Genomic DNA, 51,519 nt, shown 5'->3' on the forward strand with positions numbered 1-51,519 from the left:
CGCGTACCTTATCGACGATTAAGGTTAATATTCTGGCGCGATTCTCTACGCTGCCGCCAAATTCATCGGTACGCTTATTAAACAGCGGTGATAAAAACTGACTAATTAAATAAGAGTGGCCGGCGTGAATTTCCACACAGTCGAAACCAGCGCGGCGAACGCGCTCCGCAGCATCACCAAACTTATCGACGGCATGATATATCTCGTCGTGCGTCATCGGACGGGGAATATTACCGTTCTTTTTGGACGGCGTGCTGGAAGAGGAAAGCGGCATTTCGCCGTTCAGGCGATATGCATAGGCCGATGCGCCAGCGTGGTTTAATTGAATACCGACGCAGGCGCCGTGTTTATGTAAGGTTTCGGTTAATTTGAACAGGCGCGGAATATACTGATCGTTATCGATACGCAGCTGGGTTGTGCCATTAGAAGCGAATGGAAAATCGATACAAATATTCTCGATAGTGATGAGGCCTGTGCCGCCCCGCGCGCGTAGCTCATAGTAGTCAATCTGTTCCTGAGTGACTTCACCGTTCAGGCTCGCCAGGTTGGTCCCCATTGGCGGCATAATGATGCGGTTTTTTATTGTCATCCCGTTAATGGTCAACGGGGAAAAAAGATGGGGGTAGTGGCTCATATGCTCTCTCCACTGGATGCCTGATGGCCGCTATTGGGCGATCCTGGCCGGTCCAAAGTTAATATTTCTCTGTGGGGAAAGATAACGAGGCGTCCAATAGAAAAATAATGCTTTTTTTTGCGTGGAGCTATAGGGGGACTCTATGGGATTAACATTCAATTCACATATTCATGTTTTTATCTTAAATATTTCAATCGAATTTTTACTTGTACTTGTGGAATGACACAAAAAAAATAGGTGAATGATTGAATAGATGCCCAATTGATAATGATTTATTTTTTTATCGGCAAATTTTTCTATCTATCAAATCAGTCTGGATATTATATATGTGCGCTAGATCTCATTTTCATCGGCAGAAAAAAGCCCGGATGTTCGTCCGGGCTGAGATAGCAATGGCGGTTCGCCTTAATTCATAAAAGCCGGCAGTTTTTTCTCATAGGCCGAGATGGCCTCTTCGTGCTGCAGGGTCAGACCGATGCTGTCCAGGCCGTTAAGCATGCAGTGGCGGCGGAAAGCGTCAATTTTAAAGCTCCAGGATTTATCGCCAGCTTTCACGACCTCGGCTTGCAGATCGACTTCAAACTTAATGCCGGGCTGAGACTGGACCAGCTTAAAGAGCTCATCAACCTGTTCTTCGCTCAGCGTGACCGGCAGCAGCTGATTGTTAAAGCTGTTGCCATAGAAGATATCGGCGAAGCTGGGCGCGATGACGACTTTAAAACCGTAATCGGTCAGCGCCCACGGCGCATGCTCGCGGGAGGAGCCGCAGCCGAAGTTTTCTCGCGCCAGCAGGATAGAGGCGCCTTTATACTCCGGAAAGTTCAGCACGAATTCCGGGTTAGGCTGTTCGCCTTTATCGTCCAGGAAGCGCCAGTCGTTAAACAGATGGGCGCCAAAACCGGTACGCGTGACTTTCTGCAGAAACTGTTTTGGAATGATTGCATCAGTATCGACGTTCGCGGCATCCAGCGGAACCACCAGGCCGGTATGTTTGATAAATTTCTCTGCCATGAGGGTTTCCTTATTTCAAGCTACGGATATCGGCGAAATGACCGGTAACGGCCGCCGCGGCTGCCATGGCCGGGCTAACCAGATGGGTGCGCCCGCCGCGGCCCTGACGGCCTTCAAAGTTACGGTTGCTGGTGGAAGCGCAGCGCTCGCCCGGATTCAGGCGGTCGTTGTTCATCGCCAGGCACATAGAGCAGCCGGGTAAACGCCACTCAAAACCGGCTTCAATAAAGATTTTATCCAGACCTTCCGCTTCGGCCTGCGCTTTCACCGGGCCGGAACCAGGAACGACCAGCGCCTGAACGCCCGGCGCCACTTTACGGCCTTTAGCGATCTCGGCGGCCGCGCGTAAGTCTTCGATGCGCGAGTTGGTGCAGGAACCGATAAAGACTTTATCAATCGCTACTTCGGTTAACGGTACGCCAGATTTCAGCCCCATATAGGCCAGCGCTTTTTCCGCGCTTGCGCGCTCTACCGGGTCGTTGAACGATGCCGGATCCGGGATGATGTCGGTGACGGATATCACTTGCCCTGGGTTGGTGCCCCAGGTGACCTGCGGAGCAATATCTTCCGCCTGCAGCGTGACAACGCTGTCAAACGTCGCGCCATCATCGGTAGTCAGGGTCTTCCACCAGGCGACGGCTTCGTCAAAATCCTGGCCCTTCGGCGCGTGCAGACGGCCTTTCACGTAATCGAAGGTGGTTTGGTCTGGCGCCACCAGGCCCGCTTTCGCGCCCATTTCGATTGCCATATTGCACAGAGTCATACGGCCTTCCATGCTTAAATCACGGATGGCTTCGCCGCAAAATTCGACAACATGACCGGTGCCGCCGGCGCTGCCGGTTTTACCGATAATCGCCAGAACGATATCTTTGGCGGTGATGCCCGGGGCTGCTTTACCCTTGACCTCAATCTTCATGGTTTTGGCGCGGCCCTGCTTCAGCGTCTGCGTTGCCAGAACGTGCTCGACTTCGGAGGTGCCGATACCGAATGCCAGCGCGCCGAATGCGCCATGGGTTGCCGTATGGGAGTCGCCGCAGACGATGGTCATGCCCGGCAGGGTCACACCCTGTTCCGGCCCCATCACGTGCACGATGCCCTGGTAAGGGTGATTCAGGTCATACAGTTCAACGCCGAACTCTTTGCAGTTTTTAATCAACTCCTGCATCTGGATACGCGCCATTTCGCCGGAGGCATTAATGTCTTTAGTTTGCGTCGATACGTTGTGATCCATCGTGGCGAAGGTTTTACCCGGCTGGCGTACCGGACGTTTATGGGCGCGCAGGCCGTCAAACGCCTGCGGCGAGGTCACCTCGTGAACCAGATGACGGTCAATGTACAGCAGCGGGGTTTCGTTTTGCGCTTCATAAACGACGTGAGCATCAAACAATTTTTCGTATAACGTCTTCGCCATGATTACACCCCTTCAGCGACATAGCGGGCAATGATATCGCCCATTTCATCGGTACTGACCGCCGCCGCACCGCGCGCTAAATCGCCGGTACGTACGCCTTCTTCTAATGCGCGGTTGATCGCGTTCTCAATCGCAGTGGCCGCGTTGTCGGCATCCAGGCTGTAGCGCAGCAGCAGCGCCAGCGAGAGGATCTGCGCGATAGGGTTAGCGATGTTTTTGCCGGCGATATCCGGCGCGGAGCCACCTGCTGGTTCATATAAACCAAAGCCTTGCTCGTTGAGGCTGGCTGACGGCAGCATGCCCATCGAACCGGTAATCATGGCGCATTCGTCAGAAAGGATGTCGCCGAAAAGGTTGGAACACAGCAGAACGTCGAACTGAGACGGATCTTTAATCAGCTGCATGGTGGCGTTGTCGATGTACATATGCGACAGCTCAACGTCAGGATACTGCTTACTGATTTCACTAACGATTTCACGCCATAAAATAGAGGACTGCAGGACGTTAGCCTTATCAATAGAAGTCACTTTGTGACGACGTTTACGGGCGGATTCGAAGGCAATGTGCGCGATACGCTCAATCTCGAAGCGGTGGTATACCTCGGTATCAAATGCTTTTTCATGCTGACCGCTACCTTCGCGACCCTTCGGCTGGCCAAAGTAAATGCCGCCGGTCAGTTCACGCACGCATAAAATGTCGAAGCCGTTGGCGGCGATATCGGCGCGCAGCGGGCAAAACTCTTCCAGCCCCTGATACAGCTTAGCCGGACGCAGGTTGCTGAATAATTTAAAGTGTTTCCGCAGGGGCAGCAGCGCACCGCGCTCCGGCTGCTCAGCGGGCGGCAGATGCTCCCATTTCGGTCCGCCAACGGAGCCGAACAGAATTGCGTCAGCCTGCTCGCAGCCTTCAACGGTAGACTGAGGCAGCGGAGTGCCCTGACGATCGATGGCGATACCGCCAACGTCATGCTGGCTGGTGGTAATGCGCATATCAAAACGGTTGCGAACGGCTTCCAGTACTTTCATTGCCTGGTTCATGACTTCCGGGCCAATACCATCACCTGGTAAAACAGCAATATGGTAATTCTTCGACATTACACGGTTTCCTTATTGTTCTCTTTATTCTGAGCTTTGCGTTGCAATTCTTTTTCGACTTCAGCGGCGCGCCAGATATTGTTCAGGACGTGAACCATCGCTTTCGCGGAGGATTCCACGATGTCCGTCGCCAGGCCAACGCCGTGGAAGCGGCGGCCGTTGTAGTTTGCCACGATGTCCACCTGGCCCAGCGCATCCTTGCCCTGACCCTTGGCGTTCAGGTCATATTTGACCAGCTCAACCTCATAGCCGGTGATGCGGTTAATCGCCTGGTAGATGGCGTCAACCGGCCCGTTGCCGTTGGCGGCCTCAGCTTTGGTTTCTTCGCCGCAGACCAGCTTCACGGAGGCGGTTGCGATGTCGCTGGAACCGGACTGCACGCTGAAGTAATCCAGACGGAAATGCTCCGGTTCTTCCTGCTGTTTGTTAATAAAGGCTAACGCTTCCAGGTCATAGTCAAATACCTGGCCCTTTTTATCCGCCAGCTTCAGGAACGCTTCATACAGGTGATCCATGTTGTAGTCGCTGTCCTTATAGCCCATCTCTTCCATACGGTGTTTCACCGCCGCGCGGCCGGAGCGGGAAGTCAGGTTCAGCTGTACCTGGTTCAGACCGATAGATTCTGGCGTCATGATTTCGTAGTTTTCGCGATTCTTCAGCACGCCATCCTGGTGAATACCGGAAGAGTGGGCGAAGGCACCGGTACCGACGATCGCTTTGTTGGCAGGAATCGGCATATTACAGATCTGGCTGACGGTCTGGCTGGTACGCCAGATTTCCTGGTGATTAATGCGGGTGTGCACATTCATAATGTCTTTGCGCACTTTAATCGCCATAATCACTTCTTCCAGCGAGCAGTTACCCGCGCGCTCGCCGATGCCGTTCATTGCGCCTTCAACCTGGCGAGCGCCGGCATGGACTGCGGCGAGGGCGTTACCCACCGCGATACCCAAATCGTCATGGGTATGGACGGAGATAATGGCTTTATCGATATTGGGAACGTGTTCGTACAGGCCGGTTATGATATTGGCGAATTCGAACGGCATGGTGTAGCCGACGGTATCAGGGATATTGATGGTCGTTGCGCCGGCATTTATCGCGGCTTCGACGACGCGGGCCAGATCGGCAATCGGCGTACGGCCAGCATCTTCACAGGAAAACTCAACGTCGTCAGTGTAGTTGCGGGCGCGCTTAACCATATAGATGGCGCGTTCAATCACTTCATCCAGATTACTGCGCAGCTTGGTCGCGATGTGCATCGGTGAGGTGGCGATAAAGGTATGAATACGGAAGGCTTCCGCGACCTTCAGCGATTCCGCCGCAACGTCGATATCTTTCTCAACGCAGCGGGCCAGCGCACAAACGCGGCTGTTTTTGATGGTGCGTGCGATGGTTTGCACGGATTCAAAATCGCCCGGGGATGAAACCGGAAAACCGACTTCCATCACGTCAACGCCCATCCGCTCCAGGGCCATAGCAATCTGCAGTTTCTCTTTCACACTCAGGCTGGCTTGTAACGCTTGTTCACCGTCGCGTAAGGTTGTATCGAAAATAATGACTTGCTGGCTCATGGTTTAGATCCTTGGTCTGTGTCCTGGCGCCTTGCTAGCGAGCATAAAAAAACCCGCGCATTGGCGCGGGTTTTATAGTCTTGCTGGAAGATGACTTAACGATGAACGTCGCCCAACAGCCTACCGCGCAAAATGGATGCGTTTAGTAGTAGTAGGCTGAGAAAGCGAATGCTGCGAATCATTGCGTCATGCTCCAGATGAAATCGTTATGCTTTTAGAGTTACTGGATATGGGTTTTGATGTCAACCCCCGGGCGTAGAAAACGTCTTTTTACCTAACAGGCGCATTAGCTAATTGTGCTGACGATCGCGCTTTTTGGCCGATGATCCTTTTTTGGACATCACTTCATGTTGAGTTATTTTCACCATTTGATAATTTTTATTTTCAATTGAATCTTCATGGATATCGCTGTCGCGCAGGATGATATCCTGATGAAAATTATAAACTTATTTGTTTTGTGAATGTGTTTGTGAATATGATGGTTCATTATCAATGATAATAAAATGTGAAGTTTAAGGATGGCTTAAGCTGATATTTTAATAATGCTTAAGTTAAAGTTAACCACTGCTGTTATTGTTTATTTTTGATATTTATGGGTACACTTGATTTTATCAAGTAAACAATATGGTTTAAGTGGTCGCGGGTACTTTCAAATGCAGACTTTTCGTCGCCACTCATAACCTTGATATATTCCTAAAATTCATCTTTGCCCTTTTGTAAATGTCATATGCATGATAAATGATATTCTGAGAATTAATTACTGCACTTTGGCAAAGGGAATTTAGCGTGACAGTGGAGTTAAATATGTTAAATGAAGGTACTGAATATAAGTCGACCTCTGAGGTAGAAAACACAAAACCCCAGCTGCGGATGGTCGACCTCAATCTGTTAACCGTATTTGATGCGGTAATGCAGGAGCAAAATATCACCCGTGCGGCGCACTCTCTGGGAATGTCCCAGCCGGCGGTCAGCAATGCGGTCTCGCGCCTGAAAGTGATGTTTAATGATGAGCTGTTTGTTCGTTATGGGCGCGGCATCCAGCCTACGGCGCGGGCTTTCCAGCTATTTGGTTCCGTACGGCAGGCTCTGCAGCTGGTGCAAAACGAATTACCGGGCTCGGGCTTTGAGCCGCTCAGCAGCGAACGGGTCTTTAATTTATGCGTGTGCAGCCCGCTGGATAACGCTTTAACTTCGGTTATTTTCAACAAAGTTGGCGAGATTGCGCCCAACATTCATTTGGTCTTTAAATCGGCATTGAATCAAAACACGGAACATCAATTACGCTATCAGGAAATTGAATTCGTTATTGGTTATGAAGAGTTTCGTCGTCCTGAGTTTGCCTGCGTACCTTTATTTAAAGATGAAATGGTACTGGTGGCAAGTCGCAAGCATCCGCGTATTTCCGGGCCGCTGATGGAAAATGATATTTATCAGGAGGAGCACGCCGTTGTCGCTCTTGATCGTTACGCATCATTTAGTCAGCCATGGTATGACACTGCGGATAAACAGTCTCGTATTGCCTATCAAGGCAACGCAATGGTTAGCGTATTAAACGTTGTTTCCCAAACCAATATGGTCGCTATCGCGCCGCGCTGGCTGGCCAGCGAGTTCGCCGATAAGCTGGATTTGCAAATATTACCTCTACCGTTGAAGGTCAATAGCCGTACCTGCTATCTCTCCTGGCATGAAGCGGCAGGCCGCGATAAAGGCCATCAGTGGATGGAAGAATTGCTGGTGAGTATCTGCCAGCGCTAAACTGTCGCAATACAAACGGGGGCTTCGGCTCCTGCTTTGTGTGACAAAAATCACTAAATGCAGAATTTTATTCTGTTTGCATTGTTCGGTAACCAACGCGGTCAGATAAAAAATGGATGATTTGCTGCTGTTGGTTATTTTCCCCGAGCATTGACTATCATATTTTCTTATCGCCGAAGTTTTTCACCGTGTTTTACCTGCGAATCTTTCTTTTATTCTTTTAATGCCGGTCAAGCGCCGACGCTCGCCAATTGCCTGCCCGTAAGCGAGCAGTTATGGTAACGGCATGCAGTCTATTCATCTCAATGCGAAGCTATTGCGCTTCGTCTTGTGCGAGCGCGCGGAAATCGGATTCCGCTGTCGTTAAAAACAATAAGCCGGGAGGCAAACCATGGAGATGTTGTCAGGAGCCGAAATGGTCGTCCAGTCGCTGGTCGATCAGGGCGTCAAGCAGGTGTTCGGTTATCCCGGGGGCGCGGTCCTCGATATCTATGATGCGTTACACACCCTTGGCGGAATCGATCACGTTCTGGTCCGTCATGAGCAAGCGGCCGTTCATATGGCGGATGGTCTTGCTCGCGCAACGGGCGAAGTCGGAGTGGTACTGGTGACCTCGGGCCCGGGGGCGACCAACGCCATCACCGGCATTGCGACGGCTTATATGGATTCCATCCCGCTGGTGATTCTTTCCGGCCAGGTCGCGACCTCCTTAATTGGTTACGATGCTTTCCAGGAGTGCGACATGGTTGGCATCTCCCGACCGGTGGTAAAGCACAGCTTTCTGGTTAAGCAAACCGAAGATATTCCCGGCGTACTGAAAAAAGCGTTTTGGCTGGCCGCCAGCGGGCGCCCTGGTCCGGTCGTCGTGGATTTACCGAAAGATATTCTCAACCCGGCTAAAAAACTGCCCTACAGCTGGCCGGATACGGTTAGCATGCGTTCTTATAATCCGACGACGTCCGGTCATAAAGGGCAGATTAAGCGAGCGCTGCAGACGCTGATAGCGGCAAAAAAACCGGTCGTTTATGTAGGGGGCGGGGCGATCAATGCGCAATGTGAACCGCAGCTATACGCGCTGGTTGAGAAACTGAAGTTACCGGTAGCTTCATCTCTGATGGGGCTGGGCGCTTTCCCTGCGTCGCACCAGCAGGCATTAGGGATGCTGGGCATGCATGGGACCTATGAAGCCAATATGACCATGCACAATTCCGACGTGATTTTCGCCGTTGGCGTGCGCTTTGACGATCGTACGACGAATAACCTGGCCCGCTACTGTCCGAACGCTACGGTGCTGCATATTGATATCGATCCGACTTCGATATCCAAAACCGTTCCTGCCGACGTGCCTATTGTGGGTGACGCTCGCCTGGTGCTGGAACAGATGCTGGAGCTGCTCGAACACGAGGAGACACAGCAGCCACTCGATGAAATTCGCGACTGGTGGCAGCAAATTGAACAGTGGCGCGCGCGTCACTGCCTGCAATACGACACGCAAAGCGGCAAGATTAAACCGCAGGCGGTTATTGAAACGATCTGGCGGCTGACTAACGGCGATGCGTACGTAACGTCCGACGTCGGTCAGCATCAGATGTTCGCCGCTCTCTATTATCCTTTCGATAAACCGCGGCGCTGGATCAACTCGGGTGGTCTGGGAACCATGGGGTTCGGCCTTCCTGCTGCGCTTGGCGTGAAGATGGCGCTGCCGGAAGAGACGGTCATTTGCGTCACCGGCGATGGCAGTATCCAGATGAATATCCAGGAGCTCTCCACCGCGCTGCAGTACGAGCTGCCGGTGCTGGTGCTGAACCTGAATAACCGCTACCTCGGGATGGTGAAGCAGTGGCAGGATATGCTCTATTCGGGCCGCCATTCGCAATCCTATATGGAGTCACTGCCTGATTTTGCCCGCGTAGCGGAAGCCTATGGCCATGTGGGCATTCGTATTAGCGACCCGCAGGAACTGGAAGCGAAACTCGCTGAGGCGCTGGCGCAGGTGCGTAACAATCGACTGGTTTTTGTCGATGTGACGGTTGATGGCAGTGAGCATGTATACCCTATGCAGATCCGCGGCGGCGGTATGGACGAGATGTGGCTGAGCAAAACGGAGAGGACCTGATTATGCGCCGGATATTATCAGTATTACTGGAGAACGAATCGGGTGCTTTATCCCGCGTGATCGGCCTCTTTTCCCAGCGTGGTTATAATATTGAAAGTCTGACGGTAGCGCCGACGGACGATCCGACGCTATCCCGCATGACGATTCAAACCGTTGGTGATGAGAAAGCCATTGAGCAGATCGAAAAGCAGCTGCATAAGCTGGTCGACGTTCTGCGCGTTAACGAGCTTGGGCAAGGCGCGCACGTAGAGCGTGAAATTATGCTGGTGAAAGTGCAGGCGAGCGGCTATGGACGCGATGAGGTGAAACGCAATACGGAAATCTTCCGCGGGCAAATTATCGATGTCACGCCGTCTATCTATACTGTTCAACTGGCGGGAACCAGCGACAAGCTGGATGCGTTTTTGGCTTCTCTGCGCGACGTGGCGCGAATTGTTGAAGTCGCCCGCTCGGGCGTGGTTGGTTTATCTCGCGGTGACAAAATCATGCGTTGAGCCCTGAAACTGACGTAAAAATAGCCCGACACAGCGTGCCGGGCTATTTTTTTGCGAATTCGGTGGGAACTGTGGACTAAAGCGGTTGCTGCGCTTACTTTTCTGCGCTTAGATGTTATAAAAACGAGCTCGTACCTGAAGAATGGTTATGTTCTGTACTTATTACCCAAGGGGCAATTGTGAAACTGGATGAAATCGCCCGGCTGGCCGGCGTCTCGCGAACGACCGCTAGCTATGTGATTAATGGTAAAGCGAAGCAGTATCGCGTTAGCGATAAAACTGTTGAGAAGGTGATGGCGGTCGTTCGTGAGCACAACTATCACCCCAACGCGGTTGCTGCAGGCTTGCGTGCAGGACGTACGCGTTCTATCGGTTTGGTTATCCCGGACCTGGAAAACACCAGCTATACGCGCATCGCTAATTACCTGGAGCGTCAGGCGCGCCAGCGCGGCTATCAGCTATTGATCGCTTGCTCCGAGGATCAGCCGGATAACGAAATGCGCTGTATTGAGCATCTGCTGCAGCGACAGGTCGACGCGATTATCGTTTCCACCTCATTACCGCCTGAACATCCGTTCTATCAGCGCTGGGCTAACGATCCTTTCCCGATTGTCGCCCTCGACCGCGCTCTCGATCGAGAACACTTCACCAGCGTAGTTGGCGCCGATCAGGATGATGCCGAAATGCTTGGTGCGGAGCTGCGTAAGTTTCCCGCTGAAACGGTGCTGTATCTCGGCGCTTTGCCGGAGCTTTCCGTGAGCTTCCTGCGCGAGCAGGGATTCCGTACGGCGTGGAAGGACGATCCCCGAGAGGTACATTTCCTCTATGCAAATAGCTATGAGCGAGAAGCCGCGGCCCAGCTTTTCGAAAAGTGGCTGGAAACTCATCCGATGCCTCAGGCGCTGTTTACAACTTCATTTCCGTTACTGCAGGGGGTGATGGACGTCACGCTGCGCCGGGAAGGGAAGCTGCCTTCTGAACTGGCCATTGCCACTTTTGGCGATAACGAGCTGCTGGATTTCCTCCAGTGCCCCGTTTTGGCCGTGGCTCAGCGCCACCGCGATGTCGCGGAACGCGTGCTGGAGATCGTGCTCGCCAGCCTTGATGAACCGCGGAAGCCCAAACCGGGTTTAAGCCGCATACGGCGCAACCTTTATCGTCGCGGCAGCCTGAACCGTCGCTGAGCACAATACCAGGATTATTCGTAGAAAATTCGCCAGACGGAGACGCGTCTGGCGATAATCTGGATAAATGACGTAAAAATTGCAGGGTTAAGGATCTTTCAGACAAATCCTTAATCTTCCTGACATCTCTTTTAATTCTATTCTTAGCGCCATTTATTTAGCGGTTTAATTAACCGATAAAAGGATTAGCGTATTTATTTGTATTATTTTGTTACATTCGGCGGATGAGTTGCTGAATTAACACTCATTTCCTCACGCTTATGCTCGCCAAAAGCGCTGTACCCCGCAGTAAGAGAGCCTCCCCAATGAAAACTGGTGCTGTTAACGGTCATCAGAATGGCCTAAAATGCCGCTCGCGTCGCAAACTGACACTTTATATTTTCCCTCAGAAGATATTTTGCTGCTTTTAACTGTTACAAGTTTGTTGGTTGTTTTCTTACCGATATTCATAACGTTAATTTGCCTCGTTTGTTGGTTGATTTTTCCTCAGGGCGAATATCGGCTGTAAATAATGGGTTTTTGAGCTCTGTTGGCATTCGTGCTGGCTTGACAAGCTTTTCCTCCGCTCCGTAAACTCCTTCTTGTGGGAATTTGTGGGGTAAAGTGGCGAAAAGGGGTGAGGCTGGCATGTTCCGTGGGGCAACGTTAGTCAATCTCGACAGTAAAGGCCGTTTGGCCGTGCCGACGCGCTACCGCGACGGGCTGATCGAGGACGCTTCCGGTCAATTGGTGTGCACCATTGACATCCATCACCCATGCCTGCTGCTTTACCCTTTGCCTGAGTGGGAAATCATCGAGCAAAAATTATCGCGTTTATCGAGCATGAACCCCACCGAGCGGCGCGTACAGCGTTTGCTTTTGGGACATGCCAGCGAATGTCAGATGGATAGCGCCGGGAGGCTATTAATAGCCCCGGTGCTGCGGCAACATGCCGGGCTGACAAAAGAAGTGATGCTGGTCGGGCAGTTCAATAAGTTTGAGCTGTGGGATGAAACGACCTGGTATCAACGGGTCAAGGAAGATATCGACGCTGAGCAGTCCGCTTCCGGGGAACTGTCGGAGCGCCTGCAGGATTTGTCTTTGTAAAATGATGGAAAATTATAAACACACTACGGTACTTCTGGATGAAGCCGTTAACGGCCTGAATATTCGTCCTGACGGTATCTACATTGATGGTACCTTCGGCCGCGGCGGTCACTCGCGTCTGATCCTCTCCCAACTGGGAGCGGAGGGACGCCTGCTGGCGATAGATCGTGACCCACAGGCTATCGCCGTCGCGAAAACTATCGATGATCCCCGCTTTTCCATCGTTCATGGTCCATTTTCTCAGCTGGCCGACTATGTAGGCGAGCGTAACCTGACCGGCAAGATCGACGGTATTTTGCTCGATCTTGGCGTCTCCTCGCCGCAGCTGGATGACGCTGAACGCGGCTTTTCTTTTATGCGTGATGGCCCGCTGGATATGCGTATGGATCCGACGCGCGGCCAATCTGCCGCTGAATGGCTACAAACCGCCGACGAAGCCGATATCGCCTGGGTCATCAAAACTTTTGGTGAAGAGCGTTTTGGTAAACGTATTGCCCGCGCCATCGTCGAACGTAACCGCATCGAACCGATGACGCGCACCAAAGAGCTGGCGGAGGTCGTTGCGGCGGCAACGCCGGTGAAAGACAAATTCAAACATCCCGCGACCCGTACCTTCCAGGCGGTGCGCATTTGGGTAAACAGTGAACTGGAGGAGATAGAGCAGGCGCTAAAAAGCTCGCTCAGCGTGCTTGCCCCGGGCGGGCGGCTCTCAATTATTAGTTTCCACTCGCTGGAAGACCGTATTGTGAAGCGTTTTATGCGCGAGCAAAGCCGCGGTCCGCAGGTTCCGGCTGGGTTACCGATGACCGAAGAGCAGCTTAAAAAACTGGGCGGCCGTGAGCTAAGAGCATTAGGCAAGTTGATGCCGGGTGAAAAAGAGGTAGCTGAAAATCCTCGTGCCCGTAGTTCAGTTCTGCGTATTGCAGAGAGGACGAACGCATGATCGGCAGAGTGACAGAAGCCCTAAGCAAGGTTAAAGGGTCGATAGGAAGCAACGAGCGCCATGCTTTGCCTGGCGTGATCGGAGACGACCTTCTGCGGTTCGGGAAGCTGCCACTCTGCCTGTTCATTTGCATCATTATTACGGCGATTACGGTGGTGACAACGGCGCACCATACTCGCCTCTTAACGGCGCAGCGCGAACAACTGGTTCTGGAACGCGACGCGCTGGATATTGAATGGCGCAACCTGATCCTCGAAGAAAATGCTCTCGGCGATCACAGTCGGGTTGAGCGGATCGCGACCGAGAAGCTGCAGATGCAGCATGTCGATCCATCACAAGAAAATATCGTTGTACAGAAATAAGGATTATTGCGACGCATGAAAGCAGCGCCGAAAACGCCAAAAGCAAAACGTCAGGAAGAACAGGCCAACTTTATCAGTTGGCGTTTTGCGTTGCTGTGCGGCTGTATTCTGCTGGCGCTGGGCTTCCTGCTGGGCCGCGTGGCCTGGCTACAGGTGATTAGCCCGGACATGCTGGTACGCCAGGGCGATATGCGTTCTCTGCGCGTGCAGGAAGTTTCTACCGCGCGCGGAATGATAACCGATCGTTCCGGCCGTCCGCTGGCGGTGAGCGTACCGGTAAAAGCGATCTGGGCTGACCCGAAAGAGCTGCATGAAGCGGGCGGCGTCACCCTGGACAACCGCTGGAAGGCGCTGGCCGATGCGCTGAATATGCCGCTGGATCAGCTGGCATCGCGCATCAATACCAACCCACGGATGCGTTTCATCTACCTGGCGCGTCAGGTGAACCCTGATATGGCCGACTACATCCGTAAATTGAAGCTGCCGGGGATTCACCTGCGGGAAGAGTCCCGCCGCTACTATCCGTCGGGCGAAGTAACCGCTCACCTCATTGGCTTCACTAACGTTGATAGCCAAGGGATTGAGGGCGTTGAGAAGAGCTTCGATAAGTGGCTCACCGGCCAGCCCGGCGAGCGTATCGTACGTAAAGACCGCTATGGCCGGGTAATAGAAGATATTTCGTCCACCGATAGCCAGGCCGCGCATAACCTGGCGCTGAGCATCGATGAACGCCTCCAGGCGCTGGTTTATCGCGAACTGAACAATGCAGTGGCATTCAACAAGGCGGAGTCAGGCACAGCGGTTCTGGTCGACGTCAACACCGGCGAAGTGCTGGCAATGGCTAACAGTCCTTCGTACAACCCGAATAATTTCGCCGGCACGTCTAAAGATACCATGCGTAACCGCGCCATTACCGACGTGTTTGAGCCGGGTTCAACGGTGAAGCCGATGGTGGTGATGACGGCCCTTCAGCGCGGCATTGTTAACGAAAATACCGTGCTGAATACCATTCCTTACCGAATTAACGGCCACGAAATCAAAGACGTGGCGCGCTACAGCGAATTGACCCTGACCGGGGTGCTACAGAAGTCGAGTAACGTCGGTGTTTCTAAGCTGGCGTTAGCGATGCCGTCCTCAGCGTTAGTAGATACTTACTCACGTTTTGGGCTTGGAAAAGCGACCAATTTGGGGTTGGTCGGAGAACGCAGTGGCTTATACCCTCAAAAACAACGGTGGTCTGACATAGAGAGGGCCACCTTTTCTTTCGGCTATGGGCTAATGGTAACGCCGTTACAGTTAGCGCGAGTCTACGCAACGATCGGCAGCTACGGCATCTATCGCCCGCTGTCGATTACCAAAGTTGATCCACCGGTTCCGGGCGAGCGCGTCTTCCCGGAATCACTCGTTCGTACCGTTGTTCACATGATGGAAAGCGTGGCGTTGCCCGGCGGCGGCGGCGTGAAGGCGGCGATCAAAGGCTATCGCATCGCCATTAAAACCGGTACGGCGAAAAAAGTAGGGCCGGATGGCCGCTACATCAACAAATATATTGCTTACACCGCAGGCGTTGCGCCCGCCAGCCATCCGCGCTTTGCGCTGGTGGTGGTGATCAACGATCCGCAGGCGGGCAAATACTACGGCGGCGCCGTTTCCGCGCCGGTCTTCGGTGCCATCATGGGCGGCGTGCTGCGTACCATGAACATTGAACCGGATGCGCTGGCAACGGCTGAAAAAAGTGAATTAGTGATTAATCAAGGCGAGGGAACAGGTGGCAGATCGTAATTTGCGCGACCTTCTCGCTCCGTGGGTGCCAAATGCGCCGGAGCGAATTCTGCGAGAAATGACGCTGGACAGCCGGGTGGCTGCTTCTGGCGATCTTTTTGTCGCGGTTTTAGGTCATCAGGCGGACGGGCGTCGTTATATCCCGCAGGCGATAGCGCAAGGTGTTGCTGCCATTATTGCTGAGGCCAAAGATGAGGCCCATGACGGCGAGATCCGTGAAATGCACGGGGTGCCGGTTATCTATCTCAGCCAACTCAACGAGCGCTTATCCGCGCTGGCCGGGCGTTTTTACCATCAGCCTTCAGAACAACTGCGCCTGGTGGGCGTCACCGGAACTAACGGTAAGACCACCACGACGCAACTGCTGGCGCAATGGGCGCAGCTGCTTGGCGAAACCAGTGCGGTAATGGGAACCGTAGGCAATGGCCTGCTGGGGAAAGTTATCCCAACGGAAAACACCACCGGTTCGGCTGTTGACGTTCAGCACGTCCTTTCTGGCCTGGCAGGGCAGGGGGCGACGTTCGCCGCGATGGAAGTTTCCTCTCACGGCCTGGTGCAGCACCGGGTCGCCGCGCTGCAGTTTGCCGCGTCGGTCTTCACCAACCTGAGCCGCGATCACCTTGATTACCACGGTGATATGGAGCATTACGAAGCGGCAAAATGGCTGCTCTACTCAACTCACCATTGCGGTCAGGCGATTGTTAATGCGGACGATGAAGTCGGTCGCCGCTGGCTGGCGAAACTGCCGGATGCGGTTGCCGTATCGATGGAAGATCACATTAACCCGAACTGCCGTGGCCGCTGGCTCAAAGCCACTGCGGTGAACTATCACGACAGCGGTGCAACCGTTCAGTTTGCTTCCAGCTGGGGTAACGGCGAGATAGAAAGCCGCTTGATGGGCGCCTTTAATGTCAGCAATCTGTTGCTGGCGTTAGCCACCCTGCTGGCGCTGGGTTATCCGCTTGCCGATCTGCTGAAAACCGCCGCGCGCCTGCAGCCGGTATGCGGGCGTATGGAAGTGTTCGCCGCGCCGGGTAAACCGACCGTGGTCGTTGATTATGCCCACACGCCCGATGCGCTGGAAAAGGCGCTGCAGGCAGCGCGTTTGCACTGCAGCGGTAAGCTGTGGTGCGTATTCGGCTGCGGCGGGGATCGCGACAAAGGCAAGCGTCCGCTAATGGGCGCTATCGCCGAAGAGTTTGCCGATATTGTGGTTGTCACCGACGACAACCCGCGAACTGAAGAGCCGCGGGCGATTATTAACGATATTCTGGCCGGCATGCTGGACGCGGGCCATGCCAGAGCGGTGGAGGGGCGTGCGGAAGCGGTGACGAATGCAGTGATGCAGGCGAAAGAAAACGACGTCGTTCTGGTGGCGGGCAAAGGCCACGAGGACTATCAAATCGTCGGCAATCGCCGGCTCGATTATTCTGACCGCGTCACCGTGGCGCGTTTGCTGGGGACGGTAGCATGATTCGCTTGACTCTCAGCCAGCTCGCCGACATCACGCGCGGTGAGCTGCACGGCCGCGATGTGGCGATTGATGACGTCACTTCCGATACCCGTAAAGTCACGGCGGGCTGCCTGTTCGTGGCGCTAAAAGGCGAGCGTTTTGATGCTCACGATTTTGCCGAACAGGCGAAAGCTGCCGGCGCGGGCGCGCTGCTGGTCAGTCGTCAGCTGACCTGCGATTTACCGCAGGTGGTGGTGAAGGATACGCGCCTCGCGTTCGGCGAACTGGCCGCATGGGTGCGTCAGCAGGTTCCGGCGCGCGTAGTCGCGCTGACCGGATCTTCCGGAAAAACCTCGGTCAAAGAGATGACCGCGGCGATTCTGAGCCAGTGCGGGAATACGCTCTATACCGCAGGTAACCTGAACAATGATATCGGCGTGCCGATGACGCTGCTGCGCCTCACCCAGGAACATGACTACGCGGTCATCGAGTTAGGCGCTAATCATCAGGGCGAAATTGCCTGGACCGTTAGCCTGACCCGCCCCGAAGCCGCGTTAGTGAATAACCTGGCCGCTGCCCACCTGGAAGGTTTTGGCTCTCTGGAAGGCGTGGCGAAAGCTAAAGGCGAAATTTACACCGGCCTGCCGCTCAACGGCATCGCGATTATGAACGCCGACAATAATGACTGGCTGAACTGGCAAAGCGTAATTGGCGAGCGTAAAACCTGGCGTTTTTCGCCGAATGCCGCCAACAGCGATTTCACGGCAACCAACGTTCACGTGACGTCGCATGGGACTGAATTTACCCTGCAAACCCCATCGGGCAGCGTTGATGTCCTGCTACCGCTCCCGGGGCGCCATAACATCGCTAATGCGCTGGCCGCAGCGGCGCTGTCAATGGCGGTTGGTGCGACGCATGAGGCGATCAAAGCGGGTCTGAAAGATCTGCAAGCAGTACCAGGGCGTTTATTCCCGATCCAACTGACCGACAGCCAGCTCCTGCTGGATGATTCCTATAACGCCAACGTTGGCTCGCTAACCGCCGCGGTACAGGTGCTGTCTGAGATGCCGGGCTATCGGGTACTGGTCGTCGGCGATATGGCTGAACTCGGCGCGGAAAGCCAGGCGTGCCATCGTCAGGTGGGCGAAGCGGCAAAAGCGGCCGGGCTCGATCGCGTACTGAGCGTCGGTACGCTGAGCGCAGAAATCAGCGGCGCCAGCGGAGTTGGCGAACATTTTAGCGAGAAGGCCGCGCTGGTGACTCGCCTGCGCGAGCTTACCGCAGAACATAAAATTATGACCATTTTAGTGAAAGGTTCACGTAGTGCCGCCATGGAAGTGGTAGTACGCGCATTACAGGAGAACGGAACATGTTAGTATGGCTGGCCGAACATTTGGTCAAATATTATTCAGGCTTTAACGTCTTTTCCTACCTGACGTTTCGCGCCATTGTCAGCCTGCTGACCGCGCTGTTCATCTCGCTGTGGATGGGCCCGCGCATGATCGCCCGTCTGCAAAAACTCTCCTTTGGCCAGGTTGTACGTAACGATGGCCCGGAATCTCACTTTAGTAAGCGCGGTACGCCAACCATGGGCGGGATCATGATCCTGACCGCCATTGTTGTCTCCGTTCTGCTGTGGGCTTACCCATCCAACCCCTACGTCTGGTGCGTACTGACGGTTCTCGTCGGCTACGGCATCATCGGCTTTGTCGATGACTATCGCAAAGTGGTGCGTAAAGATACCAAAGGTCTGATTGCTCGCTGGAAGTACTTCTGGATGTCGGTGATTGCGCTGGGCGTTGCCTTTGCGCTGTATATGGCGGGTAAAGATACGCCGGCGACTCAGCTGGTAGTGCCGTTCTTTAAAGACGTGATGCCGCAGCTGGGCCTGTTCTACGTCCTGCTGGCCTATTTTGTTATCGTTGGGACCGGTAATGCGGTCAACCTGACCGACGGCCTCGATGGGCTGGCGATTATGCCAACCGTATTCGTTGCCGCCGGCTTCGCGCTGGTGGCCTGGGCGACCGGTAACATGAACTTCGCCAACTACCTGCATATCCCTTATTTGCGTCACGCCGGTGAACTGGTGATCGTCTGTACGGCGATTGTTGGCGCGGGTCTGGGCTTCCTGTGGTTTAACACCTATCCGGCACAGGTCTTTATGGGCGATGTGGGTTCGCTGGCACTCGGCGGCGCGCTGGGTATTATCGCCGTGCTGCTGCGCCAGGAATTCCTGCTGGTGATTATGGGTGGCGTATTTGTGGTGGAAACGCTCTCGGTGATTCTGCAGGTCGGTTCCTTCAAGCTGCGCGGTCAGCGCATTTTCCGCATGGCGCCGATTCACCATCACTATGAACTGAAAGGCTGGCCGGAACCGCGCGTTATCGTGCGTTTCTGGATTATTTCGCTGATGCTGGTGCTGATTGGCCTGGCGACGCTGAAGGTACGTTAATCATGGCAGATTATCAGGGTAAAAAAGTCGTCATTATTGGGCTGGGTATGACCGGCCTGTCATGCGTGGACTTTTTCATGGCTCGCGGCGTGACGCCGCGGGTGATGGATACCCGCGTTGCGCCGGCGGGGCTGGATAAACTGCCGGAAGCTGTTGAGCGCTATGTTGGCGGTCTTAATGAAGACTGGCTGTTGACGGCAGACCTGATTGTCGCCAGTCCGGGTATCGCTCTGGCGCATCCTTCCCTGAGCGCCGCGGCGGATGCTGGGGTGGAAATTGTCGGCGATATCGAACTGTTTTGCCGCGAGGCGCAGGCGCCTGTCGTTGCGATCACCGGCTCTAACGGTAAAAGCACCGTGACTTCCCTCGTGGGAGAAATGGCGAAAGCAGCGGGTATGAACGTTGGCGTTGGGGGCAATATTGGCCTGCCGGCGCTGATGCTGCTGGATCCTGAACGCGAACTCTATGTTCTGGAGCTTTCAAGCTTCCAGCTGGAAACTACCTCCAGCCTGCGGGCGGTAGCGGCGACGATCCTGAACGTCACCGAAGATCATATGGACCGCTATCCGCTGGGGCTTCAGCAGTACCGCGCCGCCAAACTGCGAATTTACGAGAATGCGCGGGCCTGTATCGTCAATGCCGACGATGCGTTAACTATGCCGGTACGCGGCGCGGACGAGCGCTGCATCAGCTTCGGCGTTGACGTTGGCGACTATCACCTGAACCGCCAGCAGGGCGAAACCTGGCTGCGCGTCAAAGGCGAAAAAGTGCTTAACGTCAAAGAGATGAAGATTAGCGGCCAGCACAACTACAGTAACGCTCTTGCGGCCCTGGCCCTGGCTGACGCCGCGGGTTTGCCGCGCGCCAGCAGCCTGAAAGCGCTAACCACATTCACCGGGCTGGCGCATCGTTTCCAACTGGTGCTGGAGCACAACGGCGTGCGCTGGATCAACGATTCTAAAGCCACCAACGTCGGCAGTACCGAAGCGGCGCTCAATGGGCTGCATCTTGATGGAACGCTCTATCTGCTGCTGGGCGGAGACGGGAAATCCGCTGATTTCACGCCGTTAAGCCGTTACCTGACCGGCGACAACATTCGCCTGTACTGCTTCGGACGCGACGGCGCGCAGCTGGCGGCGCTGCGCCCGGATGTCGCTGTGCAAACGGAAACGATGGAGCAGGCGATGCGCCAGATTGCGCCGCAGGTTGTCCCGGGCGATATGGTGCTGCTGTCTCCCGCGTGCGCCAGCCTCGATCAGTTTAAAAACTTTGAACAACGCGGCGACATCTTTGCTCGCCTCGCGAAGGAGTTAGGTTGATGCGTTTATCACTCCCGCGCCTGAAAATGCCACGGCTAAGACTGCCGCGTCTGCCGGGAATGTTTATTTTCGCATGGCTGTTCGCCGCGCTGAAAGGCTGGGTGATGGGCTCGCGGCAAAAAGATACCGATAGCCTGGTGATGTATGACCGGATGCTGCTGTGGCTGACTTTTGGCCTGGCCGCAATCGGCTTCATCATGGTGACCTCGGCGTCGATGCCGGTAGGCCAGCGTCTGGCGAACGATCCGTTTCTGTTTGCCAAGCGCGATGGCTTATACATTCTGCTGGCGCTAGGGCTGGCGATGGTGACGCTGCGCCTGCCAATGGAGTTCTGGCAGCGCCACAGTACCGCAATGCTGATTGCTTCTATCGTCATGCTGCTGATTGTTCTGGTGGTCGGCAGCTCGGTTAACGGGGCCTCGCGCTGGATTGCGCTGGGGCCGCTGCGTATCCAGCCTGCGGAGTTCACCAAGCTGTCGCTGTTCTGCTATATCGCCAACTACCTTGTGCGTAAAGGCGACGAAGTGCGTAACAACCTGCGCGGCTTCTTAAAGCCGATGGGCGTGATTTTCGTGCTGGCGATTTTACTGCTGGCGCAGCCTGACCTCGGTACCGTCGTGGTGCTGTTTGTCACGACTCTGGCCATGCTGTTCCTTGCGGGGGCCAAGCTGTGGCAGTTTATCGCGATTATCGGGATGGGGCTTTCGGCAGTCGTACTGCTGATTCTGGCTGAACCGTACCGTATTCGCCGCGTGACCTCTTTCTGGAACCCGTGGGAAGATCCATTCGGCAGCGGCTACCAGCTCACCCAGTCGCTGATGGCCTTTGGCCGCGGCGAAATGTGGGGGCAGGGCCTGGGTAACTCGGTCCAGAAGCTCGAATATTTGCCCGAGGCGCACACCGATTTCATCTTCGCCATTATCGGTGAAGAACTCGGTTATATCGGTGTGGTACTCGCACTTTTAATGGTATTCTTCGTCGCTTTTCGCGCCATGTCCATTGGCCGCAAAGCGCTGGAGATTGACCACCGTTTCTCCGGTTTTTTGGCCTGCGCCATTGGGATCTGGTTCAGCTTTCAGGCGCTGGTTAACGTCGGTGCGGCAGCGGGAATGCTGCCAACTAAAGGCCTGACGCTGCCGCTGATCAGCTACGGTGGCTCGAGCCTGCTGATTATGTCGACGGCCATCATGTTGCTGTTACGAATTGATTATGAAACGCGTCTGGAAAAAGCCCAGGCGTTTACACGGGGTGTTCGATGAGCGGTCAGGAAAAGCGGTTAATGGTGATGGCGGGCGGTACCGGAGGACACGTGTTCCCGGGGCTGGCGGTTGCGCACCATTTAATGGACCAGGGCTGGCAGGTTCGCTGGCTGGGTACCGCGGATCGTATGGAAGCGGATTTAGTGCCGAAGAACGGCATTGAAATTGACTTCATTCAGATTTCCGGCCTGCGCGGCAAAGGCCTGAAGGCGCAGCTGCTGGCACCGGTTCGGATATTCAACGCCTGGCGCCAGGCGCGGGCGATTATGCAGCGTTTTCAACCGGACGTGGTGCTGGGAATGGGCGGCTATGTGTCCGGCCCCGGCGGACTGGCGGCATGGTCGCTGGGGATCCCGGTGGTCCTGCATGAACAGAACGGAATTGCCGGTCTGACGAATAAGTGGCTGGCGAAAATTGCCAAAAAAGTGATGCAGGCATTCCCCGGCGCTTTCCCGCATGCCGATGTCGTGGGCAACCCGGTTCGCACCGATGTGCTGGCGCTCCCGCTGCCGGAACAGCGCTTAGTCGGGCGTCAGGGGCCAATTCGCGTATTGGTCGTCGGCGGTTCGCAGGGCGCTCGCGTGCTCAATCAGACGATGCCGCAGGTGGCGGCGAAGCTGGGCTCTACTGTCACCATCTGGCACCAGAGCGGTAAAGGTGGGCAGGGAACCGTACAGCGGGCCTATTCCGATGCCGGGCAGCCGCAGCACAAAGTGACCGAATTTATTGACGACATGGCGGCGGCTTACGCCTGGGCCGATGTTGTCGTGTGTCGTTCCGGGGCGCTGACGGTGAGCGAAATTGCCGCCGCTGGTTTACCGGCGCTGTTTGTGCCTTTCCAGCACAAAGATCGTCAGCAGTACTGGAATGCCCTGCCGTTAGAGAAGGCAGGAGCAGCGAAGATCCTCGAGCAGCCGCAGTTTACCGTGGATGCCGTTGCGCAAACCCTGGCGGGCTGGGATCGCGAAACGCTGCTAGATATGGCGGAGCGAGCGCGTAGAGCCTCGATTCCGGATGCTACCGAACGGGTAGCAGAAGAAGTGAGCGCCGCAGCACTGGCGCGCTAATCGCGGTGATGATCACCGTCCGAATAAAGAAGTTGATGGCGTAAAGAATGAATACACAAGATCTGGCAAAACTGCGTTCCATAGTGCCCGAGATGCGTCGCGTCCGGCACATTCACTTTGTTGGCATTGGCGGTGCCGGCATGGGCGGTATTGCCGAAGTTCTGGCCAATGAAGGTTATCAGATTAGCGGCTCCGACCTGGCGCCGAATCCGGTGACCCAACAGTTGACTCAGCTTGGCGCCACGATTTATTTCAATCATCGCCCTGAAAACGTGCGCGATGCGAGCGTTGTCGTGGTTTCCAGCGCGATTTCTGCGGATAACCCGGAAATCGTCGCCGCTCACGAAGCGCGTATTCCAGTTATTCGTCGCGCTGAAATGCTGGCGGAACTGATGCGTTTTCGCCACGGCATTGCCATTGCTGGCACGCACGGCAAAACCACAACTACGGCGATGGTCTCAAGTATTTATGCAGAGGCTGGACTTGATCCGACCTTCGTGAACGGTGGTCTGGTGAAAGCCGCTGGCGTGCATGCGCGCCTTGGACACAGCCGTTACCTGATTGCCGAAGCGGATGAAAGCGACGCCTCGTTCCTGCATTTACAGCCGATGGTCGCTATCGTGACCAATATCGAAGCCGATCATATGGATACCTACCACGGCGACTTCGAAAACCTGAAGCAGACGTTTATCAACTTCCTGCATAACCTGCCGTTCTATGGACGCGCGGTGATGTGCGTGGACGATCCGGTGATTCGCGAGCTGCTGCCGCGCGTTGGTCGCCAGCTCACCACCTACGGTTTTAGCGATGATGCTGACGTTCGCGTGGAAGAGTATCGTCAGGTCGGCGCTCAGGGGCATTTCCGCCTGGTCCGTCAGGATAAAGACGTCATTCAGGTGACGCTGAACGCACCGGGTCGCCACAACGCGCTTAACGCAGCGGCAGCGGTGGCCGTTGCGACGGAAGAGGGCATTGATGATGAAGCGATCCTGCGCGCGCTGGAAAGCTTCCAGGGTACCGGGCGTCGTTTTGATTTCCTCGGCGAATATCCGTTAGCTGAGGTTAACGGTAAAACGGGAACCGCGATGCTGATCGATGATTATGGCCACCATCCTACGGAAGTGGATGCCACTATCAAAGCGGCGCGAGCGGGCTGGCCGGATAAAAATCTGGTGATGTTGTTTCAGCCGCACCGTTTTACCCGTACGCGCGACCTGTACGACGATTTTGCCAACGTACTGACCCAGGTTGATGCTCTGCTGATGCTGGACGTTTATTCTGCTGGCGAAGCCGCCATTCCTGGCGCTGATAGCCGCTCGCTGTGCCGTACGATTCGCGGCCGCGGAAAAGTCGACCCGATTCTGGTTTCCGATCCGGCGCAAGCGGCAGAGATGCTGGCATCAGTATTGACCGGCAACGATCTGGTGCTGGTGCAGGGGGCGGGAAATATCGGTAAAATCGCCCGTCACCTGGCGGAAATCAAATTGCAACCGCAAAAAACGCAGGAGGAGCGCCATGGCTGATAAAATCGCGGTCCTCTTTGGCGGAACCTCCGCTGAACGTGAAGTCTCTCTCAATTCAGGTTCTGCGGTGCTCGCCGGCCTTCGTGAAGCCGGCGTTGATGCGCACCCGGTCGACCCGCGCGACGTTGATATTACCCAATTGAAAAACATGGGCTTTAAGAAAGCGTTTATTGCCTTGCATGGTCGCGGCGGTGAAGATGGTACGTTGCAGGGGCTGCTGGAGCTGATTCAACTTCCCTACACCGGTAGCGGGGTGATGGCTTCAGCGATCTCAATGGATAAGCTGCGCAGCAAATTACTGTGGCAGGGCGCCGGACTGCCGGTTGCGCCGTGGGTTGCGCTAACCCGTAAACAGTTCGAGGCAGGGCTTTCTGCTGACGTTGAACAGCAACTCCTGGCCCTCGGACTGCCGCTGATTGTTAAGCCGAGCCGGGAAGGCTCCAGCGTCGGTATGTCAAAAGTCAGCGAAAGTTGCGCATTACAAAATGCATTGGCGCTGGCTTTTCAGCATGATGATGAAGTTCTGATTGAAAAATGGCTCAGTGGCCCGGAATTTACCGTCGCTATGGTCGGAGAAGAAATTTTGCCGTCAATACGTATCCAGGCGGCTGGAACCTTCTATGATTATGAAGCAAAGTATCTCTCTGATGAGACGCAATATTTCTGCCCAGGCTTTGAAGATCCCGCGCGTGAGTCAGAAATCCAGGCTCTGGTGCAAAAAGCCTGGGATAGCCTTGGCTGCAAGGGATGGGGAAGAATTGACGTGATGCTGGACAGCGATGGCCAGTTTTATCTGCTGGAAGCTAACACCTCTCCTGGCATGACCAGCCATAGCCTGGTGCCGATGGCGGCGCGTCAGGCAGGGATGAGCTTCTCGCAGCTTGTTGTACGAATTCTGGACCTGGCGGGGTGATATGTCGCAGGCTGCGCTGAATACGCGGAACCACGAAGAGGAAGAAGAATCTTCTTCGCGTCGAAGTAATGGCTCTCGTCTGGCAGGTATTTTCTTCCTGCTGGCGGTGCTCTGTACCGTGCTGGTCAGCGGCTGGATGGTTCTGGGCTGGATGGAAGATGCACAGCGATTACCGCTGTCGAAGATGGTCGTCACCGGAGAGCGTCACTACACGCGCAACGATGATATCCGTCAGGCGATACTGGCATTGGGGTCGCCGGGCACCTTTATGACTCAGGACGTCAATATTATTCAAAGCCAGATTGAACGCCTGCCGTGGATTAAGCAGGCGAGCGTCAGAAAGCAATGGCCGGACGAATTGAAGATTCATCTGGTTGAATATGTGCCGATTGCGCGCTGGAATGATCAGCATATGGTAGACGTCGAAGGCAATTCTTTCAGCGTGCCGTCAGATCGCACCAGTAAACAGAATTTACCGATGTTATACGGCCCGGAAGGTAGTGAGAACGAAGTTCTTCAGGGGTACCGTGACATGGGGCAGGTGCTGGCAAAGGATAAATTCACGTTGAAAGTGGCGGCAATGACCGCGCGTCGCTCCTGGCAATTGACGCTTAATAACGATATTAAGCTCAATCTTGGCCGAGGCGACACCATGAAACGGCTTCAGCGCTTTATGGAACTCTACCCGGTTCTTCAGCAGCAGGCGCAGACCGACGGCAAACGGATAAGCTACGTTGATTTGCGTTATGACTCGGGAGCGGCAGTCGGTTGGGTACCGGTTCCCGCAGAGGAAACTAATCAACAACAGAATCAGGCACAGGCAGAACAACAATGATCAAGGCGACGGACAGAAAACTGGTAGTTGGACTGGAGATTGGCACCGCTAAGGTTGCCGCTTTAGTAGGGGAAGTTCTGCCCGACGGTATGATTAATATCATTGGCGTGGGCAGTTGCCCATCGCGTGGTATGGATAAAGGCGGAGTGAACGACCTGGAATCCGTGGTGAAATGCGTACAGCGCGCCATTGACCAGGCCGAACTGATGGCGGATTGCCAGATCTCGTCAGTCTATCTGGCGCTTTCAGGCAAGCATATCAGCTGTCAAAATGAAATTGGTATGGTGCCGATTTCTGAAGAAGAAGTCACTCAGGATGACGTCGAGAACGTGGTGCATACCGCCAAATCGGTTCGCGTGCGCGATGAACACCGCGTTCTGCACGTTATTCCGCAAGAGTACGCTATTGACTACCAGGAGGGGATAAAAAACCCCGTCGGCCTGTCTGGCGTACGTATGCAGGCAAAAGTGCATTTGATTACCTGCCATAACGATATGGCGAAAAATATTGTCAAAGCGGTGGAGCGCTGCGGTCTGAAAGTTGACCAGCTCATCTTCGCCGGTTTAGCCGCCAGCTATTCCGTTTTAACGGAAGATGAACGTGAACTGGGTGTCTGCGTGGTGGATATCGGCGGTGGTACAATGGATATCGCGGTGTATACCGGCGGCGCGCTGCGTCATACCAAAGTGATCCCTTATGCGGGGAACGTTGTGACCAGCGATATTGCTTACGCTTTCGGTACGCCGCCGAGCGATGCCGAAGCCATTAAAGTGCGCCACGGCTGCGCGCTGGGCTCCATCGTTGGTAAAGATGAAAACGTCGAAGTGCCGAGCGTGGGTGGGCGTCCACCCCGCAGTCTGCAGCGTCAGACTCTGGCAGAGGTTATTGAGCCGCGTTATACCGAATTGCTCAACCTCGTGAATGAAGAGATTCTGCAACTGCAGGAACAGCTTCGTCAGCAGGGCGTCAAGCATCATCTGGCGGCAGGGATTGTATTAACCGGCGGTGCGGCGCAAATTGAAGGGCTTGCCGCCTGTGCGCAGCGCGTGTTTCACACGCAGGTGCGAATTGGCGCGCCGCTGAACATTACCGGATTAACGGATTATGCCCAGGAACCGTATTACTCGACGGCGGTTGGGCTGCTGCACTACGGGAAGGAATCTCATCTCAGTGGTGAAGCAGAAGTGGAAAAACGCGTAACGGTCGGGTCGTGGATCAAACGACTCAACAGTTGGTTGCGAAAAGAGTTTTAATTTTTTAAGAGAACGCAGAAAATTAGCGTTCTCAGGCGACAGGCACAACGGAGAGAGAAATTATGTTTGAACCTATGGAACTGACCAACGACGCGGTGATTAAAGTCATCGGCGTCGGTGGCGGCGGCGGTAACGCCGTTGAGCACATGGTGCGCGAGCGCATTGAGGGTGTTGAATTTTTCGCGGTGAACACCGACGCGCAGGCACTGCGCAAAACGGCTGTTGGCCAGACTATCCAGATCGGCAGCGGTATTACCAAGGGGCTGGGCGCAGGCGCAAACCCGGAAGTGGGTCGTAACGCAGCGGATGAAGACCGTGAAGCGCTGCGTGCTGCTCTTGATGGCGCCGACATGGTGTTTATCGCAGCAGGTATGGGCGGCGGGACCGGAACCGGTGCTGCGCCCGTGGTTGCTGAAGTCGCCAAAGATTTAGGCATCCTGACCGTTGCCGTCGTGACTAAGCCGTTCAATTTTGAAGGCAAGAAGCGTATGGCATTCGCCGAGCAGGGTATCACCGAGCTGTCCAAGCACGTGGATTCTCTGATCACCATTCCGAACGATAAGCTGCTGAAAGTTCTGGGTCGCGGTATTTCGCTGCTCGACGCTTTCGGTGCGGCTAACGACGTGCTGAAAGGCGCGGTGCAGGGTATCGCTGAACTGATTACGCGCCCAGGCCTGATGAACGTCGACTTTGCGGACGTACGTACCGTGATGTCTGAAATGGGCTATGCGATGATGGGCTCCGGCGTAGCGAGCGGTGAAGACCGTGCGGAAGAAGCGGCTGAAATGGCTATCTCTTCCCCGCTGCTGGAAGATATCGATCTGTCCGGCGCCCGCGGCGTCCTGGTTAACATCACCGCTGGCTTCGATCTGCGTCTCGATGAGTTCGAAACCGTGGGTAACACGATCCGTGCATTTGCTTCGGATAACGCGACCGTGGTTATCGGTACCTCTCTGGACCCGGATATGAACGACGAACTGCGCGTAACCGTGGTTGCCACTGGTATCGGTATGGACAAACGTCCGGAAATTACCCTGGTCACCAACAAGCAGGTTCAGCAGCCGGTGATGGATCGTTACCAGCAGCACGGCATGTCCCCACTGAATCAAGAGCAGAAACCGGTTTCGAAAGTGGTAAACGACAATACGCCGCAAACCGCAAAAGAGCCGGATTATCTGGATATTCCAGCCTTCCTGCGTAAGCAAGCCGATTAAGAATTGGCTGGAAGTTGGGCATCTGCGCTCTTTGTGCTAAACTGGCCTGCCGAATGTATAGTACACTTCGGTTGGATAGGTAACTTGGCGAGATTATACGATGATCAAACAAAGGACTCTTAAACGTATCGTTCAGGCGACTGGCGTCGGTTTGCATACCGGCAAGAAAGTCACCCTGACGTTACGCCCTGCGCCGGCAAATACCGGGGTCATCTATCGTCGCACCGACTTGAATCCACCGGTTGATTTTCCGGCTGATGCCAAATCTGTGCGTGATACCATGCTCTGTACTTGCCTGGTCAACGAGCATGACGTGCGGATATCGACGGTTGAGCACCTTAATGCTGCCCTGGCTGGCTTAGGTATCGACAACATTATTATTGAAGTCGATGCCCCGGAAGTCCCGATTATGGACGGTAGTGCGGCTCCGTTCGTTTATCTGTTGCTGGATGCCGGCATCGATGAACTGAACTGCGCTAAGAAATTTGTGCGTATCAAAGAGACCGTTCGCGTCGAAGATGGCGATAAATGGGCTGAATTCAAACCGTATAATGGTTTTTCACTGGACTTCACCATTGATTTTAACCATCCGGCGATTGACTCCAGCAGCCAGCGCTACGCAATGAACTTCTCGGCCGATGCGTTTATGCGCCAGATTAGCCGTGCGCGTACCTTTGGTTTCATGCGCGATATCGAATATCTGCAGTCCCGCGGCCTGTGCCTGGGCGGCAGCTTCGATTGTGCCATCGTTGTTGACGATTATCGCGTACTGAACGAAGACGGTTTGCGCTTTGAAGACGAATTTGTCCGTCATAAAATGCTGGATGCGATTGGCGACCTGTTTATGTGCGGTCACAATATTATCGGTGCATTTACGGCGTACAAGTCCGGTCATGCGTTGAATAACAAACTGCTGCAGGCTGTTCTGGCAAAACAGGAAGCCTGGGAGTATGTGACCTTCGAGGACGACGCAGAGATGCCGCTGGCGTTCCGCGCGCCGACACTGGTTCTGGCATAAGCCAGATCCTGTAGTAAATTCGACTGGTAACCTGGTACTCTCTCCGGCCAGGGAACCAGTCGTTTTCTTTTTGCGTTTCCGCTGCACCCAGCTTCCAATTTTACCCTTCTTTACTGCGCGTTCGTTCCTTTTTTAGACGTTTTTACCCCGCCCGAGCCCTCATTCCTGCTGCCGTGATGGCGTATTAATGTTAGTATTTGGACGCAAAATATTTCTCAGGGTTGTTACCAACAAAAGGTAAGTTAAGTGAGTGGATTGCTGACGCGCTGGCGACAGTTTGGCAGAAGGTATTTCTGGCCGCATCTCCTGTTGGGGATGGTCGCGGCTAGCCTTGGCCTGCCTGCGCTTAGCAACGGCCATGAGCATGAGACCGCGTCGCCGGCAAAAACAACTTCCAGCAACCACAACCCTGCTAAAGTCAATTTTTCTCAGCTCGCGCTACTGGAGTCTTCCAGTCGTCGGCCAAATTTTACCGTTGATTACTGGCATCAGCATGCCATTCGTACGGTCATCCGCCATCTCTCTTTTGCGATGGCGCCGCAGGCGCTGCCGGTAGCTGAGGAGTCTTCACCGCTCCAGGCGCAGCATCTCGCGCTCCTCGATACGCTTAGCGCGCTGTTGACGCAGGAGAGTAAACCTCCGGTCATCGTTCACCTGGTGGCATACAATCCCACCTTCTCCCAATGTGCGTTTCGCGTCTGTACCTGGATAAGCCAGGTTACGGGCATACGCGCCGGGCCTCAACGTCTCAGCTGAAACAAATACGGACCATTCCATTTTTTTGTGACTCCGCACAGCGGGGCGTTTGAGATTTTATTATGCTAATCAAATTATTAACTAAAGTATTCGGTAGCCGTAACGACCGTACGCTGCGTCGTATGCGCAAAGCCGTCAACGTTATCAACGCCATGGAACCGGCCATGGAAAAACTTTCCGATGACGAACTGAAAGCGAAAACCGCTGAGTTCCGCGCGCGTCTGGAAAAAGGTGAAAGCCTTGAGAGCCTGATCCCGGAAGCCTTTGCCGTTGTACGTGAGGCCAGTAAGCGTGTCTTCGGTATGCGTCACTTTGACGTTCAGCTGCTGGGCGGCATGGTCCTCAACGAGCGCTGCATTGCGGAAATGCGCACTGGTGAAGGTAAAACCCTGACCGCCACCTTACCAGCATATCTTAATGCGCTGACCGGCAAAGGTGTTCACGTGGTCACCGTCAACGACTATCTGGCGCAGCGTGATGCGGAGAACAACCGTCCGCTGTTTGAGTTCCTCGGTATGAGCGTTGGGATTAACATGTCTGGCCTGCCTGCGCCAGCCAAGCGCGAAGCCTACGCCGCCGATATTACTTATGGCACCAACAACGAATATGGCTTTGACTATCTGCGCGACAACATGGCGTTCAGCCCTGAAGAACGCGTACAGCGCAAACTGCACTATGCGCTGGTGGATGAAGTCGACTCCATCCTCATCGATGAAGCACGTACTCCGCTTATCATTTCCGGCCCGGCTGAAGACAGTTCGGAAATGTATAAGAAAGTGAACAAAATCATCCCGCATCTGATCCGCCAGGAAAAAGAAGACTCCGAGACCTTTACCGGCGAAGGGCATTTCTCCGTTGATGAGAAAGCGCGCCAGGTCAACCTGACCGAACGCGGCCTGGTGCTGATTGAAGAGCTGCTGGTCAATGAAGGCATTATGGATGAAGGCGAGTCGCTGTACTCTCCGACCAATATCATGCTGATGCACCACGTGACCGCGGCGCTGCGCGCGCACGTGCTGTTTACCCGTGATGTTGACTATATCGTTAAAGATGGCGAAGTTATCATCGTCGACGAGCATACCGGCCGTACGATGCAGGGACGTCGCTGGTCTGATGGCCTGCACCAGGCGGTTGAAGCGAAAGAAGGCGTTGAGATTCAAAACGAGAACCAGACGCTGGCTTCAATTACCTTCCAGAACTATTTCCGCCTGTACGAGAAGCTGGCAGGGATGACCGGTACCGCCGATACCGAAGCGTTTGAATTTAGCTCGATCTACAAGCTGGATACCGTTGTGGTTCCGACCAACCGCCCGATGATTCGTAAAGACATGGCGGACCTGGTTTATATGACCGAAGCGGAAAAAATTCAGGCCATTATCGAAGATATTAAAGAGCGTACCGCTGCGGGTCAGCCGGTGCTGGTGGGTACCATTTCAATCGAAAAATCAGAAGTGGTCTCCAAAGAATTGACGAAAGCGGGCATCAAGCACAACGTGCTGAATGCGAAATTCCACGCCAGCGAAGCGGACATCGTTGCTCAGGCGGGCTACCCATCAGCAGTGACCATTGCGACCAACATGGCGGGCCGTGGTACTGATATCATGCTCGGCGGCAGCTGGCAGGCGGAAGTCGCCCAGCTGGAAGACCCGACGCCGGAACAGATTGCTCAGATCAAAGCCGACTGGCAGGTTCGCCACGATGCGGTGTTGGCCGCCGGCGGCCTGCATATCATCGGGACCGAGCGCCATGAATCTCGCCGTATCGATAACCAGCTGCGCGGTCGTTCAGGTCGTCAGGGGGATGCGGGTTCTTCCCGTTTCTATCTGTCGATGGAAGATGCACTGATGCGCATCTTCGCGTCTGACCGCGTGTCCGGCATGATGCGTAAACTGGGTATGAAGCCGGGTGAGGCTATCGAGCATCCTTGGGTGACCAAGGCGATTGCCAATGCCCAGCGTAAAGTCGAGAGCCGCAACTTCGATATCCGTAAGCAGCTGCTGGAATATGATGACGTGGCCAATGACCAGCGTCGCGCTATTTACACCCAGCGTAATGAACTGCTCGACGTGACCGACGTGAGCGAAACGATCAACAGCATTCGTGAAGACGTATTTAAAGCCACTATCGATGCCCATATTCCTCCGCAGTCGCTGGAAGAAATGTGGGATGTGGAAGGACTGCAGGAACGTCTGAAAAATGACTTCGACCTCGATCTGCCGCTCAAAGAGTGGCTGGATAAAGAACCGGAGCTGCATGAAGAAACGCTGCGCGAGCGCATTCTGCAGAGCGCCATTGAAACCTATCAGCGTAAGGAAGAAGTGGTTGGCGCTGAGATGATGCGTCACTTCGAAAAAGGCGTCATGCTGCAAACGCTGGACTCACTGTGGAAAGAGCACCTGGCGGCGATGGACTACCTGCGTCAGGGTATCCATCTGCGCGGCTATGCGCAGAAAGATCCGAAGCAGGAATATAAGCGTGAATCCTTCTCTATGTTTGCTGCAATGCTGGAATCACTAAAATACGAAGTGATCAGCACGCTGAGCAAAGTTCAGGTGCGGATGCCGGAAGAGGTGGAAGCGATGGAGCAGCAGCGTCGTGAAGACGCTGAGCGTCTGGCGCAGATGCAACAGCTGAGCCATCAGGACGATGAGAGCGCAGCTGCGGCCGCGCTGGCTGAACAAACCGGCGAGCGTAAAGTGGGTCGTAACGATCCTTGTCCGTGCGGCTCTGGTAAAAAATATAAGCAGTGCCACGGTCGTCTGAGCTAAGCTCAACAACGTTGAATACAAGGGCGCAGATATCTGCGCCTTTTTTATGGAAGAAGCACAATGAAAACACTACAGATTTCCGTCGGTATTATCCGCAATGCGCGAGGCGAAATTTTCATCACCCAGCGAGCTGCCGACGCGCATATGGCGAATAAGCTTGAATTTCCTGGTGGGAAAATTGAAGAGGGCGAGTCGTCAGAGCAGGCCTTAGTGCGTGAACTACAGGAAGAAGTAGGTATTACAGTGAGAGCTTCCAGCCTGTTCGATAAGCTGGAGTATCAGTTTCCCGACCGTCATATAACGCTGTGGTTCTGGCTGGTGGAAAGCTGGGATGGCGAGCCGTGGGGGAAAGAGGGGCAGCCAGGGCGCTGGATAGCGCAAAGCGCGCTCGTCGCCGAAGATTTTCCTCCGGCAAATGAACCCGTGATAGCAAAACTAGCGGCCGGGAGTTAAGCCGGACCGGGCGAGACCGCGATCCGGCAAGGTATCTTTGGGCTAGCCCGGTTTTACTCTTTATCCTCACTCCAGCCATCGCTATCTGACAGATCGCTGCTGCTCGGGATGCGTTTCTCTTCCGCCGCCCATTCGCCTAAATCAATGAGCTGACAGCGTTTGGAGCAGAACGGACGATGTGGACTCTGCTCATTCCAGATCACAATTTTGCCGCAGGTTGGGCAATTAACGGTTATCTCTTCTGACATTTTCGCTCCTTAACAGCAGGCCAGTTCAAAATCAAAACGTTCCGGCACAATACCGTGCTCGCTGTCCAGCGGCATAAAGCGGATGGCAAAACGGCTCTTATGACCTGAAATTTGCGGGTAGAGCTGGCTGGCAAGATCCAGGCGCAGACGCAGCAGGTCGGCGTCCTCGCCGTTGTCCTGATAAAAACCGTTCAGGCTGGTCTGCTTACGGAAAGGTGCCGAGTTGCGGATGAGATCGAGAACAAGCAGCAAGGATTGCGTTAAAGGTTCAAGGCTGGTCAGCCACTTACCGACCTGCTCATCGCGGTATGCCTGCGGCATATGTAGCCAGATATGCAGCGTCGGGAGGTCAAAGCTACAGCAGCCACCTGGGATGCTTAAGCGCTGGCGCACCAGGGCGATCAGACGGTCTTCTCGCAGATACTGGCCGATCCGCGGGGCGGACATTAATGTGCTGCCGGATTGTTTTAGCTGCTGGCGTAATTCATTGATGCGATCCTGATCGACCCCCGGTACTTCTGCCCAGGATTGCAGTTTCCTCTGTTGGCGATCCAGCTCTTTCATCAGATCGGTACGGACTTCACCGCGTTCTAAAACATCTAAAAGATCGCCGATATTGCGGAAGAAATGCAGCGCATCCGCATGAGTGGTAATCGCCGGATGAACGGATAACTGCTGAAGTAAAAACTCAATGCGTAGCCAGGTGCGCATCTTTTCATTAAGCGGATGTTCAAAAAGAACAGGGGTATGCATTACGGTTTTTCCTGTGAGGCGGCCTGCGATGCCAGACGTTGATACTTTGCATGCAGGCGGGCGACAGCTGATGCTATGACATCAGGTGAACCCATATTTTCAATAACATCATCCGCTACGGCAAGGCGCTGCTCGCGCGTCGCCTGAGCGGCAAGAATATGTTCCGCATGTTGCCGACTGACCCGATCGCGAAGCATCGTACGCTCAATTTGCGTCTCTTTTGGCACATCGACAACCAGTACGCGGTCGGCTTTGGCGGACAAACCATTTTCGACCAGTAGAGGTACAACCCAGAGAATATAAGGCGAGGTGGCAAACTGTATCTGCCGACGCGTTTCCTGCTGAATTTGCGGGTGCAGCAGCGCGTTTAGCCAGCGCTTATCCTCGTCATGAGCAAAAATATGCTCGCGCAGAGCACGACGGTTCAGGGTACCATCTTCGTTGAGCATCTGCGCACCAAAGCGTTGAGCAATAGCGCTTAGCCCCGGTGTACCGGGCTCCACCACCTGGCGCGCGATAATGTCAGCATCAATAACGTTAACGCCGAGCTGTGCGAACGCATCGGCTACGGTACTTTTACCACTGCCAATGCCGCCTGTTAACGCCACCGTGTACGTCATACACCTCGATCCTGAAACTGACTACATGCATATTTTCAACAAACAGCGCCGTTATTTACGACATGACAGCGACGCCGCAGCTGTTTTATCGACGTAATATCGAACCGATAATCTACTGTCACCACGCATTCTGATTCTTTTTACACATGTAAATCAAGTGGTTGAAAATGATACGCTGGCGATTAAATATCGCGGGTTCGCTTTTGTCTATTCACCAGGTAAATTTATACGATTGTAGCGTAAAAAAAGTGAAAATCGCAGTCTTGCGCGGCCATGATTCGTGCGTATGATAACGTCACTGGAGTTGTGCTCTCACAATAATGCAATTAACCCCAGGAATTCGCACATGCGTATTGAAGAAGATCTGAAGCTTGGTTTTAAAGACGTTCTTATCCGCCCGAAACGCTCTACCCTCAAAAGCCGTTCTGACGTACAGCTGGAACGTGAATTCACTTTCAAACATTCTGGCCAGACCTGGTCTGGTGTGCCGATCATTGCCGCCAACATGGATACGGTGGGCACGTTTGCTATGGCCAAAGCGCTGGCTTCTTTTGGCGTTCTGACTGCAGTTCATAAGCATTACAGCGTTGAACAGTGGCAGGCGTTTGTTCAGGGCGTTTCTGCGGATGTCCTGCAGCATGTCATGGTCTCAACCGGCACTTCCGATGCGGATTTCGAAAAAACGAAGCAGATACTGCTGCAGAACCCGCAGCTTAGCTTTGTGTGCATTGATGTGGCGAATGGTTACTCCGAGCACTTCGTGCAGTTTGTGGCCAAAGCTCGCGAAGCCTGGCCGCAGAAAACTATTATTGCGGGTAACGTTGTGACCGGTGAAATGTGTGAAGAGCTGGTTCTTTCTGGCGCCGATATTGTGAAGGTTGGCATTGGTCCGGGGTCCGTATGTACGACTCGCGTAAAAACTGGCGTCGGATACCCGCAGCTTTCCGCCGTAATTGAATGCGCCGACGCGGCGCACGGCCTGGGCGGGCAGATTATCAGCGACGGCGGTTGTACTATGCCGGGCGATGTGGCTAAAGCATTCGGCGGCGGCGCGGATTTCGTGATGCTTGGCGGTATGCTGGCCGGTCACGAAGAAAGCGGCGGTACCGTAGTTGAAGAGAACGGCGAAAAATTTATGCTGTTCTACGGTATGAGCTCCGAGTCGGCGATGACCCGTCACGTTGGCGGCGTAGCGCAGTATCGTGCGGCTGAAGGCAAAACCGTTAAGCTGCCTCTGCGCGGCCCGGTTGAAAATACCGCGCGCGATATCCTTGGCGGCCTGCGTTCCGCATGTACCTACGTTGGTGCTTCACGCCTGAAAGAATTGACTAAACGCACGACTTTTATTCGCGTACAGGAACAAGAGAACCGCGTGTTCAACAGCCTGTAACGCAACTCGCTGGCGCGACTGCGCCAGCGCTATCCCCCCATCCCGCTAATGGCGTCGCCCAGATGAAAAATGGGTAAATACATCGCGACTACCAGCACGCCGACAATCGTTCCGGTAACGACCAGCATCATCGGTTCCAGTAAGGTGGCCAGGTTATCCGCCTGCTGTTGCGTCTGCTCACTGTGATGGCGAGCCAGATTTTCCAGCATGGTATCCAGCGAACCCGAAGCTTCACCGGTACGTATCAGTTGCAAACAGAGCGGCGTGAATCCTCCGCTGTCAGTGAGCGCCTGCCAGATGGGCGCGCCGTGAGTGATTTGCCGGGAAACCTGCTGCAGCCTTTGTCGCCATAGCGGACAGCTCAGGGTTTCTTCCACGCTTTGCAGGCCCTGCAGAAAGCTGATACCGGCGCTTTGCGTCAATGCGAGTACGGTAAATATCTGGCTAAGCCGCTGACCGCACAGCAGTTTGCCAAACACCGGCAGCTTATGGAGAAGTTTCTGACGATACAGCAGCCAGTCGGGCCTCTGGCAAATCAGTCGGTTGAGTATCGCAGGTAAAACGAGCAGCGCAGCGAGCAATGGCCAATAGTGAGTTAACCCTTCGCCAATGCCCATGACCGCGCGGGTCAGCAGCGGTAGCGGGGTATTGAAGGTTTGATAAATGGCAGCAAACTCTGGCAAAACAAAGCACAGCATTCCCATCACCACCAGTAGCGCCAGGGACAAAATAATCAGTGGATAGCGCAGGGCCTTTTTGACTTTTTCACTAAGCAGTAGCTGTTCTCGCTGTTGATGAGCTAACTGCGCGCAGCATAGCTCCAGTTTACCGGTAAGTTCTCCGGTGCGGATCATTGCCAGATAAAGCGGAGGAAAAGCTTCAGGCCATTTTTCAAGGGAGCCTGAAAGCGAAATGCCTTGCGCCAGATCCTCAGCCAGGGTTTGTAGCAATGCCTGCCACTGCGCGTTAGGCTGCTGCTGCGCCAGCAGTCCAAGCCCCTCAGCAAGGGGAAGACCGGCCTGGAGAAGGGCGGCCAGCTGGCGAATAACCTCACCGCTGTAGCGTGGATGCCAGAGGGACTTTTGCACACTACAGCGGCGCAGCGTAAGCGGGATGATTCGCTCTCGCTCCAGGCTTTGCAATGCCTCAGGGCGATTATCCTGCCAGAGCATTCCCTGACAGGGCATCCCCTGACCATCGATACCGTGCCAGCGCCAGAGTCGTTTAGTCGCCATGCGGGATCCCTAAAACGCGTACCACTTCTTCCAGACTTGTTATCCCACGCTCTACAGCCAGACAGCCGCTCTCAAACAGCGTCATCATGCCGGATTCCCGCGCCAGCGTTTCGATTTCCTCAGCGCTAAGGCCCTGGGTAATCGCCTGCCGCAGTGCGGTATTAACCGGCAGCAGTTCGAAGAGTGCCAGGCGACCGTAGTAGCCGTGATAGCAGTGCTGGCAGCCCGGAGCCTGCCACTGAGGAAGCGATCGCGGCCACAGGCTATGCGGGACGTTGGTCGAACTGCCGGTTTCACGGCGGCAGTGCGGGCACAGTTTCCGTATCAGGCGTTGAGCGACAACCAGCGAGAGCGCGGATGAGACCATCCAGCGCGCAACGCCCATCTGCTGCAGGCGAACCAGCGTTTCACACGTTGAATTGGTGTGTAACGTTGAGAGTACCAGATGCCCGGTTTGCGCTGCTTTTATCGCAATTTCCGCTGTTTCAGCATCGCGTATCTCTCCCACCATAACGATATCGGGATCCTGACGTAGCAGGGCACGCAGTACGCTGTGAAAAGTGAGCCCCGCGCGTGGGTTAATCTGCGTTTGATTCATTCCCATGATGGGGATCTCCAGCGGATCTTCCACGCTACAGATGTTGACCTCATCACGATTTCGCGCCTGCAGCGCGCTATAAAGAGTGACGGTTTTTCCGCTTCCCGTCGGACCGGTGACCAGTATCAGTCCCTGAGGTTGGTTAAGCGCCGAGCGAAAGGCGGCAAGCTGTTGTGAAGAGAGCCCCAGCGCTTCGAGGTCCAGCGTCTGCTCGACCTGGTGTAACAGGCGAAGAACGATTTTTTCTCCTCCACGGCAGGGAAGCGTAGCGATCCGAAAAGAGATCGGACGATCTGAGAGCGTAAGGGTGAACTGGCCGTCCTGCGGCGTTCGATGTTCGGCAATATCCAGATTGCCGAGCACCTTAAGCCGGGCGGTAATAGGTGCGGCAAGTTCCGGGGCCAGCGGCGTCAGAGAATGTAGTACGCCATCTACCCGCAGGCGAATTCTCAGTTGCTGTTCGCCTGGTTCGATATGAATATCCGATGCGCGCTGGCGCAGAGCTTGTTCCAGAAGATTATTGACCTGTTCAACGATGCTGGCTGAAGCTTCGACAGGCGGGGCAAGCGTTGCTATTCCCGGTGCCTGCAGCCGCTTGTCCATCCGATCCTGGCTCCAGCATTCGATATCAATCCTTTTCTGAGTCGCAAAACGTAGCGCCTCCAGCAGCTCCGGGGCAGGGGCATCAACCACGGCGATAGCGATAGTGTGTTCATTGCTGTCAAGCAGCAAGGCGTGATAGCGCTGGCAGAGAGGTATTAATTGTTCAGTTTTCATTGCTGCGGCCTCAGTTAAAACGGAACACGTCTTCACAGGCCTGCTTGAGTGCGCTATCACCGGTAATATTGCACACGCGCTGCCAGCCGGTAATGCCGTTAGCGTTATCCCAGTTCGGCGTCATCGTGACGCTTAAGCCATTGAGACTTTCCTGTCCGGTGAGCGTGACAACGCCTGCCGCCACGGTCATGGCCGAGACATAGCGAGTAGTCGCGGGCGAAGGGATACCGTTGCTGCCGCCATCGCAGGTGGTTATGCCGCCGTGCTCAAGCGCGCAAAGCTCAATGGCGGTGCGGAAAGGGACGAAGGTTTGCAGCATATCGGTAAGTGCTGCTTTTCGTAGGTAGTTCTGATAAGCCGGAATGCCGATTGCGCTGAGTATCGCGATGATTCCGATGACCACCATCAGTTCGATTAAAGTAAAACCACGTTGTTTGTCCATAAGTTGCTCCTTGTTATCCTCGGGAGCACTTTGCCGGGCTTTATTCTGCGATACGAGCAGCGGATCGCGCCTAAGGAAGCAGGCTTCCAGGCTTTTTTTGCGGGTTGCAGCGAGAGATTACTGGCGTGCGAGTCGGTTCGCAAAAGTGCGCCCCGGCATGAAGTGCAAACCGGGGCGAGGGAATTAGCGGAAACGCATAGAGAGATCAAGAGCGCGGACGTGCTTGGTCAATGCGCCTACGGAAATGTAATCGACGCCGGTTTCAGCGAATTCACGAATGGTGTCGAATGTGACGTTGCCGGAGACTTCCAGCGCTGCCTGGCCATTGGTGAGTTTGACCGCCTCGCGCATCATATCGGTAGTGAAGTTATCGAGCATAATAATGTCGGCACCGGCTTTCAGCGCTTCATCCAGCTCTTCAAGGTTTTCAACTTCGACTTCTACCGGAACATCCGGGTGCAGCCAGAACGCTTTTTCTACCGCCTGCCGTACCGAGCCGGAAGCGATAATATGGTTCTCTTTAATCAGAAAGGCATCGGAGAGACCCAGACGATGGTTGGCGCCGCCGCCGCAAAGAACGGCATATTTTAGCGCCGTGCGCAGTCCAGGCAGCGTTTTGCGTGTATCGAGCAGCTGAGTTTTAGTGCCGGCCAGTAGGTCGACATAGCGACGAACTTCGCTTGCCACCCCGGAGAGTGTCTGCACGAAATTAAGCGCGGTACGTTCGCCGGTAAGCAAAATACGCGAAGGGCCTTCCAGCTCGAACAGCGGCTGGTTGGCTTTTACCGCATCGCCATCGGCAACATGCCAGGTGAAGTTAACATCATCGCCCGCAAGCTGAATAAAGACCTCTTCCACCCAGCGTTTACCACAAAATACGCCGTCTTCACGGGTGATCACTACCGCGTGCGAGCGTGCGTCCTGCGGCAATAATTGGGCGCTAATGTCATTATTGGCATCCACTTCGCCGCCTAAATCTTCCCGCAGGGATTGGGCCACGGCATCGGTAATATCAAGATTAATACGCTCCAGCAGCGCGTCACGGCGGCGGTCGGGATTGTAGCGACGAGGCGTCATGAGAAAGCTCCAGATAGATAAGATTCAGAAGTGGGAAACATGCTAACCTGAACGACGTTTCCGTACCACATCCGCTTCATTTCGCCGGTGGTTTTCAGCGTGGAGTTTTTGGTGTTAGCCATCTGAAGAAGAGCGCAAATGATGCCGGGGATGCGATGGCTACGGTGCCGCGAATGCATAAGCTAGTAATAAGGAGATCAACATGCAGTTGAACGGGGGATGGCTGGTAGAAGCGCGTCGGGTTCCTTCGCCGCACTACGATAGCCGCCCGGATAATGAAACCCCTTCGTTGCTGGTGGTGCATAATATTAGCCTGCCGCCAGGTGAGTTTGGCGGGCCATGGATTGATGCCCTGTTCAGCGGGACGCTCGATCCGAATGCGCACCCTTTTTTTGCTGAAATAGCTCATCTTCGCGTTTCGGCACACTGTCTGATTCGCCGCGATGGTGAAATCGTGCAGTATGTCCCTTTTGATAAGCGTGCCTGGCACGCGGGCGTTTCCAGCTACCGCGGCCGAGAACGTTGCAACGATTTTTCCATCGGTATTGAGCTGGAAGGGACCGATACGCTGGCCTATACCGACGCGCAGTATCAGCAACTGGTTGCGGTTACCCGTCAGCTTATCTTGCTTTATCCGGCGATAGCTGACCATATCACCGGCCATTGCGATATTGCGCCCGTGCGTAAAACGGATCCCGGTCCGGCCTTTGACTGGGCTAAATTTCGCAGTCTGTTAACCCCGTCGTCAGAATAAGGAGATGCCATGACGTTGTTCACTACGCTGTTAGTACTTATAGCCGAGCGTTTGTTTAAGCTTGGCGAGCACTGGCAGCTCGATCACCGGCTGGAAGTGCTGTTTCGCCGGGTTAAGCATTATTCCCTGCTGACCACCGTACTGATGACGGCAGCGGCGGCGGTGGTCGTGTATGTTATTCAGCGCCTGCTGCAAGGGCAGCTGTTTAACGTTCCTTTGCTGGTGTTCTGGATCCTGCTTGGTTTGCTGTGTATTGGCGCAGGTAAAGTGCGTTTGCACTATCACGCCTATCTGAAAGCCGCGGTGCGCGACGATAGCCGCGCCTGCGATGCGATGGCCAGCGAGCTCACCCTGATCCACGGCGTGCCGCCCGGCTGCGACCAGCGTGAATATCTGAGCGAGCTGCAAAACGCGCTGCTGTGGATTAACTACCGCTACTATCTCGCTCCGCTGTTCTGGTTCGTTGTCGGCGGACCGTGGGGGCCGCTAACTCTGGTGGCCTATTGTACGCTGCGGGCCTGGCAGACCTGGCTGGCGCGTTATCAGACGCCGCGTCATCGCTTACAGTCGGGGATTGACGGCATTTTGCACGTAGTCGACTGGGTTCCGGTACGTCTGGTCGGCGTGGTCTACGCGCTGATTGGACACGGGGAAAAGGCTTTGCCTGCGTGGTTTGCTTCGCTGGGCGACCGCCACTCTTCGCAGTATCAGGTGCTGACGCGCCTGGCGCAGTATTCACTTGCGCGCGAGCCGCATGTGGATAAAGTGGCAACGCCGAAGGCAGCAGTCTCAATGGCGAAAAAAACATCGCTGGTGGTGGTCGTGATTATGGCGCTGCTGACGATTTACGGTACGTTGATTTAAGCACCTGCCCGCTGGCGGGCAGGTTCCGCTTTTAATTCGTCTCTGCTGCCGGGATGCCAAAATCAGGCATCCCGTTTTCTTGCCAGCGAATCAGCTTCAGGCGCGTATGGCGATTCGGATCGTACAGCGGGTCGCCTTCGATTTCGGTGTAGTTGCGCGCATGGTACACCAGCACATCTTCTCCCTCCGGTGTTTGCGTAAAGCTATTGTGGCCGGGCCCATACTGACGATTCTCATAGCTGGTACGAAATACCGGCTGCGGCGCTTTATGCCAGTTTTCCGGGCGGAGAGGGTCGGCGCTGACGGCTATCCACAGTAGGCCCATGCAGTAGTTTTCGTCGGTGGCGCTGGCGGAATAGCTGACGAACAGCTTGTCGCCATGGAACAGTACCGCCGGGCCTTCGTTCACCAGAAAACCTCGGCACTCCCAGTCGAACTCGGGTTGACTCAGCATGACCGGCTGACCTTTTAGCGTCCACGGATTTTCCAGTTCAGCCAGATAGAGGTTGGTATTGCCTTTAATTTCAGGATCTTTTTGCGCCCATAGATACCACTGCTTACCCTGATGGCGGAAAGTCGTGGCATCCAGCGCAAAGGTATCAAGCGGCGTTTTAATCTGGCCTTTTTCCTGCCATTTACCGGTTAACGGGTCGCTGTCCGCGCATTCCAGCGCGAACATGCGGTGCTGGAACATACCCAGCGCATCCAGATCGTGCGTGTGGCTGGCGGCAAAGTAGATATACCATTTGCCGTTAATTTTATGCAGCTCCGGGGCCCATATGAGCTGGCTCATTGGGCCGTTGTCCGGCTTACGCCAGACGACCACCGGCTGCGCGTCGCGCAAGCCTTCAAGGGTGGCTGAGCGACGGATTTCCAGACGGTCATACTCCGGTACCGAGGCGATAAAGTAGTAGCTATCCTGATGGCGCAGAATATAAGGGTCCGCGCGTTGTTCAATAAATGGGTTCGGCCAGTTTTTCATTATGCTTTCCTTACATGTTCGCCGGTTTTCAGTTCCTGATAGTCGTTGAGCTCGCTGTAGTTAATCCGACGTTTTTCGAGGTCGGACTGAATTTGCCGCATAAATTCGCGGTTTACCTTCAGCATACGCACCACGCCGGCGGTAATCAGATAGCCGACGCCGGGGATAACGCTGAACAGCAATACGATACCGTTAATCGCGGAAGCGCTTTGCTGCTTCGCGCCGGCATCGTAACCGTACCAGGATAGCAGGAAGCCAACCATCGCGCCGGCGATGGCCAGGCCGACTTTCAGGAAGAACAGATTGCCGGAGAAGCTGATGCCGGTGATGCGCTTACCGGTCTTCCATTCGCCGTAGTCATCAACGTCGGCCATCAGCGACCAGTGCAGCGGCGACGGGATCTGGTGCAGAATGTTCAGCAGGAAGTAGAGCACCATAATCATCATGGTGGCGTGCGGGTCGAAGAAATAGAACGCGCAGGAGAAAATCGCCAGGACGATATTGGTCCAGAAAAACACCTGCAGTTTGCACCAGCGGTCGGTCAGGACTTTAGCCAGCATACTGCCGATCATCATTCCGACAACCCCGAGGCTGATAAACAGCGTGGCGAAGTGGGTGCTTTGCTGCATAACCCAGGTGACGTAGTACATGGTCGCGGCCATACGGATAAAGCCCGGACAGACGTTGCACAGCGTTAACAGCAGGATGCGAACCCACTGGTCGTTTTTCCAGACGTCTTTTAGATCTTTTTTCAGCTCGTCGTTGGTCTGGACTGCGGGTTTTACGCGTTCACGGACGGTGGCGAAGCAGAACAGGAACATGCACATACCGATAATCGCCAGCACGGTCATCGCCATCTGGTAGCCTTTGGCTTTATCCTCGCCGCCGAACCAGTCCGCCATCGGCAGCAGCGTCAGGGAGAGCAACAGGGTAGCGATGCCGACCAATACGAAACGATATGACTGACAGGCCACGCGTTCCTGCGGGTCGTTCGTAATCACGCTACCCAATGAGCAGTAGGGGATGTTGATCGCGGTGTAGGTCAGAGAGAGCAGGAAGTAGGTGACGAAAGCATAGATAACCTTGCTATTGTACGTCCATTCCGGGGTGGTAAACATCAGGACGCTGAACAGCGCGTACGGGAAAGCGATCCACAGGAGCCACGGGCGAAAACGGCCATATTTGCTGCGGGTACGGTCTGCCATTGCCCCCATAATCGGGTCGGTCACGGCATCAATAACGCGTACGGAAAGCAGAAGCACCCCGACCAGCGCCGGTGCGAGACCAAAAATATCCGTATAAAAATAGTTAACAAACAACATGATGGCGCCGAAGATAATATTACATCCGGCATCGCCCATTCCGTAGCCTATTTTCTCTTTAACTGAAAGCTTATTGCCATTCATAGCGACGATCTCCCCGTTGCGGTATGGAGAGGATTATTAGTCGGGTAAGAGATGATTGCGTTGCAGGATAGGGTCGACGATATGGATAAATGGGTTATGACGAGGAAAGTGTGAAGCAGATAACAATGCGCTGTGCCCGCCAGCGGCGGGCGGGCACAGATTCAGGTGATGTATGATTATGCTTTAACGGCGCTGGCGGTTTTCTGCTTGAACAGATAACCGACGCCGAGAACGGCAATCCACACCGGGATAAGATAGACGGAAATCGCCATCCCCGGAGTCATCAGCATAATAACCAGCACCCCGACCATAAATAACAGGCAGATCCAGTTGCCTAACGGATAAAACAGCGCCGGGAAGCGGGTGACCACGCCCTGCTGCTGCTTAGCGCGGCGGAATTTAATGTGCGCCAGGCTAATCATCGCCCAGTTGATTACCAGCGCAGAAACCACCAGCGCCATCAGCAGACCAAACGCGGATTCCGGCGCGAAGTAGTTAATCAGTACGCACAGCGCGGTGACCAGCGCGGAAACGAGGATCGTATTAACCGGCACGCCGCGTTTATCGACGCTCATCAGCGCTTTTGGCGCGTTCCCCTGCTGGGCCAGACCGAACAGCATACGGCTGTTGCAGTATACGCAGCTGTTGTAAACGGAAAGCGCTGCGGTTAATACCACAATATTCAGGGCATTAGCGACGAAGGTATCGCCCAGTTCGTGGAAGATAAGGACGAACGGACTGGTATCGGCGGTCACGCGGCTCCACGGCAGCAGAGAGAGCAGAACGGCCAGCGATCCTACATAGAAAATCAGAATGCGGTAGATAACCTGGTTGGTCGCTTTCGGGATACTTTGCTCCGGGTTATCTGCTTCTGCGGCGGTAATACCCACCAGCTCAAGGCCGCCGAAGGAGAACATAATAATCGCCATCATCATCACCAGCCCGGTGAAGCCGTGCGGCAGGAACCCGCCTTGCTCCCACAGGTTGCGTACGGTAGCCTGCGGACCTCCGTTGCCGCTGAATAACAGCCAGCCGCCGAACAGGATCATCGCCACAACGGCGACAACTTTAATGATCGCGAACCAGAACTCCATTTCGCCAAACACCTTGACGTTAGTCAGGTTGATAGCATTGATGGCGATAAAGAAAATGGCCGCAGAAACCCAGGTGGGAATTTCCGGCCACCAGAACTGAACGTATTTCCCGACCGCGGTCAGCTCGGCCATGGCCACCAGAACGTAGAGAACCCAGTAGTTCCATCCGGAAGCAAAGCCCGCAAAGCCGCCCCAGTATTTATAGGCGAAATGACTAAATGAACCGGCTACCGGCTCTTCTACCACCATCTCGCCCAGCTGACGCATGATCAGGAAGGCAATGAAACCGGCAATTGCGTAGCCCAGAATAATACCGGGACCTGCATTTTGGATGACGGATGCACTACCCAGAAACAAACCGGTACCGATAGCGCCTCCCAGCGCAATAAGCTGAATGTGGCGGTTTTTAAGGCCGCGCTTTAGCCGATCGCTATGCTGTTGACCTTCCATCATGAAACCTCGTGTGTGGTTATGGTTATTATGTTTGTATGCGTCATCCATCAGGTGACTTCTTCGCTGTCCATCCCTGCCTGATAGCATAGTCAGCGAAGTTTCACTGAGCCTGCGCCCCGTTTTTCCCCGAGTGATGTAGCGCACATATTATTGTATGTGTGTAATTATCAAATTCCGTATGTGTACTTATTTGTTTACGCAAGGCAGAGAGGGTAATTCATGAAAAGGCCTTTCGTAACATGGAGAATAGTGATAAGCGCCGCTGAATGCACCTGCTTTATGAAGGGATGATGACGAAGCGAGCAAAAAGAAACCATTTGTAAATTATGCCAGCATACTCCGCATCTACTCCTTTCTTCTCTGTTATTCATGTTAAGTGAATTTATATTCATTAAAAAAGGCGTTGAATCGGTTCAGATAGCGTAATTTTTCGTTTCCATTTAGTTAATGCTACCTCCTTGTGAGTAAACACAACATTTGTGCAAAGTTACATTTATGAAATGTTATTTCTGTAAGGTTGTTAAAACGTGCCGGGTTTAATGATTTCAATCAAAACCTGTATGGACAGAAGGTGAATACTTTGTTACTTTAGCGATACGAACTATGAATTGGTAAGACCAATTGACTCCGGGCTAATGGCAGAGACAGGGAATATGGCCTACAGCAAGATCCGCCAACCAAAACTATCCGATGTGATAGAGCAGCAGCTGGAGTTTTTAATCCTTGAGGGGACGTTGCGCCCCGGTGAAAAGCTCCCGCCTGAACGTGAACTGGCAAAACAGTTTGACGTTTCCCGTCCCTCGCTACGTGAGGCTATTCAACGCCTCGAAGCTAAGGGGTTGTTGCTTCGTCGCCAGGGGGGCGGAACGTTTGTACAAAGCCGCCTGTGGCAGAGCTTCAGCGATCCGCTGGTAGAGCTACTGTCCGACCACCCTGAATCCCAATTTGATCTGCTGGAAACCCGTCACGCGCTTGAAGGCATTGCCGCATATTACGCAGCGCTGCGCAGCAATGATGAAGATCGTGAACGCATTCGCGAGCTGCATCAGGCTATCGAGCGGGCTCAGCAGTCGGGCGATCTTGATGCTGAATCCGATGCCGTCGTCCAGTATCAAATAGCCGTCACCGAAGCGGCGCACAATGTTGTGCTGCTCCATCTACTACGCTGTATGGAGCCAATGCTGGCTCAGAACGTTCGCCAGAATTTTGAATTGTTGTACGCCCGCCGGGAAATGCTCCCGCAGGTCAGCAATCATCGCACTCGAATTTTTGAGGCGATAATCGCCGGGGAGCCGGAGCAGGCGCGTGAAGCCTCGCATCGTCACCTGGCGTTCATAGAGGAAATTTTGCTGGATCGTAGCCGTGAGCAGAGCCGTCGTGAACGCTCACTGCGTCGTTTACAGCAACGAAAGGATGAGAACTCCGGTTCTTAAGCGCCATTTTTAGAGCGCGGCAACTAAACGCAGAACCTGTCTTATTGCACTTTTAGTTGTTCAAAATAATTTTGGGTGTATCGCGGCGGCAAGCGCGCGAATCCCCGGGAGCATAGTGAACTATGCGACTGGAGTGAGGTAGCGAAGCCAACAAAGAGACAGCCAGAAGCATGAAGAACAAAGAGCGCAATGGGACAGGTTCCAGATTAATCAACGATTAGATAGATAAGGAATACCCCCCATGTCAGAACGTTTACCAAATGACGTGGATCCGATCGAAACTCGCGACTGGCTACAGGCGATCGAATCGGTCATCCGTGAAGAAGGTGTTGAGCGCGCTCAGTATCTTATTGACCAACTCCTTTCTGAAGCCCGCAAAGGCGGGGTGAAAGTGGCTGCTGGCGCATCGACCGGCGGTTACGTGAACACTATTGCCGTTGAAGATGAGCCGGAATACCCGGGTAATCTGGATCTGGAACGTCGTATCCGTTCTGCGATCCGCTGGAACGCCATCATGACCGTTCTGCGCGCATCGAAAAAAGATCTCGAACTGGGCGGCCACATGGCTTCTTTCCAGTCTTCCGCAACCTTCTACGAAGTGTGCTTTAACCACTTCTTCCGCGCACGCAACGAGCAGGACGGCGGCGACCTGGTTTACTTCCAGGGCCACATCTCTCCGGGCGTCTATGCGCGTGCTTTCCTGGAAGGTCGTCTGACTGAAGAGCAGATGAACAACTTCCGTCAGGAAGTTCACGGTAAAGGTCTGTCCTCTTATCCGCACCCGAAACTGATGCCTGAATTCTGGCAGTTCCCGACCGTCTCTATGGGTCTGGGCCCAATCGGTGCGATTTATCAGGCTAAATTCCTGAAATATCTGGAACACCGCGGCCTGAAAGACACCTCTAAACAGACCGTTTACGCTTTCCTCGGCGACGGTGAGATGGACGAGCCGGAATCTAAAGGCGCGATCACCATCGCAACCCGTGAGAAGCTGGACAACCTGGTCTTCGTAATCAACTGTAACCTGCAGCGCCTTGACGGTCCGGTTACCGGTAATGGCAAGATCATTAACGAACTGGAAGGCATCTTTGGCGGTGCTGGCTGGAACGTTATCAAGGTTATCTGGGGCGGTCGCTGGGATGAGCTGCTGCGTAAAGATACCAGCGGTAAACTGATCCAGCTGATGGAAGAAACCGTTGACGGCGATTACCAGACCTTCAAATCCAAAGACGGCGCCTACGTGCGTGAGCACTTCTTCGGTAAATATCCGGAGACCGCAGCGCTGGTTGCCGACTGGACTGACGAGCAGATCTGGGCCCTGAACCGCGGCGGTCACGATCCGAAGAAAGTCTATGCTGCACTGAAAAAAGCGCAGGAAACCAAAGGCAAAGCTACCGTAATCCTTGCCCATACCATCAAAGGTTACGGCATGGGTGACACCGCCGAAGGTAAAAACATCGCTCACCAGGTTAAGAAAATGAACATGGACGGCGTACGCTACGTCCGCGATCGTTTCAATGTGCCGGTTGCCGATGCTGATATCGAAAAACTGCCGTACGTAACCTTCCCGGAAGGTTCCGAAGAGCACACTTATCTGCACGCCCAGCGTCAGAAACTGCACGGCTATCTGCCGAGCCGTCAGACCCACTTCACTGAGAAGCTGGAGCTGCCGACCCTGGAAGATTTCCGTCCGCTGCTGGAAGAGCAGAACAAAGAGATCTCGACCACTATCGCGTTCGTACGTGCCCTGAACGTGATGCTGAAGAACAAATCCATCAAAGACCGCCTCGTGCCGATCATCGCCGATGAAGCGCGTACCTTTGGTATGGAAGGTCTGTTCCGTCAGATTGGTATCTACAGCCCGAACGGCCAGCAGTACACTCCGCAGGACCGTGAGCAGGTTGCTTACTACAAAGAAGACGAAAAAGGCCAGATTCTGCAGGAAGGTATCAACGAACTGGGTGCCGGCGCCTCCTGGCTGGCTGCTGCGACTTCTTACAGCACCAACAACCTGCCGATGATCCCGTTCTACATCTACTACTCCATGTTCGGGTTCCAGCGTATCGGCGATCTGTGCTGGCAGGCTGGCGACCAGCAGGCTCGCGGCTTCCTGATCGGCGGGACTTCCGGTCGTACCACGCTGAACGGCGAAGGTCTGCAGCACGAAGATGGCCACAGCCACATTCAGTCTCTGACTATCCCGAACTGTATCTCTTACGATCCGTCTTACGCGTACGAAGTTGCGGTCATCATGCAGGATGGTCTGGAACGTATGTACGGTGAAGCGCAAGAGAACGTTTACTACTACATCACCACGCTGAACGAAAACTACCATATGCCGGCGATGCCGGAAGGTGCCGAGGAAGGTATCCGTAAAGGTATCTATAAACTCGAAACCGTTGCAGGTAGCAAAGGTAAAGTTCAGCTGCTGGGCTCCGGTTCTATCCTGCGTCACGTGCGTGAAGCAGCGCAGATCCTGGCCAACGACTACGGCGTAGGCTCTGACGTGTACAGCGTTACCTCCTTCACCGAACTGGCGCGCGATGGCCAGGACTGTGAACGCTGGAACATGCTGCACCCGCTGGAAACTCCGCGCGTTCCGTACATTGCCCAGGTGATGAACGACGCTCCGGCGGTTGCGTCTACTGACTATATGAAACTGTTCGCTGAGCAGGTTCGTACTTACGTACCGGCTGATGATTACCGCGTACTGGGTACCGACGGCTTCGGTCGCTCTGACAGCCGTGAAAACCTGCGTCACCACTTCGAAGTTGATGCTTCCTACGTGGTGGTAGCAGCGCTGGGCGAACTGGCTAAACGTGGCGAAATCGATAAGAAAGTGGTTGCGGAAGCCATCACTAAATTCAACATCGATGCAGATAAAGTTAACCCGCGTCTGGCGTAAGAGGTAAAAGAATAATGGCTATCGAAATCAAAGTACCGGACATCGGGGCTGATGAAGTTGAAATCACCGAGATTCTGGTCAAACCTGGCGACAAAGTTGAAGCTGAACAGTCGCTGATCACCGTAGAAGGCGACAAAGCCTCTATGGAAGTCCCGTCTCCGCAGGCTGGCGTTGTTAAAGAGATTAAAGTCTCCGTCGGCGACAAAACCGAGACCGGTAAACTGATCATGATTTTCGATTCCGCCGATGGTGCAGCAGCCGCTGCACCTGCGCAGGAAGAGAAGAAAGAAGCCGCTCCGGCCGCCGCTGCGCCTGCAGCCGCGAGCGCAAAAGAAGTTCACGTACCGGATATCGGCGGTGATGAAGTTGAAGTCACTGAAATCATGGTTAAAGTGGGCGACACCATCGCCGCTGAACAGTCGCTGATCACCGTAGAAGGCGATAAAGCCTCTATGGAAGTTCCGGCGCCGTTCGCGGGTACCGTGAAAGAGATCAAGATTAACACCGGCGACAAAGTCTCAACCGGCTCCCTGATCATGATCTTCGAAGTAGCGGGCGCAGCGCCTGCCGCAGCTCCGGCAAAAGCGGAAGCCGCTCCGGCTGCTGCTGCACCGGCAGCTTCGGGTTCTAAAGAAGTTCACGTTCCGGATATCGGCGGTGATGAAGTTGAAGTCACTGAAGTGATGGTTAAAGTGGGCGATAAGATTGCCGCTGAACAGTCGCTGATCACCGTAGAAGGCGATAAAGCCTCTATGGAAGTTC

General features: G+C 54.4%; 44 protein-coding genes (1 of these 44 cut by a window edge). 29 read left to right on the forward strand and 15 right to left on the reverse strand.

Annotation, left to right across the window (positions count from 1 at the left end; translation table 11 throughout):
* The 5 genes from ABLV11_RS27755 to leuA form a co-directional block, all read right to left on the reverse strand.
* Nucleotides 1-634 carry the 5' end (the start) of an FAD-dependent oxidoreductase gene (locus ABLV11_RS27755; protein WP_004108151.1) on the reverse strand. 1,400 nt of this gene lie to the left of the window's left edge, so 634 of the gene's 2,034 nt are visible here — the first part of the coding sequence; the start codon lies at nucleotides 632-634; its stop codon lies off the left edge, out of view.
* A gap of 405 nt (nucleotides 635-1,039) precedes the next feature.
* Nucleotides 1,040-1,645, reverse strand: a complete 606-nt coding sequence (gene leuD, locus ABLV11_RS27760) for a 3-isopropylmalate dehydratase small subunit (protein ID WP_049094813.1) — start codon at nucleotides 1,643-1,645, stop codon at nucleotides 1,040-1,042.
* 10 nt (nucleotides 1,646-1,655) lie between these two features.
* A complete protein-coding gene (leuC, locus tag ABLV11_RS27765; protein ID WP_004108147.1) occupies nucleotides 1,656-3,056 on the reverse strand; it encodes a 3-isopropylmalate dehydratase large subunit in 1,401 nt (466 codons plus the stop codon).
* A gap of 2 nt (nucleotides 3,057-3,058) precedes the next feature.
* Complete coding sequence (gene leuB / locus ABLV11_RS27770; RefSeq protein WP_004108145.1) at nucleotides 3,059-4,150, reverse strand: 3-isopropylmalate dehydrogenase; 1,092 nt, start codon at nucleotides 4,148-4,150, stop codon at nucleotides 3,059-3,061.
* Nucleotides 4,150-5,721: a 2-isopropylmalate synthase gene (gene leuA / locus ABLV11_RS27775; RefSeq protein ID WP_004108142.1), complete on the reverse strand. Its 1,572-nt coding sequence runs from the start codon at nucleotides 5,719-5,721 to the stop codon at nucleotides 4,150-4,152. Before leuA ends, leuB begins: the two co-directional genes overlap by 1 nt.
* A gap of 786 nt (nucleotides 5,722-6,507) precedes the next feature.
* On the opposite strand from leuA, the gene leuO reads away from it, so the two are divergent.
* From leuO to mutT, 23 genes are all read left to right on the forward strand, one after another.
* Complete coding sequence (gene leuO / locus ABLV11_RS27780) at nucleotides 6,508-7,476, forward strand: transcriptional regulator LeuO (protein WP_097365569.1); 969 nt, start codon at nucleotides 6,508-6,510, stop codon at nucleotides 7,474-7,476.
* Between the two features lie 391 nt (nucleotides 7,477-7,867).
* Entirely contained in the window at nucleotides 7,868-9,592 is a 1,725-nt protein-coding gene (gene ilvI, locus ABLV11_RS27785; protein ID WP_004108124.1) for an acetolactate synthase 3 large subunit, read from the forward strand.
* A 2-nt stretch (nucleotides 9,593-9,594) separates the two neighbouring features.
* Nucleotides 9,595-10,086 carry an acetolactate synthase small subunit gene (ilvN, locus tag ABLV11_RS27790; RefSeq protein WP_004098573.1) on the forward strand — a complete coding sequence of 164 codons (492 nt, stop codon included), beginning with the start codon at nucleotides 9,595-9,597 and terminating at the stop codon, nucleotides 10,084-10,086.
* A 179-nt stretch (nucleotides 10,087-10,265) separates the two neighbouring features.
* Nucleotides 10,266-11,270 (forward strand): catabolite repressor/activator, encoded by a 1,005-nt coding sequence (gene cra / locus ABLV11_RS27795; RefSeq protein WP_004098577.1) that lies wholly within the window; start codon nucleotides 10,266-10,268, stop codon nucleotides 11,268-11,270.
* A 627-nt stretch (nucleotides 11,271-11,897) separates the two neighbouring features.
* Complete coding sequence (gene mraZ / locus ABLV11_RS27800; protein WP_004108122.1) at nucleotides 11,898-12,356, forward strand: division/cell wall cluster transcriptional repressor MraZ; 459 nt, start codon at nucleotides 11,898-11,900, stop codon at nucleotides 12,354-12,356.
* Nucleotide 12,357: 1 nt separating this feature from the next.
* Entirely contained in the window at nucleotides 12,358-13,299 is a 942-nt protein-coding gene (gene rsmH / locus ABLV11_RS27805) for a 16S rRNA (cytosine(1402)-N(4))-methyltransferase RsmH (RefSeq protein ID WP_004108121.1), read from the forward strand.
* Complete coding sequence (gene ftsL / locus ABLV11_RS27810) at nucleotides 13,296-13,661, forward strand: cell division protein FtsL (protein ID WP_002888550.1); 366 nt, start codon at nucleotides 13,296-13,298, stop codon at nucleotides 13,659-13,661. Before rsmH ends, ftsL begins: the two co-directional genes overlap by 4 nt.
* Before the next feature lie 15 nt (nucleotides 13,662-13,676).
* A complete protein-coding gene (locus ABLV11_RS27815) occupies nucleotides 13,677-15,443 on the forward strand; it encodes a peptidoglycan glycosyltransferase FtsI (protein ID WP_004098582.1) in 1,767 nt (588 codons plus the stop codon).
* Nucleotides 15,430-16,917, forward strand: a complete 1,488-nt coding sequence (gene murE, locus ABLV11_RS27820) for a UDP-N-acetylmuramoyl-L-alanyl-D-glutamate--2,6-diaminopimelate ligase (protein ID WP_023320323.1) — start codon at nucleotides 15,430-15,432, stop codon at nucleotides 16,915-16,917. The genes ABLV11_RS27815 and murE overlap by 14 nt, the downstream gene beginning before the upstream one ends.
* A complete protein-coding gene (gene murF / locus ABLV11_RS27825) occupies nucleotides 16,914-18,272 on the forward strand; it encodes a UDP-N-acetylmuramoyl-tripeptide--D-alanyl-D-alanine ligase (RefSeq protein WP_126488453.1) in 1,359 nt (452 codons plus the stop codon). The genes murE and murF overlap by 4 nt, the downstream gene beginning before the upstream one ends.
* Nucleotides 18,266-19,348 (forward strand): phospho-N-acetylmuramoyl-pentapeptide-transferase, encoded by a 1,083-nt coding sequence (gene mraY, locus ABLV11_RS27830; RefSeq protein WP_004098585.1) that lies wholly within the window; start codon nucleotides 18,266-18,268, stop codon nucleotides 19,346-19,348. The genes murF and mraY overlap by 7 nt, the downstream gene beginning before the upstream one ends.
* A 2-nt stretch (nucleotides 19,349-19,350) precedes the next feature.
* The gene (murD, locus tag ABLV11_RS27835; RefSeq protein WP_004108118.1) at nucleotides 19,351-20,667 is read left to right on the forward strand and encodes a UDP-N-acetylmuramoyl-L-alanine--D-glutamate ligase; all 1,317 of its coding nucleotides are present in this window, start codon (nucleotides 19,351-19,353) and stop codon (nucleotides 20,665-20,667) included.
* Entirely contained in the window at nucleotides 20,667-21,926 is a 1,260-nt protein-coding gene (gene ftsW / locus ABLV11_RS27840; RefSeq protein WP_004098587.1) for a cell division protein FtsW, read from the forward strand. The genes murD and ftsW overlap by 1 nt, the downstream gene beginning before the upstream one ends.
* The gene (gene murG, locus ABLV11_RS27845; protein WP_016807523.1) at nucleotides 21,923-22,993 is read left to right on the forward strand and encodes an undecaprenyldiphospho-muramoylpentapeptide beta-N-acetylglucosaminyltransferase; all 1,071 of its coding nucleotides are present in this window, start codon (nucleotides 21,923-21,925) and stop codon (nucleotides 22,991-22,993) included. Before ftsW ends, murG begins: the two co-directional genes overlap by 4 nt.
* Before the next feature lie 47 nt (nucleotides 22,994-23,040).
* Nucleotides 23,041-24,516, forward strand: a complete 1,476-nt coding sequence (murC, locus tag ABLV11_RS27850; protein WP_004108115.1) for a UDP-N-acetylmuramate--L-alanine ligase — start codon at nucleotides 23,041-23,043, stop codon at nucleotides 24,514-24,516.
* Entirely contained in the window at nucleotides 24,509-25,429 is a 921-nt protein-coding gene (locus tag ABLV11_RS27855) for a D-alanine--D-alanine ligase (protein WP_004108113.1), read from the forward strand. The genes murC and ABLV11_RS27855 overlap by 8 nt, the downstream gene beginning before the upstream one ends.
* 1 nt (nucleotide 25,430) lies before the next feature.
* Nucleotides 25,431-26,264 (forward strand): cell division protein FtsQ, encoded by an 834-nt coding sequence (gene ftsQ, locus ABLV11_RS27860; RefSeq protein ID WP_004108112.1) that lies wholly within the window; start codon nucleotides 25,431-25,433, stop codon nucleotides 26,262-26,264.
* Entirely contained in the window at nucleotides 26,261-27,517 is a 1,257-nt protein-coding gene (gene ftsA / locus ABLV11_RS27865) for a cell division protein FtsA (RefSeq protein WP_004098594.1), read from the forward strand. The genes ftsQ and ftsA overlap by 4 nt, the downstream gene beginning before the upstream one ends.
* Nucleotides 27,518-27,579: 62 nt before the next feature.
* Nucleotides 27,580-28,731 (forward strand): cell division protein FtsZ, encoded by a 1,152-nt coding sequence (ftsZ, locus tag ABLV11_RS27870; RefSeq protein ID WP_004108111.1) that lies wholly within the window; start codon nucleotides 27,580-27,582, stop codon nucleotides 28,729-28,731.
* A gap of 100 nt (nucleotides 28,732-28,831) precedes the next feature.
* A complete protein-coding gene (gene lpxC / locus ABLV11_RS27875) occupies nucleotides 28,832-29,749 on the forward strand; it encodes a UDP-3-O-acyl-N-acetylglucosamine deacetylase (RefSeq protein ID WP_004098599.1) in 918 nt (305 codons plus the stop codon).
* Nucleotides 29,750-29,995: 246 nt separating this feature from the next.
* Nucleotides 29,996-30,505 (forward strand): secA translation cis-regulator SecM, encoded by a 510-nt coding sequence (gene secM / locus ABLV11_RS27880; RefSeq protein ID WP_004108110.1) that lies wholly within the window; start codon nucleotides 29,996-29,998, stop codon nucleotides 30,503-30,505.
* Between the two features lie 62 nt (nucleotides 30,506-30,567).
* Nucleotides 30,568-33,273 (forward strand): preprotein translocase subunit SecA, encoded by a 2,706-nt coding sequence (gene secA / locus ABLV11_RS27885; protein WP_004108109.1) that lies wholly within the window; start codon nucleotides 30,568-30,570, stop codon nucleotides 33,271-33,273.
* Nucleotides 33,274-33,333: 60 nt separating this feature from the next.
* Nucleotides 33,334-33,726 carry an 8-oxo-dGTP diphosphatase MutT gene (gene mutT, locus ABLV11_RS27890; RefSeq protein WP_024273728.1) on the forward strand — a complete coding sequence of 131 codons (393 nt, stop codon included), beginning with the start codon at nucleotides 33,334-33,336 and terminating at the stop codon, nucleotides 33,724-33,726.
* A gap of 53 nt (nucleotides 33,727-33,779) precedes the next feature.
* Here mutT and yacG read toward each other — a convergent pair whose 3' ends face one another.
* The 3 genes from yacG to coaE are packed head-to-tail and all read right to left on the reverse strand — an operon-like array spanning nucleotide 33,780 to nucleotide 35,347.
* Nucleotides 33,780-33,974 carry a DNA gyrase inhibitor YacG gene (gene yacG / locus ABLV11_RS27895; RefSeq protein WP_004108106.1) on the reverse strand — a complete coding sequence of 65 codons (195 nt, stop codon included), beginning with the start codon at nucleotides 33,972-33,974 and terminating at the stop codon, nucleotides 33,780-33,782.
* A gap of 9 nt (nucleotides 33,975-33,983) precedes the next feature.
* Nucleotides 33,984-34,727, reverse strand: a complete 744-nt coding sequence (zapD, locus tag ABLV11_RS27900) for a cell division protein ZapD (protein WP_004108104.1) — start codon at nucleotides 34,725-34,727, stop codon at nucleotides 33,984-33,986.
* Nucleotides 34,727-35,347, reverse strand: coding sequence for a dephospho-CoA kinase (gene coaE, locus ABLV11_RS27905; protein WP_004108103.1), 621 nt, complete (start codon nucleotides 35,345-35,347; stop codon nucleotides 34,727-34,729). Before coaE ends, zapD begins: the two co-directional genes overlap by 1 nt.
* Before the next feature lie 346 nt (nucleotides 35,348-35,693).
* Here coaE and ABLV11_RS27910 point away from each other — a divergent pair, with 346 nt between their 5' ends.
* Nucleotides 35,694-36,737, forward strand: a complete 1,044-nt coding sequence (locus tag ABLV11_RS27910; RefSeq protein WP_004108101.1) for a GMP reductase — start codon at nucleotides 35,694-35,696, stop codon at nucleotides 36,735-36,737.
* A gap of 29 nt (nucleotides 36,738-36,766) precedes the next feature.
* On the opposite strand, the gene hofC is transcribed toward ABLV11_RS27910, so the two are convergent.
* The 4 genes from hofC to nadC all read right to left on the reverse strand — a co-directional run bounded on the left by hofC (nucleotide 36,767) and on the right by nadC (nucleotide 40,866).
* Nucleotides 36,767-37,972: a protein transport protein HofC gene (gene hofC / locus ABLV11_RS27915; RefSeq protein WP_126488455.1), complete on the reverse strand. Its 1,206-nt coding sequence runs from the start codon at nucleotides 37,970-37,972 to the stop codon at nucleotides 36,767-36,769.
* Nucleotides 37,962-39,347 (reverse strand): type II secretion system protein GspE, encoded by a 1,386-nt coding sequence (gene gspE / locus ABLV11_RS27920; RefSeq protein WP_126488456.1) that lies wholly within the window; start codon nucleotides 39,345-39,347, stop codon nucleotides 37,962-37,964. The genes hofC and gspE overlap by 11 nt, the downstream gene beginning before the upstream one ends.
* Nucleotides 39,348-39,357: 10 nt before the next feature.
* A complete protein-coding gene (gene ppdD, locus ABLV11_RS27925; protein WP_004108095.1) occupies nucleotides 39,358-39,789 on the reverse strand; it encodes a prepilin peptidase-dependent pilin in 432 nt (143 codons plus the stop codon).
* A gap of 183 nt (nucleotides 39,790-39,972) precedes the next feature.
* Nucleotides 39,973-40,866: a carboxylating nicotinate-nucleotide diphosphorylase gene (nadC, locus tag ABLV11_RS27930; protein ID WP_004108093.1), complete on the reverse strand. Its 894-nt coding sequence runs from the start codon at nucleotides 40,864-40,866 to the stop codon at nucleotides 39,973-39,975.
* 202 nt (nucleotides 40,867-41,068) lie between these two features.
* Between nadC and ampD the strand changes: the two genes are divergently transcribed.
* Together ampD and ampE are read left to right on the forward strand one after the other, a co-directional pair.
* Nucleotides 41,069-41,620, forward strand: a complete 552-nt coding sequence (gene ampD / locus ABLV11_RS27935) for a 1,6-anhydro-N-acetylmuramyl-L-alanine amidase AmpD (RefSeq protein WP_004108091.1) — start codon at nucleotides 41,069-41,071, stop codon at nucleotides 41,618-41,620.
* Nucleotides 41,621-41,629: 9 nt separating this feature from the next.
* Complete coding sequence (gene ampE, locus ABLV11_RS27940; RefSeq protein ID WP_126488458.1) at nucleotides 41,630-42,484, forward strand: beta-lactamase regulator AmpE; 855 nt, start codon at nucleotides 41,630-41,632, stop codon at nucleotides 42,482-42,484.
* A gap of 31 nt (nucleotides 42,485-42,515) precedes the next feature.
* Here ampE and ABLV11_RS27945 read toward each other — a convergent pair whose 3' ends face one another.
* The 3 genes from ABLV11_RS27945 to aroP form a co-directional block, all read right to left on the reverse strand.
* Complete coding sequence (locus ABLV11_RS27945; RefSeq protein WP_126488460.1) at nucleotides 42,516-43,466, reverse strand: family 43 glycosylhydrolase; 951 nt, start codon at nucleotides 43,464-43,466, stop codon at nucleotides 42,516-42,518.
* Nucleotides 43,466-44,872: an MFS transporter gene (locus ABLV11_RS27950; RefSeq protein WP_004108084.1), complete on the reverse strand. Its 1,407-nt coding sequence runs from the start codon at nucleotides 44,870-44,872 to the stop codon at nucleotides 43,466-43,468. Before ABLV11_RS27950 ends, ABLV11_RS27945 begins: the two co-directional genes overlap by 1 nt.
* Before the next feature lie 176 nt (nucleotides 44,873-45,048).
* Nucleotides 45,049-46,419 (reverse strand): aromatic amino acid transporter AroP, encoded by a 1,371-nt coding sequence (aroP, locus tag ABLV11_RS27955; RefSeq protein ID WP_163529310.1) that lies wholly within the window; start codon nucleotides 46,417-46,419, stop codon nucleotides 45,049-45,051.
* A gap of 653 nt (nucleotides 46,420-47,072) precedes the next feature.
* Between aroP and pdhR the strand changes: the two genes are divergently transcribed.
* The 3 genes from pdhR to ABLV11_RS27970 form a co-directional block, all read left to right on the forward strand.
* Entirely contained in the window at nucleotides 47,073-47,852 is a 780-nt protein-coding gene (pdhR, locus tag ABLV11_RS27960) for a pyruvate dehydrogenase complex transcriptional repressor PdhR (protein WP_004098632.1), read from the forward strand.
* A gap of 241 nt (nucleotides 47,853-48,093) precedes the next feature.
* The gene (aceE, locus tag ABLV11_RS27965) at nucleotides 48,094-50,757 is read left to right on the forward strand and encodes a pyruvate dehydrogenase (acetyl-transferring), homodimeric type (RefSeq protein WP_004108078.1); all 2,664 of its coding nucleotides are present in this window, start codon (nucleotides 48,094-48,096) and stop codon (nucleotides 50,755-50,757) included.
* 14 nt (nucleotides 50,758-50,771) lie between these two features.
* The coding region (locus ABLV11_RS27970; RefSeq protein WP_348856134.1) for a biotin/lipoyl-containing protein at nucleotides 50,772-51,519 on the forward strand (748 nt) is incomplete at its 3' end.

The sequence above is a fragment of the Klebsiella sp. GW_Kp181 genome (genome assembly GCF_040062315.1).
GTDB classification, from domain to species: Bacteria; Pseudomonadota; Gammaproteobacteria; order Enterobacterales; family Enterobacteriaceae; genus Klebsiella; species Klebsiella oxytoca.

Coding starts and splice junctions, on each gene's coding strand:
- ftsZ (WP_004108111.1), top strand. CDS start 27,580: ATGTTTGAACCTATGGAACTGACCAACGACGCGGTGATTAAAGTCATC.
- aceE (WP_004108078.1), top strand. CDS start 48,094: ATGTCAGAACGTTTACCAAATGACGTGGATCCGATCGAAACTCGCGAC.
- gspE (WP_126488456.1), bottom strand. CDS start 39,347: ATGAAAACTGAACAATTAATACCTCTCTGCCAGCGCTATCACGCCTTG.
- mraY (WP_004098585.1), top strand. CDS start 18,266: ATGTTAGTATGGCTGGCCGAACATTTGGTCAAATATTATTCAGGCTTT.
- ppdD (WP_004108095.1), bottom strand. CDS start 39,789: ATGGACAAACAACGTGGTTTTACTTTAATCGAACTGATGGTGGTCATC.
- ftsQ (WP_004108112.1), top strand. CDS start 25,431: ATGTCGCAGGCTGCGCTGAATACGCGGAACCACGAAGAGGAAGAAGAA.
- ftsW (WP_004098587.1), top strand. CDS start 20,667: ATGCGTTTATCACTCCCGCGCCTGAAAATGCCACGGCTAAGACTGCCG.
- ilvI (WP_004108124.1), top strand. CDS start 7,868: ATGGAGATGTTGTCAGGAGCCGAAATGGTCGTCCAGTCGCTGGTCGAT.
- lpxC (WP_004098599.1), top strand. CDS start 28,832: ATGATCAAACAAAGGACTCTTAAACGTATCGTTCAGGCGACTGGCGTC.
- ABLV11_RS27855 (WP_004108113.1), top strand. CDS start 24,509: ATGGCTGATAAAATCGCGGTCCTCTTTGGCGGAACCTCCGCTGAACGT.
- murD (WP_004108118.1), top strand. CDS start 19,351: ATGGCAGATTATCAGGGTAAAAAAGTCGTCATTATTGGGCTGGGTATG.
- murG (WP_016807523.1), top strand. CDS start 21,923: ATGAGCGGTCAGGAAAAGCGGTTAATGGTGATGGCGGGCGGTACCGGA.
- ABLV11_RS27945 (WP_126488460.1), bottom strand. CDS start 43,466: ATGAAAAACTGGCCGAACCCATTTATTGAACAACGCGCGGACCCTTAT.
- aroP (WP_163529310.1), bottom strand. CDS start 46,419: ATGATGGAAGGTCAACAGCATAGCGATCGGCTAAAGCGCGGCCTTAAA.
- murF (WP_126488453.1), top strand. CDS start 16,914: ATGATTCGCTTGACTCTCAGCCAGCTCGCCGACATCACGCGCGGTGAG.
- leuA (WP_004108142.1), bottom strand. CDS start 5,721: ATGAGCCAGCAAGTCATTATTTTCGATACAACCTTACGCGACGGTGAA.
- ABLV11_RS27950 (WP_004108084.1), bottom strand. CDS start 44,872: ATGAATGGCAATAAGCTTTCAGTTAAAGAGAAAATAGGCTACGGAATG.
- ampE (WP_126488458.1), top strand. CDS start 41,630: ATGACGTTGTTCACTACGCTGTTAGTACTTATAGCCGAGCGTTTGTTT.
- hofC (WP_126488455.1), bottom strand. CDS start 37,972: ATGGCGACTAAACGACTCTGGCGCTGGCACGGTATCGATGGTCAGGGG.
- yacG (WP_004108106.1), bottom strand. CDS start 33,974: ATGTCAGAAGAGATAACCGTTAATTGCCCAACCTGCGGCAAAATTGTG.
- ABLV11_RS27815 (WP_004098582.1), top strand. CDS start 13,677: ATGAAAGCAGCGCCGAAAACGCCAAAAGCAAAACGTCAGGAAGAACAG.
- ftsA (WP_004098594.1), top strand. CDS start 26,261: ATGATCAAGGCGACGGACAGAAAACTGGTAGTTGGACTGGAGATTGGC.
- ampD (WP_004108091.1), top strand. CDS start 41,069: ATGCAGTTGAACGGGGGATGGCTGGTAGAAGCGCGTCGGGTTCCTTCG.
- zapD (WP_004108104.1), bottom strand. CDS start 34,727: ATGCATACCCCTGTTCTTTTTGAACATCCGCTTAATGAAAAGATGCGC.
- murC (WP_004108115.1), top strand. CDS start 23,041: ATGAATACACAAGATCTGGCAAAACTGCGTTCCATAGTGCCCGAGATG.
- leuB (WP_004108145.1), bottom strand. CDS start 4,150: ATGTCGAAGAATTACCATATTGCTGTTTTACCAGGTGATGGTATTGGC.
- secA (WP_004108109.1), top strand. CDS start 30,568: ATGCTAATCAAATTATTAACTAAAGTATTCGGTAGCCGTAACGACCGT.
- nadC (WP_004108093.1), bottom strand. CDS start 40,866: ATGACGCCTCGTCGCTACAATCCCGACCGCCGCCGTGACGCGCTGCTG.
- ABLV11_RS27910 (WP_004108101.1), top strand. CDS start 35,694: ATGCGTATTGAAGAAGATCTGAAGCTTGGTTTTAAAGACGTTCTTATC.
- leuD (WP_049094813.1), bottom strand. CDS start 1,645: ATGGCAGAGAAATTTATCAAACATACCGGCCTGGTGGTTCCGCTGGAT.
- coaE (WP_004108103.1), bottom strand. CDS start 35,347: ATGACGTACACGGTGGCGTTAACAGGCGGCATTGGCAGTGGTAAAAGT.
- pdhR (WP_004098632.1), top strand. CDS start 47,073: ATGGCCTACAGCAAGATCCGCCAACCAAAACTATCCGATGTGATAGAG.
- leuC (WP_004108147.1), bottom strand. CDS start 3,056: ATGGCGAAGACGTTATACGAAAAATTGTTTGATGCTCACGTCGTTTAT.
- ilvN (WP_004098573.1), top strand. CDS start 9,595: ATGCGCCGGATATTATCAGTATTACTGGAGAACGAATCGGGTGCTTTA.
- rsmH (WP_004108121.1), top strand. CDS start 12,358: ATGATGGAAAATTATAAACACACTACGGTACTTCTGGATGAAGCCGTT.
- ftsL (WP_002888550.1), top strand. CDS start 13,296: ATGATCGGCAGAGTGACAGAAGCCCTAAGCAAGGTTAAAGGGTCGATA.
- mutT (WP_024273728.1), top strand. CDS start 33,334: ATGAAAACACTACAGATTTCCGTCGGTATTATCCGCAATGCGCGAGGC.
- mraZ (WP_004108122.1), top strand. CDS start 11,898: ATGTTCCGTGGGGCAACGTTAGTCAATCTCGACAGTAAAGGCCGTTTG.